This is a genomic window from Chitinophaga sp. ARDCPP14 (assembly GCF_051362515.1).
Taxonomy (GTDB): Bacteria; Bacteroidota; Bacteroidia; order Chitinophagales; family Chitinophagaceae; genus Chitinophaga.
On sequence record NZ_JBKIXB010000002.1, the window covers coordinates 461,371 to 518,570 of the forward strand.

Sequence of the window (57,200 nt, forward strand, 5' to 3'; positions counted from 1 at the left end):
TTTGGCCGCCCATCGTGGGTAATACGGCATCTATCTGGTTTTCTTCCAGAATCTGCTCAATGCTTTCCACGGTCAGCGGCAGCAAATAAACCTTATCGGCCATCATAGGATCCGTCATGATGGTAGCCGGATTGGAATTAATCAAAATCACTTTAATTCCTTCTTCCCGCAGCGAACGTGCTGCCTGGGAACCGGAATAATCAAATTCGCAAGCCTGACCAATAATAATGGGTCCAGAACCGATAATGAGTACAGATTTGATAGATGAGTCTTTTGGCATTTGTGTAATCTATTGAAAATGAAAAACCAAATTGATTTTTCTGCCGTGTGAGGGAACAAAAAAATCGTGCAAAGTTACGGGATTTGAAATTTATAAACAGAAATAAATTTTGTTTTGGGAGAAGATTTTTTGTGGAGATGGATGAATGTAGCTGAATTTATATAGAATAAATCCGTTATTTGGTAGAAATAAATCCGACATGCAAGAAATCCCCGAAGCCTGGAAAGCTGTTCAAAATAAATATGGAAGCAAGGCAATCTTTATTAAAGGTGATTATATCCAGCCGAATTACAGCTTCAATTTTGACTTTAATTATCACCTTGCAGAAGGACATTTGTCTTTTTCCTGGAGACACACCAAGAATACCTACGAACAACAGCAAAAATTCAAATGGCACGCAATCGATGACCCCAGGCGACAAATCGGAAACATCTATGATACTCAGACAGTGCTGTTAATGGAGCTACCAGTGCAAAAAAACAGGTTGAAAATTTTTACTACTGGTCCGCTCATGAACCTGTTAAACTGGCTATATCCGGGCAAAATTAGCACAGGTCACGCTAACTTTGATGAAACCTTCATCACCATTGCGAAACCAGCGTCCATAGTACCAAGTCTAATGCCATATCTGGGCTTTTTATTGCATCCCTCACTTGGCCGTTCATTGTCGCTTAATATCAGTTGGCAAGATGCAGAAACAGCACTATTCTACCTAAGACTAAAAATCAACCAATTGATAACAGATGAACAAGACCTCGAATTCATCCTGGCGAATACCTTTAAGCTGACGAATCAATTAAGCCGATGCTGATAAAGATCCCCTGATCATGATCTTCCGGGAATTACCCCGTTCCTCATTTTCCCGTATAAATACTTATCATGATTTCATCTTATTCTCCTAACTTTATCATCCGCAGTTAAAAATATACTGCGCTGCAACCCCAAAAAAGACTGGCACTAAATTCTACGACAGCCCTGCCCGCAGGGAATCCTTCTTTTATTTTTTATTTAAACACCCCAAAAATTAAACGTCATGCGCACAGCTGAAATTCATTACGGCGACAATGGTCACGTAGATGTTGCCGTTCCCAAAGGCACCAAAATGGAAGACATCGCCAAACTGCAATCCATGGTGATCAAACAAATCAATCCCCGCGGATGCCAGGCCTGCTTATCCGGTGTTCACTTTAACATCCGGGAAAAGCTGGAAGAAGTGATTAAAGTTGACCTGGATAAAATGGCGGTCATCAAAGACATTGCTATCAAACAACAACATTAATGCGGATACCGTCCCGGCCTTGCCGGGACGGTTCTTAAACCTCCTCACCATGTCACAAGTATTATCAACAACCAGGGTGGGCCGTCTTTATCAGCAAACTATTCCACAATTGGGCGTAGGCCTCCTCTACAATCCTGCGCTGGAACTATACCTGGACGCATGCCCCGGCATTTGCGATTACGTGGAGATTATCCCGGATATGTTCTGGACGGATCGCGGAAACAATACTCCACAACGGTTTGAAGAAATTGAATCCTGGATGAAAGTGCTGGATAAAATAGCGGCCCAATATCCTCTAACTTCTCACAATATCTCCTACTCCCTCGGCAGTGCAGGTATCTTCGATAAAGCCTATCTGCAAAAAATGAAAGAATGGCATGAACGCTATCGCTTTAAATGGCATAGCGATCACCTTTCTTTTGTAAAAGTGCATAACGAAGAACAGGAAGAACACAATGCAGGACTTGCTGTACCGGTACCATACGATTATGAAGTGCTGGATATGATCGGTGGCCGCATCAATGCCATCAAACGCTCCATCAGCACACCTTTCCTGGTGGAAAATAATGTATACTTTATCGACCTTCCCGAACAGGAACTCAGCGAAACCGCCTTCCTTAATGAGTTATCGCGCGATACTTCCTGTGGTTTGCTGCTGGACATCCACAATGTATATACGAATGCGGTAAATCATCACTTCGATGCAAAAGCTTTTATTGCACAACTGGAACTGGATAAAGTCATTGAAATACATATTGCAGGCGGAAACGAAATGGCCGGCATGTACACTGACTCCCACGCAGGGCCGTGTCCGCCGGAAGTATGGGAATTACTCGATTATACGTTACCGTTAGTACCCAACTTATGCGGCATCACCTTCGAGTTTCATGAATCTTATTTTCACCTGCTGCAATTCGACGGTGTTACCCGCGAGCTGAACAGGGCGAAAGCAGCCTGGAACCTTTATCATACCTGAATACTATGTCACTTCTATCTTTTCAGAAAGCACTGACGGACCTGATTGCCTCCCCGCAATTATGCCTGCAGCTGCGGAATGATGCCGCTGCAGTATTATCACGGTACGATCTTACCGGCCGTGAGCAGCGACGGCTGCAAACAGTAGTGTACCAGCAGGGCATGTCGGTAAGTTGTACCCTGTACCGGGTAAACAGGATCACGCCCATTTACACGATGCTTCCTTATACCTGTTTTTTACTGGGCGGGCAACTGATGCCGGTAATAGAAGCGTTTTGGGCCATCGACAACCGGTCGGATCTGCAGTTTAAAAGGGAAATCAACATCTTTGGGGAATTCCTGTTGCAGAAATTATTGAGCGGGGAAATGGTGAATCCTTACCTGCGGGAAATTGTAGTAATGGAGCTCGCCATGAATGAATTGAAATTTTTACCGCGGGAATCACTGATGGAAACCGGTGACGATGAAACAAGCCTACATCCGCTGGTCAGGCTGGTGCCATTTGATCATCCGCCGGAACCCTTGCTCACAGCGCTTGCAGGCATGAAGCTACCAGAACGGGAAGAAGATACCGGTGAATACTGGCTAATGCTCGACCACCGGGAAGAAGAACTTTCTTTCCGCGCGCTGCCCCACAAAAATGGAGCAGCGGCGGTTGCAGGATTATAATTTGATCCTGGAAGACATCACGGCTATAGCAGCGCCCATAACAGCAATCATCGTAAAAGCCACGCCAAGATTCGTAGCCTGCGCTACAAACCCAATTAGCGGAGGACCAAACAGGAATCCAAAATAACCAATGGTAGATACCGTGGCCAGCGCCATTCCCGGCGGCAGCTTTGTGGATCTGCCCGCAGCACTGTATACCAGCGGCACTACTGCCGATACGCCCGCGCCCACCAGCATAAAGCCCAGCATGGCCGGAACAAAGTAAGGAAAGATAACCGCTACCAGCAAACCACTGGCAGTAAGTCCGCCGCTTATCAGCAGCATCTTTTTAACACCGAGCCGTGTAGTCAGGTAATCTGCTATGAAGCGTCCGGATGCCATGGTGCTCATAAAGGCTGCATAACCCGCGCCGGACCATCCCTCCCTGACCTGTATCACCCTGCGGAAATAAACCCCGCTCCAGTCAAACATAGTGCCCTCGCAGATCATAGAGCACATGGCGATAATTCCCAGCGTAAACAGGAAAGCATCCGGCCTGCCAAATAAAGAAGGTGCATTATTTTCATTGGTTACACGAACCACCAGCCGGTTCATTGTGATGACGATGAGGATCCAGGAAACCGCGGTAACAATTAAAAAGTGATATACCGGCGCCAGGTGCAAACCTGTCATCCAGGTACCAAAAGCCGCCCCGGTAAAACCCGCTACACTCCACAATCCGTGAAACGAAGCCATAATAGAACGGCCATACATGGCCTCCACGCCTACTGCCTGTGTGTTCACCGCAATATTGGCAAGGTTACCGAAAAAGCCAAAGAATACCAGGAATGCACTCAGCTCCAGGGAAGTATGCGCCAGTCCGAGCACCGGCAGCACTGCGGCGTATGCTACCGCCGCAATCAGCAATACCTGGCGGCTGCCATATTTCGATACTAGTATGCCGGCCACCGGAAGGGAAATAATGGAACCCACCGGCAGCGCCAGCAGCACGCTTCCCAGCCCGGCATCATTTAATTTTAATGCCAGCTGAATATCCGGAATGCGGGAAGCCCAGCTGGAAAAGCATAGTCCGGTTAAAAAAAACAAGGCGCTCACCGCAATACGCGTGGCTCTTTTATTAATCATTACCATCGATAGATCGTGTAACATCTTCGGTCAGATAAAAGTTGAATTGATCAGATCACCTGTATTCCCAGGTTAATATAAGGTTTTAGTGATGGCAGGTCCGGATTATCTGTAATAATCGTATCCAGGCCAGTGATATCGCATACTTTAAACGGTTCCGCTGTACCCATTTTATCGCTGGTAGCCAGTGCAATGGTTTTATTGGCAGATCCCACCATTACACTTTTCACATCTGCTTCCCCAAGATCCAGGCCTGTTACGCCCGCATCCGGATGCAAACTGCAGATGCCCAGGAAGCAGATATCCGCCCGCATTTTTTCCAGCATACGGATCGTATCCATGCCACCGGCCGTTTGGGAATCTTTACCAATCAGCCCACCCGTGAAAATCACCTCTATGACGGGGTGCTCTATTAGTTGCGCCACTATCGGTACACTGTTCGTAATAACGGTGATATGAAGATTAGCAGGAAACAGTTTTGCCAGCATTAAAGTAGAAGTCCCCCCGTCAAGAATAATAGTTTGACCATTATGCAGATACGCCAGGGCTTTGGTAGCAATATGTTTCTTATCATCTTCATGATATACAATACGCTCCTTAAAAGAATAAGGATTTGGTGAATGCGGGATCGCTCCTCCCCTTACTTTGATCAGCTGCCCGTTTTGCGCCAGCGATTCAAGGTCCCTGCGCACGGTGTCTTCCGATACCTGCAAATCGCTGCTAAGCTCTGTTTGCAGCACTTTATGATCTGTTTGCAGCTTTTTGAGGATATAATCCAATCTTTCCTCTCTCAACATGGGTCGTGCTATTTTATGCAATATTATGAAAGATTATGCAATAATTTGCAGAATATCGCATAACTTTGCACAAAATAGCAAAATATGGCAAGAATAGCAATCGACATGGACAATGTAATGGCAGACCTTACCCAACATCTGCTGGATGTATACGCAAAAGAATATGGCGAAATAATAGATCCGGAGCGTTTGAACAACATCCCCGAAGGCAGCGCATTCCCTGAAGGTGTAGCCACGAAAATACTGAGTGCCCCGGGATTTTTCAGGGGGATACCGGTAATGGCGGGCAGCCAGGAAGTAGTAAAGGCACTGGCAGACCAACACGAAGTTTTTGTAGTATCCGCAGCCATGGAATTTCCATTGTCACTGGCGGAAAAACACGCATGGCTGAATGAACATTTCCCTTTTATCAGCTGGAAAAACATAGTATTCTGCGGGTCTAAAACCATTGTGGAAGCGGATTACATGATTGACGACCACGATAAAAACCTGTCTGCTTTTAAAGGAACGCCACTCCTGTTTACAGCACCGCACAATTTACCCCTTACCGATTACAGACGGGTAAACAACTGGGAAGAAGTAGCTGAATATTTTGAATTGAGTGCTGTAAAAAATGAAAACCATTTGCTGGCTGTGAGCTAACACCGGATTGATCCCGGCTTACCTGGATTCCAGGGTACTGATCCTTTTTTCGAGGGTGCTTACCTTGCGGACGTACTGTTGTACCTCCATACATTTGTCCAGGTAGGCTTCCACCCAGTTAACCTCCTGCTTTATAGCAGGTGGACCGGTAAAGTAACCGGGTGATAATTGCAGATGTTCCTGTAACAGCTCCAACTGCTTGTCGCTAAATACCGCAGTATCCAGCCATTCATGCATATTATTTAACGATATGTGCAATTGAGCCGCCAGTTGCTCATCTGTTATTTTTTGCTTCGCAAGATATAATTGCAGCAGTTCACCCTGATGGCAGGTATTTCCTTCCAGTGAGTTCCAGTGGTAAAAATCCTCCAGCGTAACGGGAACAGCTTCCAGCAATATATCCAGCTTTTCCTTTTTAATAGCTGCCTGCGAAAAATAACGATACAGGCCTTGCGGGGTTAATTTAACTTTCTTAGCATAATGCAGGATCACAATTTCCTTTTGCCTCAGTATACGCCGCAACCTGGCGCCTGCATGAACATAATATGGAACTGACATTTATACGATTCCTGTTTTGGTGAAGAATGGGGTGTGTATACAAATATAATACTTTTATATTCTCAAAACAGCGGTTGTTCTCTTGAATTTTAAAGCACACTGGCTAAAACTATCAACAAATATCATTATAACAAACTGGATGCTATTTTAACTATTTTGTTTGCGGAAAGCCGCCAGTTCTTTCTTTATCTGCAGCAACTCATCTTTCAGTGCAGCATGACTTTTCAGCAACTGCGTATATTCTTCCAGCTGCTTATAATACTTTTCCCTAAGCAACATCATTTCTTCGCTATCCGTATTACGGGCTTCCTGCACGGTACCGGGGTTAAGAAAGGCATCCACGCTCATATCCAATCCTTTCGCCACCCTGTCCAGTTCGTCCGGCGAAAAGCTTTCTTTCTCAAATAAGTTATACATGGTACGGCGGCTCATATCCAAACGGCCGGCCAGTTTGCTTTTATTCAACCCTTTCTCTGCAATGATATGCTGTAAGCGTTCTCCGTGATGTATACTTTTACCATTCGTTAGCTGCATCGCACCATTCCATCTCATAAATTCTTCCGGGGTAATACCAATAAGCGCGCAAAAGCGCTCCATCGTAGCGCGTTTCATGTCACTTTTCCGCAAGTGATAATGAGCGATCTGGTTTGTAAAACCGGCCATAGTGGCGAAATCAACAATCTTTATTTTTTTTTGCTTCAAGATCTGTTTCAACCGGTGTCCCATGTGTATCAGGCTCGACTGCATCCCTTTTCATTTTAAATTATAATGCTACATACAGGATGACCTGTCGTATTATCGTATAATTTAACAATTAATATTTCATTCTGTAAATAAAAATATCAATTTAACGAAAAAAATATAAGTCCGTAACCAGCCCTGGCAACAAATATCCGTACTAACTATAAAGGGTATACGCAAAAAAATAACAAGAAATATTTATCGATTTAATAACGATGAAATCAGAATGATAACAAACAGGATTATTGTGTAAACGATACACATCATTTATAGATTAACGAATCATAAACAAAAGCATAATAATTCTCTCAAACGCGCTACTGCAAACGGTTACATCATTACATATTTTTTTTAAAGAAAGTAAAGTTTTATAATTATAAATTGCATGATTATAAATATATTTGCTTACACCTTAAAGTAACTTTAAAACATGTTCTACTATTCCGACAATTCATTTGTTAACCATATCCAATCATTCTGAAAATAATACCCACTATGAGCAAAGAACCAATAAATGTGCTACTTGACATTCATACCAAACTTTCCAGTCTTCCTGTGCTGTTCAGGGAGAAAGTATGTGAAGAATGTAACTGGAGCACACCCACATTTTATCGCAAAATGCGCGGAAGAGATAAGCCGAATCCAAATGAGAAAGGAAAAATCATTCCTGCACTCAGTAATGCGGAAAAGCAACGAATCATTGAAATTATGGAAGAAGTATTTGCATCCGGTGAAGATGACCTGGCCAAATACCGGAAACCTTCCAAATGACCACTGTTGCCTTTCATCCGCCGTTTGTAAAAACATCTTACGTAAAAGTAATCATGCTCCGTAAAGCCTTGTTCCCCACCCCGGGCAAACGAGGCTTTACTTTTACTAGCATCGCCTTCGGCGATGGAAATTGTCTTGGAGCAGGATTACGCTGATTATACTGATTTCACTGAGATATCTTTTAGGATTTTAACTTCCGGATTACGATCAACTAAGTTTTTCTTTTTAAAACTAAATTATTAGTTTTAAGGATAAATACAATGTCTATGAACCGGATTATATATCGGATAACCCAGTGGTTTATCAGCCTGCTGCTACTTATAAATATCGCTACCATGGCCCTGGCACAGGAATCTATCGACCGCACGCAGCTGATGGAATACCTCCAGAACCAGCAATATGAAGCCGCCATCAACTACCTGCAGCCGCGCGTACAGGAAAATAATATCGGGCAGCTTTCCCTCCTGGCATATACGTACTACCTCTCGGGAAAAACAAAAGATGCCATGACCCATTATGAAAAGGTACTGGCACTGGACAGCAACAATGTACCGGCACATCAATACCTGGCCAGCATCAGCATGCAGCTGGAAAGCCCGCTCCCCGCCATTTTTCACTACCGGCAAATTGTCCGCCTACAACCCGCCAATGCCACTGCATACAAACAACTCAGCTTCGCCTGCTTCGCAGCACAACAGCCGGATACGGCATTTTTCTACCTCCAAAAAGCATATGCGCTCAATCCGGCAGATCCAAAAGTAACCGCACGTTTCGGGGAAGAACTGATCGAAAAGCAGCAATATCCGCTGGCAGACAGCATCCTGCGAACCTTTCTGAAAACAGACTCGCTTCAGCCCACCGTTATCATGACCGCCATCAGGTCCGCCTGGTTTCTGAAAAATTATACCCGCTGTACCGATCTCGGCACGCAACTGATGCGCATGAATATCCTGTCACCCAACACCTTCAGCATCGTTTCTGCTGCCTGGTACACGCTCAAACAATACCCGCAATGCATCAACGTATATGAATACGTGCAGGCCAATAAAGGGCAGTCTGAAACCATTACGTATTACGCAGCCCTTGCCTATACCGCATTAAAAAACTATACGGCCAGCAATGAACTGCTGCAAACCTGCATCGACATGGCTACCTCGAAAAGCCTGAACAGCTACTACAGCGGGAAGTCGGTGAACTACGAAGGCCTCCGCCAATACAAATCAGCCGTCGCCAACCTGGATACCGCCTACTACCTTTTTCACCAACCCCTGCACCAATACAGTATTGGCCGCATCTACGAGGTACATCTCCGCAACAAACCACTGGCTACCCGCTACTATAAACGCTACCTGCAACTAGGCAACCCTGCTAATCCCCAGGAAGCAGATATTTACAAATACCTCCGCTCATATGTTGAAAAATAATCTGCTTTTAATATGATTTTTTAGATTATCTCTACCAAACCATCTGGTTTTTCTTAAATTTAAAGCCCGTTAGGAAAATGCTTGTACTTAACCAATAAACAATTACGGTGCTATGTCGTACCCATACCAGATCAAGAGTATCGAAGATTATCAGCAGGCTTATCAACAGAGTGTGATTGACCCGGAAGGCTTCTGGGCCAATGTAGCAGACCATTTTTACTGGCGTCGCAAATGGGACAAGGTATTGGACTGGAACTTCAAAGACCCGGAAATCAAATGGTTTACCGGCGCTAAACTGAACATTACAGAAAACTGCCTGGATCGCCACCTGGGCACACTGGGCAATACTCCCGCCATCATCTGGGAACCCAATGACCCGGAAGAACACCACCGCATTATCACGTACCGCGACTTATACAACAAGGTTTGCCAGTTTGCGAATGTGCTCAAGAACAATGGCGTTAAAAAAGGCGACCGTGTATGTATTTACATGGGCATGATCCCGGAACTGGCTATCGCCATCCTGGCCTGCGCCCGTATCGGCGCTGTTCACTCCGTAGTATTCGGGGGTTTCAGCGCACAGTCTATTGCCGACAGGATACAGGATGCCCAGTGCAGCCTGGTAATCACCTGCGACGGCGCATATCGCGGCGCAAAGGATATCCCGCTGAAATCCGTTATGGACGACGCATTGATGGCATGTCCATCTGTAAAAAAAGTAATTGTATGTACACGTACCCGCACCCCGGTAAGCATGCTGAAAGGCAGAGACCTGTGGTGGGAAGATGAAATAAAACAGGTAGAAACAATGGGCAATCCGCCCTGCCCGGCGGAAGAAATGGATGCGGAGGATCTCCTGTTCATCCTTTATACTTCCGGCTCTACCGGCAAACCCAAAGGCGTGGTTCACACCTGCGCCGGCTACATGGTATACGCCAACTATACCTTCGTAAATACCTTCCAGTACCAACCCGGTGAAGTATATTTCTGTACAGCAGATATCGGCTGGATTACCGGTCACAGCTACATTGCCTATGGTCCGCTCAGCGCAGGCGCCACCACGCTCATGTTTGAAGGGGTGCCTACTTATCCGGACGCAGGCCGGCTGTGGGAAATTGTAGATAAATTCCGTGTCAACATCCTGTATACCGCACCAACAGCCATTCGCAGCCTAATGAGCTATGGCCTCGGCCCTGTAAATCATAAAGACCTCAGCTCCCTCAAAAAACTGGGCAGCGTAGGAGAACCGATTAACGAAGAAGCCTGGCATTGGTTTAAAGATAATATCGGCAAAGGCAAATGCCCTATCGTAGATACCTGGTGGCAAACAGAAACCGGTGGTATCATGATCACCCCTATTGCAGGCATCACCAAAGAAAAACCAGGATACGCCACCCTGCCACTGCCGGGTGTACAACCGATCCTGGTAGATGAAAATGGTAAAGAACTCAAAGGCAACGGCGTAAGCGGAAACCTCTGCATCAAGTTCCCCTGGCCCGGTATGCTGCGCAGCACCTACGGCGATCACGAACGTTTCCGTAAAACATATTTCTCTACCTACGAAAATCTCTACTTCACCGGCGACGGCTGCCTGAGAGATGAAGATGGCTACTATAGAATTACCGGCCGCGTGGACGACGTACTCAATGTAAGCGGTCACCGTATCGGTACAGCGGAAGTGGAAAACGCCATCAATATGCACGCCGGCGTTGTGGAAAGCGCCGTGGTTGGGTATCCTCACGATATTAAAGGCCAGGGCATCTATGCTTACGTGATCACCGAACGCCTCACGCATGATCCTGAACTGACTAAAAAAGATATCGCGCAAACAGTGGCCCGCATCATCGGTCCCATTGCCAAGCCGGATAAGATACAGATCGTAAGCGGTTTGCCTAAAACCCGTTCCGGTAAAATCATGCGCCGCATCCTGCGCAAAATTGCCGAAAACGATATGGACAACTTAGGCGATACCTCTACTCTGCTGGATCCTGGCGTGGTAGACGAAATCAAAAGAGGAAAACTGTAACAGCTTCAAAGCTTTTAAAAAACAAAGGGATGCAGATTATTTTGCATCCCTTTGTTGTACCTGATTATACTATGAAGCGTTTTTTCAAAAAGCTGGCCTGGACCTGCATCATCCTTTTCGTATTACTCAATATCATCGGGGCCTTTCACGCGTGGAAGTTTACCCACTTTTATGACGATGGCGGCCGCAGGAACAAACTCCCGGAACAAATGAGTACGGGTGAAAAGATAAAAACCATTTTGTTTGGTGTACGCATTGCCAAATCCGCTACCACCAGTTTCCCATCAGTACCTTACGAAACCGTATTGCTGCACACTGCCGGCGGCCTCCGGCTGGAAGGCTGGTGGATCCCAGCCAAAGCGGCTACCGGCACAGTTATCCTGTTCCACGGTTACAATGGCAATAAAGGCTCACTGTTGCCGGAGGCAAATCGTTTCCGCGCGCTGGGCTACAATACTTTTTTACTGGATTTTCGCGCCCATGGCAACAGCGAAAGATATACCTGCAGCGTAGGCTACAAAGAAGCAGAAGATGTAAAGCTGGCGTGGGAGTATGTAAAACAGAAAAACAAGCAACCGGTGATCCTGTGGGGAGTAAGCATGGGCGCTGCCGCTATTTTAAAGGCTGTTCCTGAATACGGGCTCACACCAAAGCAACTCATCCTCCAGTGCCCGTTTGCTACCCTTACAGACGCTGTAAAAAGCAGGATGCGCGCGGTGCATCTGCCGGCATTCCCTTTTTCACAGATCCTTACCTTCTGGGGAGGAATAGAACAAGGTTTCTGGGGCGCCGGTTTTAAGCCGGAAAGCTATGCCAGCCAAATAGATATGCCGGTATTATATTTTTACGGGAAACAGGATATCCGGGTTACGGAACAGGAAACACGGGAGGTATTTGCTCATTTAGGTACCCGGAAAAAAAAACTGTATATCTTCCCCAACGCCAGACACCAGTCGTTTTGCGGCAAAGATTCCACAACCTGGATGAAGGAAGTCACTGCTTTTCTGCAACCATAAAAAAGCGCGCACCATACGAGTGGAGCGCGCTCTTCACAGGATCTGACCCGCCGTTTATATTTGAGTCATGGTGCAGTAGTACTGCCCCACTAGATGCCGTACCGGTTTGTGGTGGATGCTAAATTACAACATGCAACTGCCACCGGGAGTCACTGCGAAATAATCAGCAAAAACCTTACCGGCGAATAACCACCGGGGTTCCCACTTTGATTACCTCGTATAATTCGTTAACATCTGAGTTCTTCATACTGATACAACCCAGTGTCCAGTTAATACGTCCTTCCACATAACTATCCCAGATACCGGAATTATATTCCACTCCGTGGATGCCGATAGCCCCGCCAATACTGGCACTGGAGGAGACCATGCCCTGTGACTGACGGACACGGAACTTCTGCCAGGACACCTCATTGGGATAGTCCAGCAGCATGAACCTGCTCCAGCTTTTATCCACTCTTTTGGTTAAAATATGGAAAGTTCCTTCCGGTGTTCTGCGATCACCTTCAACTTGTTTATCGGTTTGGTCGCGGTTACCAAATACCACCTTGTAGATTTTTCTCAACGTCACGTCTTCGTATACATACAACCGGTAATCGCTTTTATCTATCAGCAGGAAAATTTTATCAGGATCAATGTTGGCAGCATTTAACCTTACACTATACAAATCAGATTCGTTGATAAATCCACTTAGCGGCAGCAGCAACAGAACAGCTACCAACCAGTAATGACAGCACTTCTTCATAGGAGTAATAAATATGCAGATAACGTAGCAGAATAATCATTTATTGTTTGGGAGATGGTTGAAAATACAAAGGCACAAAGCGTAAAACTTTGTGCCTTTGTATTTTATCAGATTTTTTCTTACGGTAATCAGTAGCCGAAGATCTCTTCCAGCGTGAGCTTCTTCACATCGCCATATTTTTTCAGATCGTCTGTGCTGATCTTCTTTTCAGAAGCAACAATACAATAAGTATATGGTTTGTGCGCCAGGTTCTCATCATGGAACTTCTTCACTTCGTCAAAGTTCATTTTGTCGATCGACTCGTACACCTGTTTGCGGATATCCGTATTTAATCCCAGCTTCTGTGCGGCGAGGAAACTGAAAACAATTCCATCGTTGGTGATACGTTCTGTTTCAATATCCTGCTTCATGCTTTCCTTAGCAGTTTGCAACAGTTTATCGGCACGGGGAATATCATTCAGCAATTCGTTCATACCTGAAATGGCGTCATTCATTTTATCTGCCTGGCTACCAACGTAGGCCAATACAGAATAACGGTCGTCTTTTTTATCGGGAGATGCGTAGTAGGCATAGGTGGAATAAGCCAGTGCTTTGGACTCGCGGATGGTTTGGAATACAACAGATCCCATTCCGCCACCGAAGTAGCTGTTAAACAGCGTCACCACGCCTGTGTTGGCAGGACTGTATGCCGCTGAATTCCTTACCCAGTTTACTTCTGTCTGCACCATATCATAATCTGCAAACAGCACCTGGCTTTTATCCTGGTTATCTTTCGCAAATTTTATAGCTTCCGGTGCCTGCTTAAAGGTTGCCGGCAGCGGGTGCAGTTTCTTTACTTCAGCCGCGGCAGCAGCCAGTGGCTGAGGCCCCCAGTAAATAATGGTATGCTTGTAAGCAGGTAGTTCATGCAAAATAGTAACGAGTTCTGATGCGGTAACACCATCCAGCTCAGCCTGACTTAACTGGTTATTAAACGGATTTTTTGCGCCATACATTGCATAGTTTACTACTCCTTTCATAATTGCGCCCTTATTCAGTTTGCTGTCGGAGCGGCCTTTCTGGATGCGGCCTTTCAGTGCTGCCAGCGCGTCTTCATTAGGTTTGCAGTTGGCAATCACATGTTCAAATAAGGTAACGGCCTTATCAAAATTTTCCTGCAAACCGCTGATCACCACCGTGGTGTTTTCAGCAGAAGCGGATACGCTGAAGTTACAGGCAATGTTATAAAACTCTTTGCTGATCTGCTCAGAGGTATATTTGTCGGTGCTCAGATATTGCAGGTATTGCGCTGCCAGGGCCAGTTTCTTATTGTTCCAGGTACCCATATCGAAACGGTAGTACAGGTGGAAAAGACCATTGTCTTTGTTCTGTACATACATCATATCAGTATTACCTATCGCGGTTTTCTGGATATCTTTTTCATAATCCAGCCACTGTGGCTTTACCGGTGTGGCGGGCATAGCAGCTACCTGTTGCAGGAAAGGCGACTGTGCTTCCCTGTTTACTTCCACCGGGGTGATGGCAGGTTTTTCAACCTTTTCGATGTTCTTATCTTCGCCCTTGCGTTTGTAAACAATTACATAGTTATCATTGAGGAATTTATTGGCGTAATCAACGATTTGTTTTTTGTTAACCGTGCCCATATCATCCACATAGGCTACATCATATAACCAGTTTTGACCCCTGCTCTTAATGAATCCGTCCATCAGGGCGGTAGCGCGGTTGTTATTGCTTTCCAGGCCCTGCAGTTCGCTCAGCTTGGCGTTATTAATGATGGCTTTCACCAGGGTTTCATCAAAATTTCCTTTCTTCAGGATATCCAGCTGACCCAGTAAAAGCGCTTTTACTTCTTCCAGGGTTTGGCCTTGTTTGGCTTTACCGCTAAGTGAGAAGATGGAGTAGTCTTTCAGGCCAAGTACACTTACGCTGGCGTTCAGTACTTTTTGCTGCTTGTTGATATTGAGATCCATCAAACCGGCTTTACCATTCTGGAGAATGGAAGAGAGCACACCCAGTACCAGGTTGGATTTGGTATCGAGGGCGCCGGGCATTCTGAAGGCGATATCTACGCTTTCTGCATCCGGACCCAGTACTTCTTTCATTACCGGCGATTTGATCGGCGCTTCCGGGGCAGGCTTGTATTCCTTTACCGGTTTGGCTTTCATATAGCTGAATTTCTGATCGATAGATTTAATCACATAATCCGGATCAAAATCACCCGCCATTACGATGGCCATATTATTAGGCACATAGTACTCATTGTAGAATTCGCGGATTACTTTCAGGTTTGGATTTTTGAGATGTTCAACGGTACCGATGGTAGATTGCTGGCCATAGTTATGGGTAGGAAACAGGGCTGCGAGCATGGTTTCGTACACTTTCCGGCCATCATTATCCAGTCCGCGGTTCTTTTCTTCGTATACGGCTTCCAGTTCGGTGTGGAACAGGCGGAAAACCGGGTCACGGAAACGCTCCGCCTGTACGGTCAGGTATTTGTCGATGGCATTGGAAGGAATATCTTCCTCATAAATGGTTTCTTCTACCCAGGTATGGGCGTTGGTGCCCTGTGCGCCCATGCCCGACATCATTTTGTCGTATTCATTGGCAATGGCATATTTGGCGGCTACTCCGGAAACGCTGTCTATTTCATGATAAACAGCTTTACGGGCAGCAGGGTCCACTGTTTTATTGTATTTATCATACAAATTGGAGATCTCATCGATCAGTGGTTTTTCCTTTGCCCAGTTGAGCGAACCAAATTTTTCAGTGCCTTTAAACAGGAGGTGTTCGAGGTAGTGCGCCAGGCCGGTGTGGTCTTTTGGATCGTTATCGCTGCCGGCGCGGGTACCGATCAATGTCTGGATGCGGGGATCTTTTTTATTGACACTCAGGATAACTGTCAGGCCGTTTTTCAGCGTATAAAAGCGTGCCTTCATGGGATCATCGGAAACGTACTTATAGGTATAACCGCCACCAGTAGCCTCCTTCCATTGATATTTTCCCTGGGCTCCCGCTACTTTGAGCGAGCAGGCAAACAGGAATAGTAATACGACTCTTTTAAGACTCATACAAATAGTTGGTTTTTTGAAATTAGTCTGTCAAATATACCGGAAGTCAAAATTATAAAGCGGGAAAAAAAGGGAGAATTGTATGAGCGGTAGATGCATAGGAATTGCAACCGGTTGCCTGGCCGGTGATCAAATTAACAAGAAGAGGATTGATATCAGGGGTTCTGGTTATTATAAATGGTATACTTTCCGCGCACAAAAACCTGGTTAAGCAGCAGCGAGTCAATGGCCATGCTATTACCGGCCTGTTTTTTCGCTTTCGCCCGGCGCCTGTTATGGCTAACGGGAGCGGTTATGGTATTGGTGGCAGGAATTACCTGGGAAATGTACCTGGCAGCGGGAATGCTGGCTGGTGCAACTGCTACGGGCAACTGCTCTGGCTGATCAATAAGTAAGTTATTTTTTTCGAGTCTAACGCCTAACAAACGTTTCTCACAGGAGTGAATCCATGCAATGCAACCAATACATGTCATCAAAGCAACAAAAGAACGCATAAACACAATTTAGGACTGGCTAATAAATCTTAGAATCCGTTTAACCGGATACCTATTGAAAATGGATACTGTTGTAACCCATAGTCATGTAATGCCGTAAGGGCAAAATTTGCATACAACTTTACAGGTCCATAGCCCAGTTCACTGGTAAGGCCGAAACGCCACTTGTTAAGATTAAAGTCGTCCGTTTTTCTAACCTTGCCTCTTTCTTCACTTACCTGCTTGGTTCTGGATTTGAGGAGATAACCACCAGAGACACCGAAACTCGCCTGGAACGCACGGCTCGGGCGGGCAGGGTTAGAATTAAAATTAAGCATTACCGGGATCGATATATATTCGGCAAACAGCTTATTTTTTGAAAATTCTACGGAATCTCTGATTATTTGTGTAGGATAACCCGGTAAATACGTAATGCTCCGGGCATACCTATAGTTATTCATCTCTAATCCTAAAGCATATAACAAGTTAAGTTTGTGTTTTGTTATATTAAGTCGCTGTTGAAATAACCAGATATTAAAATTGATTGATTTTCCGGTGATTAGCTTAAATTCTGAAGGCGTCAACGGCGCACTGGCATCCCTTGGGGCAAAAGTGGCGAGGCCTACGGCAGAATAATCATATGATTTAGACACCGGGGCAGGTGCTCCATTGTAATAAGCGCTGTTATTGGGGTAGTAATTAATAAAGCTGGCTCCGTTATAGTCGCTGTGATCAATATAATTGTTGAATCCCAGGTCAAAAACGAACCATTTGGTTTGCAGGTTCTTTTTGAGCTTCTGGCGGGCATAGGCAGTATCGTTATAGAACTTATAACTGGTTCGGCCCTTATCATTCTTTCCTTTGATAATGATCAATCCTTTGATCTGTATGGTGTCCGGTGGTGCCGGTGTAGTTTTATCTGCCTTTTGCGCATGAGCCCACCCGCCACATAATACCAGTAACAAAATGAGTAAAAATTTATGCTTCATATGCTATGACCATGATTTATTATTTATTCCTTCTTCGGGAAAAAAGCTTTGCAACATTGGTTACCTTATCTAAAATCCGGCTGTCGCTGCCACTTACAGACATGATCAACTCACCGGGAGCGCCTGGCTGTTCGGTTGCAGGAACTATTTTATTATTTAAATGATCGTTTGTATTGGTATTGGCTGCCAGTACCGCTTCCTTATTAACTTCCGGCCGAACCGCCACAACATGGGCGTTACCAGCCTGTTGCAGGTGCTCTTCCACTACTTCACTCATAGAGTTGCGCTGCGGCGGCAACTGGGAAATAACCGGCAAATCTGCTTTGGGTACGTCTGCGGCAGCCAGTGCAGGCTCATTTGCAGGAGCGGCAACTGGTTTGTTTTCACGTGGCGTTACGGCTTTATGGTTTTGGGCCGGTACGGGTTGGTTGCTCCGCGGCGCAGCAACAGGCGCATTTTGTGTTGCAGCTGCGGATTGGTCAGGAGCAACCGGCGTAGTTACTTCAGGAGTTACGGCTGGTGCAGGTACAGTAACCGCAGGTGGTGTGTTTACCGCAATGGCAGGTTTTTGTGCTGGTTGTTGATCGCTGGCTGGCAATAACCAGATAAGCAGGCCCGCTACTACCGCGGCGGCAGCAGTTGCCCACATCATGCGGCGGTATACCGGGGTAACCCGGCGTTTGCTGCTTCTGTAAAGAGATGCTTTATCAGCAAATACCAAAGTGGTATCAGGTACCAGCCTGGTGGCCTCCAATAATGCCAGTTCACGCTGCGCTGCCGGATGTTGCTGCAGGTATTCCTGCAAAGTGGCTTCCTCAGCAGCGGTCAGCTCCCCGTCGATATGGCTCAGCATTAATACTTCGTAATCAACGGCAGCTGTTTTATACAAAGCAGCTTTATTATCAAAAACAACGTGTTTATCCGGCGTCAGTTTCGCTCCTTCCAGCAGTTCCAGTTCCTGACGGAAAGGAGGATGCTTTTCCAGGAAACGTTCCAGTGCAGCCAGCTCTGTCTCATTCAGCTCACCATCAATGTAGCTGAGGAGATAGGACTCGTAGTTTGATATGTTAATTTCTATCGACAAAAATCTAATTTATTATAAAAATATTATATAACATTCTCCATTTTTACCAGGTAGTTCTTCAGATGTATCCTGGCCCTGTGCAGGTAAACCTTTACCTGCGAAGGATTCAGCTCCATCATTTCTCCTATTTCCTCGTAGGAATATCCTTCATAATCCTTGAGCATAATTAAGGAGCGCTGTACTTCACTGAGCTTGGATAATGCTTTTTCTATGACTTCCTTCGCGTTATGTATCTTATGATCCGATACTTTATCCTCGTCTTTGAACTGGTCTACAAGTGTGATCCGCTTTACCTTACGTACATGATCTATCATATTGTGGTAGCCGACTGTAAACAGGTATGACTTTGCCTTTTCAAAAGGCACATCCTGGCAGTGCTTCCACAATATCTCGAATGAATTCTGTACTACGTCTCTGGCATCTTCCGCATGCTCCAGATTCTTTACTATAAAGCGGAATAAATTGTCCGAATACAGATCCACGCATTTATTGTACTCCTTTTCCGTCATTCCGGTGGTGCGGGATTTTAGTGCTAAGTTCCGACAAATACTTTAATACCCATCATTGACCAAATCCATATTTGTTACCCACACCTACTCTAAAGCTGGTACATTCTTCCCCACAGTTGTAGTAACAGTTCCTTTCAAACTGAGCATCAACCTCTTATCAAGTATGCTCTTTTAGCATCTTTTACCAAAGGGGTGAATTATCAGTTTTCCACTTCATGGCATCAATAATCATGATAGTACTATGACGGAGGGCGGCGGGCAAATGTTACACCTGGGTCAAACTTTTTGCTTATCCGGTCGTTACTGATTTACGCGATAAATAATCGTAATACATTTATTGCCATAACTTTGGTAGATCCACTTTAAATATTGCAATTTTTATGAATGAGAAGTTTATAACCCGTTTACGGGAGGAACTCGGCGATATCAATAAAGCCGGCCTGTACAAGAGAGAGCGCATTATTACATCTGAGCAGGGAGCTGAAATACAGGTGGGTGGCAAAACCGTGCTTAACTTTTGCGCAAACAATTACCTGGGTCTGTCGTCACACCCCGCTGTGGTGAAAGCTGCCAAAGATGCAATTGATACTCATGGCTATGGCATGAGCAGCGTTCGTTTTATTTGCGGCACACAGGATATTCACCGGGAACTGGAAGAAAAGATCTCCAAATTCCTGGGTACAGAAGATACTATTTTATATGTAGCGGCATTCGACGCCAATGGTGGCGTATTTGAGCCCCTGTTCAATGAACAGGATGCCATTATTTCTGATGCCCTGAACCACGCCTCCATTATCGACGGCGTTCGTCTCTGCAAGGCACAGCGCTTCCGCTACGAGCATAACAATATGGCCGACCTGGAGGCAAAACTGCAGGAAGCCAAAGACTGCCGCAGCCGGATCATCGTTACAGACGGCTCATTCAGCATGGATGGTACCATTGCCCAGCTGGACAAGATCTGCGACCTGGCTGATAAATACAACGCCATCGTAATGTCCGATGAAAGCCACTCTTCCGGATTCCTGGGTAAAACCGGTCGCGGTACCCATGAGTACCGTGGTGTAATGGGCCGGGTAGATATCATTACCGGCACCCTCGGTAAAGCCCTGGGCGGCGCCTCCGGCGGATTCACCAGCGGACCAAAGGAAGTGATCGACATCCTGCGCCAGCGCAGCCGGCCCTACCTCTTTTCCAACTCAGTGGCTCCCAGCATTGTCGGCGCTTCCATCGCGGTACTGGACATGCTGAGCGAAACCACCACCCTGCGCGATAAACTGGAATACAATACCAAATACTTCCGCAGCAAAATGACGGAAGCCGGATTTGATATCAAACCAGGCGACCACCCCATTGTTCCGGTAATGCTTTATGATGCTGTACTGAGCGCCCAGTTTGCCGACAAACTGCTCCAGGAAGGCATATATGTAATCGGGTTCTTCTTCCCGGTGGTACCAAAAGGCCAGGCCCGCATCCGCGTACAGCTCAGCGCCGGCCACGAACAGGAACACCTCGACAGGGCCATCGCCGCCTTTACCAAAGTAGGTAAGGAACTGGGCGTGATTAAATAAAACTTGCTGCCGTACCCGGTGCATAAAGATTGAGTATGATTAAATAAGACTGCGGGTTAGTGGGGAGATAGACGCCGGAATAATCCCGGTTGCCATCTCCCTGCTAACCCGTAATCGTTTTTCTTACGCCGTAATTCTTACTTTTGCACCTCATAACTACTCAATCATTATGCAGATGAAACGATTTGGTTGGATGTTGCTGGCGGTTGGCCTGTTCCTCGCTGCCTGCGCACCGAATAATGTAAAAGAAGAACAAGACTGGGAAAAATATTTTGCCGAATACAAAGTAGAAGGCACTTTCATGTTATTCAACAACAGCCAGGGCACCTTTAAAGTATATAACCTCGACAGGGCTAAAAAGCGCTTTCAGCCTGCATCTACCTTTAAAATATTCAATTCCCTCGTGGGCCTGCATACCGGCGTTATCAAAGATACCAGCATGGTAATCCGCTGGGACAGCGTAACCCGCCAGTTTCCTGCATGGAACCAGGACCTCACCATGGCCCAGGCATTTAAACAATCGGCCGTACCCTACTTTCAGGAAGTAGCCCGGCGCATCGGCCAGCCAACGATGCAACTGTGGCTCGACTCCATTAAGTACGGCAATATGAAAATCAGCCGCCTGGATACTTTCTGGCTGGATAACTCCCTGCTCATTTCACCGGATGAAGAACTGGGCTTTGTAAAAAAACTCTATTTCGACCAGCTGCCTTTTGCAAAAACAACCATGAAAACTGTACGGGAAGTAATGCTCATGGAAAAAACGCCGAAATATGAACTGTCTTACAAAACAGGATGGGATTATAACGACGTAAAAAAATTAGGATGGGTAGTAGGATGGATTGAAGAAAACAGGCACCCTACCTTTTTTGTGCTGAATATAGAAACAGAAGATCCTAAAGTGGATATTCCTAAAGTACGGATGGCCATCCTGAGAAACATCCTCACAGATGCCGGTTACTTTAAGGGCGAAATGTAGCAATTCGGGCTTAACCTGCCCGGCCTGGGGACCGGGATCGTTAAAAAAACGATAAAACCCCACTCCTACAGCTTGCAATACGTGACAAAAAAATTATTTTTGATACCTTACCTGGTGTACTCCCGGTAACGGTTATCTTAAAATCGAATATGTTACGATTTCAGCATAGTGAATATTTATGGGCACTGGTGCTCCTGTTGGTTTTACAGGTGGCCTTCCTGGGCGTGTCGTGGTGGAAACGCCGCTCTATACGCCGCATCGGGGATCAGGCACTGGTAGAAAAACTCTTTACCGGCTACTCCCGCAAACTGTTTATATTAAAGTTCCTGCTTATTTTCCTGGCTTTCTTCTTCGGCGTAGTTGGATTGGCCAACCTGCAGAAAGGCAGCCGCATGGAAAAAATCACCCGCAAAGGCGTGGATGTGATGATAGCGCTGGATGTAAGTAAAAGTATGCTGGCTACGGATGTGCAGCCGGACCGCCTTACCCGCGCCCGCCAGCTCATCAGTAAGCTGATGGATAAACTGGATAATGACCGCGTAGGCCTCGTGGTATTTGCCGGTAACGCTTATCTGCAAATGCCCCTCACCGTTGATTATTCTGCTGCCAAAATGTACCTCAGCACCGTATCCCCGGACATGATCCCTACACAGGGTACCGCCATTGGTCAGGCAATACAGGTATCCGACGACGCTTTTAACAAAAAAGAACGTAAGCATAAAGCCCTCATCATTATCTCTGATGGGGAAGATCATGATGAAACTGCTATCCAGCGTACCAAAGCCGCTTTTGAGAACGGCGCCGTTACCAATACCATCGGCATCGGTTCTGTAGCGGGTTCTCCTCTGCCGGACCCGGAAACCGGGAGCTATAAAAAGGACAGGGAAGGCAATACCGTTATTTCCAAACTGAATGAAGCGGAGCTCAGAGGCATTGCTGCCGCCGGCAAAGGCATTTATCAGCACCTGGATAATAATACCGACGACGTAGTAAATACCCTTGTCAATAAGATAGACGGCATGGAGCAGAAAGAATTTGGAGAGAACGTATTCACCGACTACAACAGTTATTTTCAGTATTTCCTGGGTGTATGCCTGGCATTGCTGCTGATTGAATTTTTTATTCCTGAAGTTCGCTTCAAGCGCACTCCTGAATCACCGGCAGTTTAATTCATTACTCATGAAAATCATTTTTATAAAATATAGTTTCCTTATTGCAGTAATGCTCGCCAGCCTTACCGGCTTCGCGCAGAACGGCTCCAATAAGTATATCCGCAAAGGCAACGAACTGTATAAAAAACAACAATACACCGATGCGGAAGCCAATTACAAAAAAGCGCTGGAACAAAACGCCCAATCCGCCGAAGGCAGTTATAACCTAGGTAACTCCCTCTATCAGCAAAAACGTTACGATGATGCACGCGCGCAATATGCCAACAGCCTGAAACTGGGTGGCAAACCAGCCATCAAATCCGACGCTGATTATAATATCGGCAATACCTTCATGGAAGGCAAAAAATGGGAAGAAAGCATCAAATCCTACAAACAGGCATTGAAGGTCAATCCCTCCGATGAGGATGCCCGTTATAATCTCGCCTATGCCCAGGCCATGCTGAAAAAACAACAGCAAGGCGGCGGCGGCAACGATAAAAAAGATAACAAAGACAAGGACAAGAATAAAGACAAGAACAAAAACGATCAGAACAAAGACAAAAATAAAGATCAGAACAAAGACCAACAGGATAAAGACAAGGATCAAAACAAAGACCAGAACAAGGACCAGCAGAATAAAGACCTGGACAAAGGCGATAAAGACAAAGAGGATCAGCAGAAGCCGGAGCCACAACCCAGCAAGATGAGCAAGCAGGAAGCAGAACGCCTGTTGCAGGCTTTATCACAGGAAGAAAAGAAATTGCAGGACAAAGCGAAGAAAGTAAAAGGTCAGATTGTACCAAAAGACAAAGACTGGTAACATTTTCATCCTCTCCATATCAAACATCCCAAAGCTGGTAGTCCCGCTTTGGGATGTTTTATTTAGGCGCAGAAGGTACACTGCCGGTGTATTTCTTATATGCCTTAATGAAATGATTCTGATCGTAGTAGCCATTATCCAGGGCTATACCGGTTAATGGCTGCGCCGCTTTATGCACATCGCTCCACGCATGCAAAAAACGGATATTACTGATATAATGTTTGGGAGTAACGCCGGTGGACATACGAAAATTCCGCTCCAGCCATTTGTAGTTTACTTTCAGGGCTTCACAGATATCCGCTACGGCTATTTTTCCTCCACATTGCCGGATCATCATCGCCGCCGTTTGAAGCAGGTAATTACCCATGACGTTGCGGGGTATCCATCGCTCCAGGAATGCGTTCAGCACCCCGGATTGCCGCTGCGGGGATCCGGCCGCTCTTATCTCCTGTAACAATGGCCGCCATGTTGCCGGTAACGGCGCCAATGGCGCGTCCGTTTGCGGCAGCAGTGGCTTTAACCAGGCCCACCCATCTGCTGTAAATTTTACTACCAGCAGTCGGGCGCCGGGGGTAATATCTTCGAGGTAAGTATTTTCCAGGATTCCGCTGCAGAAAAAACCCTCACTAATAGTAAAGTTATGCCGCCCGGTAAACTGGACGCTACGCCGGTTCAGCAAAAATACCAACGCCGGTTGCCCGTCTAACGCAGCCAATATTTTCCTGTTGTGTAGCTGTGTATACCAGCAATAGCATTCCACCACCCGCAACAGTGCAGATGATGGCGGCAAGGATCTCACCGCCGCTGATGGCTGATGACAAATAAGATGTGCAAGAATATCTACCGGCATAACCATCCAAAATTAGGAATAAACCAGCAACCCATTTTACAAGTGTCTAAAATTTACTATTACCGCTGTTTCCTTCTGAATTTCTTTGCAGAAAAGAAAGAATATGATCCTGCCGATCATCGCCTATGGCGCCGCTATATTAAGACAACGATGTGAAATAATTATGCCCGCAACAGCCGGCACAGGGGAACTGATCCGTGATATGTGGACCACACTGGAACGGGCTAACGGAGCGGGTTTGGCCGCACCGCAGGTGAACAGGCCGGTACGCCTTTTCATTGTTTCCACAGACGATTTTAAAAATGTATTTATTAACCCCGAAATATTGTGGTACAGCGAAGACACCACCTATGATGCAGAAGGTTGTCTCAGCATTCCGGATATCTGGGAAGATGTGCCACGCGGAGCTGCCATTACAATACAATACCAGGACGAACACTTTATAAAGCACACCGCCACTTTCAGCGGAAACATCGCGAGGGTTATACAACATGAATATGATCACATCAACGGAAAACTCCATCTCGATTATCTATCTCCCTTAAAAAAAAAGCTGCTGAAAAATAAACTACGGGCCATCACAAAAGGCAAGGTAAAAACAGCTTATCCCATGAAATTCCTTTAAAAAACTCAAAGCAATCCATCTAATCCTCCTAATCCTGAGTAAGACAACATACGCGCATAAAAAAACCGGAATAGGAATATTCCGGCCGTTTTACCTAAACCTACAATTGTTACGCGGCGTAACAATTCTCTTCGTGTTTTAAAGCAACAGCGCCCCTTGCGGAAGCGCTGTATTGCCTGATTCATCAGGGAAGTATGTTTGCCTGCTATCCGTCACTCTTTACCTTGCCGAATACAGTCTGTTAAATGATTCTTTTGTCCGTTGATTCCTGTTTTTTTCTGACGATTCATTTACCTGTTGATCCATTTTTCCTGCAAACAACTTCCCCCCTTTAAACACACATTATTTTGCAACTGCCGTTAACGGCGTTCCTTCTTTTATTTCATCACTGCCATTCTGTACCAGCTGGTCGTTGTCGGACAAATCACCAAAAACCTCCACCTGGCCGTTGGATTCATTTCCACATTTCACCGGGATCCACACGGCTTTGTTATTCACCGACTTAATCACAAATACCCTTTCTGAATTACTGATGATGGCAGATTTAGGCACGATGTACACATCTTTCTTGCCCGGCATTGGCATCAGCACTTCTGCATACATACCCGGAAGCAGGCGGGCTTCTTTGTTGGCCACATCCATTTCCAGTATTTCAGAACGCAGCTTTACGTCCAGGCTACCGGCTATACGGGTTACCTTCGCCGTAAAAGTGTCTCCCGGCAAGGACTTCACGGTAAAACGCACGTCACCGGCGTGGTGGGCATCATCTGTATAGATCTCAGGCACGGCCACGGACAAACGCAGTTTTTGCTGTTCTTCCAAACGGAACAACGGTTTATCTGAACCCTTGCCTGCAGGACCTACGTAAGTGCCTGGGTGCACATTACGCTGGCTGATCACTCCGCTGAACGGAGCGCGGATCACCAGGTAGCCCAGCATTTGCTGTACTTCATGGTAAGAAGAGCGGGAGGATAACAATTCCGCGCTATCGGCGCTCATTTTCTCAAACGCCATATCCAGGTCGTTGGGGGAAATGGTACCCGGCACTTTACTGGTTTTGAGCAAACGGTCGTACGTGGCACGACTGGCGCGAAACATCGCTTCCTTTGTATGAAGCCTGGATTGCGCCTCCAGCAATTGTGTATTCATTTCCGGCGCATCCAGCGTTGCCAGCACCTGGCCGGCAGTTACCTGGCTGCCCAGGTCTACATTTACATTTTTTACATAGCTGTTCACCTTTGCATAGAGATCGGCAAATTGAAACGGCTTTATTTCTCCGGGTAATTTCAGGGATGCATCCAGCTGGCTTTTTTGCAGGTGAATAATTTTCACCTGAACACCTCCGTCTTCTTTTTCATTTTCATCGTCTGCCCGGGAACTGTGACAGGAGGTGAAATACAAACCGGCAGATAATAATGCAGCAGCTGTCATGACCCGATACGACAGGCTGTATTTATTTATATTCATGATATTGATATGTCGTTTAGTCATTATAGTTATACCTGTGTTAAACGCGTGCCGCTCCCGGAACATAATACGGGCTGTTTTCATCTTCAGGGTCCAGTGATACCGATTTCACGGTTGACTTCTGCTGTACCCATGCGAAGATCAGCGGTAAAATAAACAGGGAAGCAAAAGTGCTGGCTATCAACCCGCCAATTACCGCGCGGCCAAGCGGCGCTGTTTGATCGCCCGCTTCACCCAGTCCCGATGCCATCGGGATCATACCTGCTACCATGGCGATGCTCGTCATGAGGATAGGACGCAGCCGGATAGAAGTACCTTCCAGTGCAGATCTGCGGGCATCATGATTTTCCAGCCGCAGCTTCTCTGCGTTGGTGATCAGCAGGATCGCATTGGCTACCGACACGCCCACCGACATAATAATCCCCATATATGATTGCAGGTTGAGCGTAGAACCCGTGATCAGCAACATGATCAGTGACCCTGCCAGTACCGCGGGGATCGTAGACACCACCACCAACGCTACTTTGAACGATTGGAAATTAGCCGCCAGCAATAACAGGATCACAATAATGGCTACCAGTAATCCCGACTGTAAACTATCCAGTGTTTCATTCAGCAGGTTCATCAAACCGCGCTTCTCTACGGTAATACCACGCGGTGGCTCGCCGGCACGTTTGATGGCCGCTGCTACAGCAGCAGAGGCATTGCCCAGGTCTTTTTTGTGAATATTGGCGCCAATAGAAACAATTCTCACAGCGCCGATACGGTCATATTCTCCCACCACGGTATCCGGCTGTAACGTAGCCACATCCCCCAGTGAAGGCCGGGTGTTGTTTTTGCTGATAGGAATAGCGGCCATATCATTAATACTCGACATCTCATTTTCCGGTACGGAGATCTGAACAAAATAAGACGTTGCATTTTTCTCATCCAGCCAGTTATTTTTTTCCGTAAAACGGCTGGAGGAGGTGGAAGCTGTGAGTGATTTAGCGATGTCTGTAACGCTTACACCCAGCTGTCCGGCCCTCTCCCGGTCAATGTTTATCCGGATAGCCGGGTAATCCATCGCCTGGTTGATCTGCACGTCCCGCAGGTAGGGAATCTTCTTCATTTCTGCCAATACCTTTTTCGCATAGGGTACGCTTTCTTTGAGATTTTTACCCATGATGGCAATTTCAATCGGCGTAGAGGCGCCCTGGCTCATTACCTTATCGGTAAGATCTATTGGCTCAAAGCTCATCTTCACTTCCGGCATCTGTTCATGGATCCGCTTGCGCAGCTTTTCTTTGAACTCATCCATGTTGATCTTAAAATCCTCTTTCATGTTCACCTGCAACACGGCTTCATTAGGCGTAGCCATAAACAGGTAAATGGGGTTGGTAGAATAGGACGATGGATGAGTACCGATGAAGGAAGAAGTAATGTCGATGTTTTTGGCGCCGACCACCTCCTTCAGAATTTCCGTGGATTTAATAAGCATGGTTTCCGTCCGTTCGAGGCGCGTTCCGGTAGGTTCTTTCAGCCTTAACTGGAACTGCCCGTTATTCAGTTTAGGTAAAATATCACGGCCTATAATACTCATACATAGCGCTACTATACCAAAAACCCCAATAAAGTAGGCGCCAATCACCAGCTTCCGTCTTTTCAGCAGCGTTTCCAGCCAGCCGATAAAGCGCAGCTTAAAGCGATCGAAGCCGGAAATAGTTTTGGCGTGTTGCTTTTCATCTGCAATTTCTGTTTCAATATACCCGGCTGTTTTATGCACGTCGTTGCTAGGCACATGTGGGTGGCCATGATGCTTGAATTTATTGGCATCCAGCATCCAGTTGGCGAGAATGGGCACCAGCGTTTGCGACAACAGGTAAGAAGCGATCATGGAAAAGCCGATGGCCAGCGACAGTGGCATAAACATCGCACGGGGCACGCCTTTCATGGTAAACGAAGGCGCAAACACCGCAAGGATACACAACAGGATCAGGAGTTTTGGAAAGGCGATTTCCTGGCACGCATGCCAGATTGCCTGGGCTTTGGGCTTCCCCATTTCCAGGTGCTGGTGAATGTTTTCAATGGTTACCGTCGACTCATCTACCAGGATACCGATGGCCAGCGCCAGCCCGCTCAGGGTCATGATGTTGATCGTTTGCCCGAAGAGCTTGAGCAACATTACGCCAATGATGATGGATACCGGGATGGTGATGATCACGATATAGGCGCTGCGCCGGTCGCCCAGGAACAGCAATACCATCAGCGCCGTGAGTACAGCGCCTATTACGCCTTCACTGATAAGGCTTTTCACGGCATTGATCACATACACGCTCTGGTCAAATACAAAGGAAATCTTTACATCTTCCGGTAATAATTTCTGAATATTGGGTAATGCTGTCTTCAGGTTATTTACTACCGTCCACGTGGAGGCATCTGCAGTTTTTATGATAGGTAGATATACAGAGCGCTTTCCGTTGATCACGGCGTAGCTACTGGTGATGTCTGCGGCATCTTCTACCTTTGCCACATCCCGTACAAATACGGTAGGGCCATCTCCCATTACCAGCGGAATATTCTCAAATTCCTTTACCGTGCGTATCACGGTGTTGGCGGGTGTGAGATAAGTGATATCGCCGATACGCACGTTGCCGGCCGGTGATATCTGGTTATTATCTTTTATAGCGGCTACTACCTGGTCGGCCGAAAGATGGTGACTGCGCATCAGTTGCGGATCCACATGGATCACGATAGTGCGGGAGTTACCGCCAAAAGGCGCAGGTGAAGTAAGCCCGGCAATCCGGCTGAACGATGGACGTACGACGGTCATAGCCAGATCCTGTAGTTCATTATTGGTGCGTGTGGGACTGCTCAGTGCCAGCTGACCGATTGGCAAGGTGGATGCATCAAAACGGATAATAAAGGGTGGTTGCGTACCCGAAGGCATCGATGCAAAGGCGCGATTGGCCATCGCTGTTACTTCCGCCGCGGCCTGGGCCATGTTTGTCCCTTCGTAAAAAGAGATCTTGATCATGGTAAGGCCCTGGATATTTTTGGCCTCAATATCTTTTACGCCGGTTACATACAGGAAGAGGTTCTGGTAGTTGGTGGCAATAAAGCCTTCCATCTGTTGTGGCGACATCCCTCCATATGGCTGTGATACGTATATAGCCGGCAGGTTAAGATCCGGAAAGATATCTATTTTAATATCCCGCGTTGCTTGAATACCAAAAAACAATAGTCCCATCACTACCACGATGATGGCTATCGGCTTTTGTAATGCGGTTTTAATCAGGTTCATACAGTTATATTCAGGAAATGATGCTTTCCGGTTAATTACAGTTGATTCAAAAACAATTGCAGATCCCCTACGGTAGCGGATTTATACAATATCGCCTGCCACACGCCATTGTATGCAATATCCCGGTCTGTTTCCGCGCGGTTAATATTGTACAGTGCCTGGGCCAGGTCGGCAATATTGGTCAGGCCGTTCTCATACAGGGTACTTTTCTGCAGGAAGGCGTCGCTGGCGGCTTTCAGGCCAATGGGCGCTTCCCGGTATTTCTTCACCGCATTATCTATCTGTTGTTCCGACAGCTGCAGCTGATGTTGCAAACGGCTGTAGGTTTGATTGTATTCATTTTTTAATCCTTCTGTGGTGTAGTGCTGACGGGCAACCTGCGAATGTGTGCGCCACAGATCCGTCACCGTCCACGAAAGATTGAGGCCCACGAGGTAATTGGATACCTGCGGCTTCACGCCCGACCAGTATGCCTGGCTGTAGTGGCTGAGATTAGCAGCGCCATAGTCGTAGTCAAACCCGGAACCGCGCGTTTGCATCACACCCATAAAGGACAGTCGCGGCATGGCATTTTTGCTGATCAGCTTTTGATTTGCGTCACTCAATGTTACGCGCGAACTGAACAGTTTCAGCAAGGGCTGATTCTTCAGTGATACAGAATCCTGTGCAGACACCGTTTCCAGCAGCTGGTTAGGTATCTTGGTAATAAACGTGGTATCCAGTGTAAAGTCCTGCGCAGGCACGTCCATCATTTCCGCGAGCTTGTTGCTTTGTGCATTTTCGTAATTCACAGCGTCTACCAGTGTCAGTTTCGCTTTGGATACTTCTGCGTTGGCGATGGAGCTGTCTACCCCGGCACTGAGCCCGTTCAATGCGCGGGAAACAATGATATGCTGCAGATCCTGCGCTCGTTTCAGGTTCGATTCCATGGAGCCCCGCAACCGCTGTGCTGCCAGCAGGTTAAGATATGCCCCGGCGATGCGTACCTGCTGTTCAAATTTCTCCTGTTCCAGGTCGGCCTGGTTGGTATACAATTGTTCTTTCGCGGCCTGCACTTTTGCGTGCTGACGGCCAAAGGTGACTACATCCCAGCTGATATTGGCCAGGTATAATCCACCGAAGGCGGCATTCCAGTTCTGTGATGGCAGGGCCGGCCCGGAAGCGCCGGTAGTCCAGCCTTTATATCCCCACATAGGACCATTTTCACCATTCACGGTACCATAACTATTCTGGGCGGCAAGGTTCAGATCAGGTAAGTATTCTCTTTTTACTGCACTGATATTTTCTATAGCTGCTTTAGCATAGTTTTCTTTTGCTTTGATGGACTGATAATTTTTCAATCCTGTTTGTAGTGCTTCCTGTAAGGTGAGCGGGCGGGGCTGACCCATCACGGCCACCGAACAGCAGCCTGCAATCACCAGCAGGCAAAGCGGTTTCCAGATGTTCATATATTAATCTATAGCGTCTTAAAAGCCGACTGATGCGGGCTCACAAATAAGAATGCAAATATAGAACGGGGTAAGTGGCGGGTGTTAGGACAAATCAGCTATTGACTTGGACTATTTGAACATCATATCCCGGAAATCCTGGGGAGAGATACCGGTATTGTTCTTAAAAAAGCGGCTAAAGTAAGCAGGGTCCTCGAATCCAAGCTCATAACAGATCTCCTTGACACTTTTGTGACTGAAGGCCAGGTTTCGTTTTGATTCGAGCACAATCCGGTCGTGTAATAATTCGGTGACGGTACGACCGGTGGTTTCTTTGGTAATTTCGTTCAGCCTTTTGGGGGTGAGGGCAAAGGCGCCTGCATAAAAGGCCACCTGGTGTTCTGTGCGGTAATGTTGTTCCAGCAGGCGGCGCAGCTGCACAACACGTGCGTCGTGCGCCAGCGGCATCATGGTTTCCGCGGCATTGCGTTTCTTTTCCCGTTCTATCAGCAACAGGAAGGCATTCAGGTAATGTTTCACAATGCCCTGGCTGCCGGCAGGCGCGCAGGATTTTTCCCTGCTCATCAGTTGTATCAGCCCCAGGAGAGACTCCGAGGTATGGCCGCTGGTACTGATGGGCCCGTATCCGTGCCAGTTATCGAAAAGCGAAGTAAAATCGTAAAGGGTTTCTTTATCGTGCTTATTGGTAAAGTAAAATTGTTCCGTGAAATACAGGAAATACCCTTCCCGCTCACAATCCAGCTGATGCACCTGTCCCGGGCGAAGCAGGAAGATCATATCATCTTCCACTTCATACCACACGAAATCCACCATGTGCCGTCCTTTCCCTTTGGTGATCCATATAATCTGAAAATGATCATGGCGGTGAGGCTGGTCCGTTAATTCATTGCGGAACATGCCCAGGGAAGCTACGTTGAACTGCCCGGAAAAGGGCAATTGCTGGTAAGGTATATCTATGCTTTTATTCAGTAACATACAGTGGCTCAAAAATACACTTTTATCCCCTATTTGTGCCCTTTGGCGCCCGCCGTTCGTGGAATTTAATGTAGCTTTAAGCTGCGGCTTTATTATACCACAGGTTTACTAACTTTGCTTCCGCAGGAAAACAAAAACAACGTATGCAGCTTTATTGCAACTCTCTGACAGAATACAAACGACTGGCCACACTGGAAGTAAAGGTGGGAGATCTTATCATCGGAAATTTTAACCCGGTCCGCATTCAAACCATGACTACCACCGATACCATGGATACCGCTGCTACCGTGGCGCAAACCATCCGTTGTATCGAAGCCGGTGCAGAACTGGTACGCATCACCGCCCCCAGTAAAAAGGAGGCCGATAACCTGCTGGTCATCAAAAACGAACTACGCAAACAAGGGTATACGACTCCCCTGGTAGCCGATATCCATTTTACGCCCAATGCAGCCGAAATAGCCGCCCGGATTGTAGAAAAAGTGCGGGTGAACCCGGGAAATTATGTAGATAAAAAGAAATTTGAACAAATCGATTATACCGACAGCGAATACCTCGAGGAAATAGACCGCATCCGCGAACGCTTCTCTCCCCTGGTAAAAATCTGTAAAGAATATGGTACCGCTATGCGGATAGGCACCAACCACGGCTCCCTGAGCGATCGGATCATGAGCCGCTACGGCGATACCCCGATGGGTATGGTGGAAAGTGCCATGGAATTTTTACGTATTGCGGAAGACCTGCAATACCGCAATATAGTGTTGAGCATGAAGGCAAGTAACCCGCAGGTAATGGTACAGGCCTACCGCCTGCTGGTACAAACGATGGAACAGGAACTGGGCCACTGCTATCCGCTGCACCTCGGTGTAACAGAAGCCGGCGACGGGGAAGATGGCCGCATTAAATCTGCTATCGGCATAGGCACACTCCTCGAAGATGGCGTAGGTGATACCATCCGTGTTTCCCTCACAGAAGATCCTGAATTTGAACTCCCGGTTTGTAAGGATATTGTGAAAAGATATACTAACCGCAACGACTATACGGCTATTCCGCCCGTAACAGATATCCCCTATTCCCCTTTCGAATACAAACGCCGCGAAAGCACGCCTGTAGAGAATACCGGCGAAAAGCAGGTACCGGTGGTAGTGGCAGATTTCAGCGATAACAACGGCTTACAGCCCGCCGATCTGAATGCCATCGGGTATACGTACGATGAGCCCAGCGATAAATGGAATATCGGGGATGCCGCCGCAGATTACATTTACACCGGCAAACAGTTACCTGCCTTCGGCCTGCCCGGCACCCTGCGGGTAGTGATAGATGCGGAGTATTGGCTGAGCATCGCCAATAAACAGGAACTGGTGCCTTACTTTGATGCCCGTCATTATGTAACCGCCTGCGAACAACAGGAAATCGGCCGTATCAACTTTGTACAATTCGACTGCAATCACCTGGATACCGAACATCATGAACAACTGCTGCTGCAACTGGGTAACCCCGCCGTAGCTGCCGGCACCGTACTTGTGGCCACCGCTTCCGGCAGCAATGCGATGGCGGCTATCAGGCGCCTGTTTATCTTATTGCTCAATAAAAATATCAGGGTACCTGTCATCATCCATAGTATCAGTAATCAGCCTTCGGCAGATGAACACCTGATCCACCATGCTACCGAAGCCGGCGCACTGCTGCTCGATGGCTTCGGCGATGGATTATGGCTGAGTAATCAACCCTCACAACCCGGCCAGCATGCCACGTTGAACAATATTTCATTCGGCATCCTGCAGGCTACGCGTACCCGCATTTCCAAAACGGAATATATCTCCTGCCCGTCGTGCGGCCGCACGCTATTCGACCTTCAGGAAACTACCGCCCGCATCCGCGCCGTGACCCATCACCTGAAAGGCGTAAAAATCGCCATCATGGGCTGCATCGTAAACGGTCCGGGTGAAATGGCCGACGCCGACTTTGGTTATGTTGGCAGCGGCGTAGGCAAAATTACTCTTTACCGCGGTAAGGAAATTGTGAAACGTGGCCTCAACAGCGATGTAGCCGTCAACGAACTGATAAACCTGATCCGGGAAAACGGCATGTGGGTGGAAAAAAACTGATTATTAAATCTGGCTTAAAAACAGCAGCAGCGGATACAGCAATGCTGGGAAAAGCTTAATTTTCATAAAACATATTTAATATGAAAAAGTTCCTCACCGGATTATTGGCCATGTTCATGGGTTTAACCGTAGCAATGGCTCAAACACCCGCCACCGCCAAAAAAGAAGCAAAACCAAAAACAGAAAAGAAAGCAGAGAAAGCAACACCTGCTACTCCCGCTCCAGCCGCTACTACTAAAACAAAGAAAGACGGCACACCGGATAAACGATATAAAGAAAACAAAACAGCCGCAGCTCCTGCAGGACCAACAAAGAAAGACGGAACGCCTGATATGCGCTACAAATCAAACAATAAAAGCGCAGGTAAGAAAAAAGCATAACCATTACCTGTTACTGAATCATAAATCTTTAAGCCCTGCACAGTCAATACTGTGCAGGGCTTTCTTTTTGAGTTATATTTTTCAACATGCAGCCTTTTACCTTTTATGCGGATCGCCAATAAGGATTGGAGCCCTGCCGGCCAGGGTATTTATAAACACTTCGGCTTTACGCCGCCTGAGTTGTAAGGTATTTTTGTATTTTTAGTGCATGTTCGATTTCAGACTCAGGGTATTTCACACCGTCGCCAAGCGTCTCAGCTTCACCAAAGCTGCAGAGGAATTATATATTTCACAACCGGCTGTTACCAAACATATTCATGAACTGGAGCAGCAACTGGGCATGGCGTTGTTCGAAAGGATCGGGAATAAAATAAAACTTACCCGCACCGGCGTGCTGGTAATGCATCACGCAGAAATTATTTTTACCGATTACCGCAACCTGGAGTATGATGTAAACCAGCTGAAACACATGCAGGGTGGCCTGCTGCCCATAGGCGCCAGCACTACCATTGCGCAATACCTGATCCCGCCGTTGTTGGCCAAATTCAACCAGCGGTACCCGGATGTTAAAACATCGCTCACCAGCGGAAATACAGAACAGATTGAACAGGCGTTATTTGAAAAAAGTATTCAGCTGGGTATCATTGAAGGCAGCTCTAAAAATCCTTTACTGAAATATGTGGAGTTTGCGAAAGATGAAATTATATTGGTCGGCAATATGAAGCATCAGTATGGCAATGGCGAACCGCTTGGCCCGGCCGATCTTAAAACTATTCCCCTGCTGATGAGGGAACATGGTTCCGGCACGCTGGAAGTGATCACCGAGGAACTGAAACGCCTGAAATTAAAGATCACCGATCTGAACGTAGCCATGTATATGGGTAGTACTGAAAGCATTAAATCCTACCTGCATCATTCGCCCTGTGCAGCCTTTATTTCCTCACAGGCCGTGCAGCGCGAACTGGAACTGGGCGAATTCAGGATATTACCGGTAAAGAATTTCAAACTGGTGAGAAAACTTCACTTCACCTATCTCCAGGGCTTACAGGATAAGCTCTGCCAGCTCTTCATCCGTTTTGCAAAACAGAACATGGTGGAGTAACGGTCATGTACCTACGTTATTTATTCAATAGTTGCCAGTGCAGCATTTCCCCGGGCGATTTCACTTCTTCCATCCCCAGGTGTTGCAGCACCTTCATGGATGCCGTGTTGGTAACGTCGCATTCAGCAATGAGCTTTTTCACATGAGGTTGCCGGAAAGCCCATTCCACCAATGCGGTGGCGGCTTCGCGCATATAACCTTTTTTGCGCCAGGAAGGCAGCAGCGTATAGCCGATTTCCACCACGCCGTTTTTATCGGGCCGGCCTTTAAACCCGATGTCCCCGATCACGGTTCCTTCTTCTTTATTTACGATGATCCAGAGCATCCAGGGAAACGACCTGGGGTCGTGCTGGAGCAATTCAATAAAATGAGGTAATTGTTCTTTCAGGTCGGGTTGTGGCCAGTTTTCCGGGATATTTGCCTGCAACGTTTCCCGGGCATGCGGATGCCCCAGGAATATCTCCGTAAGCAGTGGTAAACGGCAGGGATGTATGAACAGTCGGTTGGTATTGAGGGGTAACATATATCAGGATTTAAGGCATAATTGTTCACTAATGATTGCCGGCCTTCACCATGGCGGTATCCAGTATTTCGCCTGGTTTCAGTTCATGGATCTGTAAGCGGTCCAGGTCTTTTGTCAGCGCCCGCAGTTGCTCAGGCGTACCGGTGAGGGTGGGCATTGTTCCGTAATGACAGGGGATCAAATGCTTTATTTTCAGCAAACGCGCTGCGTATGCAGCTTCCAGTGGGCCCATCGTAAAACGGTCGCCGATAGGCAAAATGGCGATATCCGGTTGATATATCTCCCCAATCAATTCCATATCGCCAAACACAGACGTGTCTCCGGAATAATATACAGAGATATCGTCGCTCATCCAGACAATAAATCCATTGCTGGCATGTGGGTAGCCGATCTTACCATCGGGCAGGTTGATGTGCGCAAAATGAAAGGCATTGGTCATGGTCACTTTTACATTCATTACAGATAAGGTACCCCCGGCATTCAGTGGTTCAAACGCATGATCGGGCACGCCCTGTTCCTGCAAATAAAACCTCACTATAGGATTGGCAATCACTTTCGGCGACCTGGTGCGGATAATGTCCACCATTTTGCTGTCGAGGTGATCACGGTGCCCATGTGTGATAAGGATGAGATCTATCTTATCCGGAATTGTTAAACCGGGAGGCAGGGCAGGATTATTTGTATACCAGGGATCTATCAATATCACATGACCTTCGGGGGTGGTAATCCTGAAGCTTGCATGCGCCAGGAACTGAATCTGTGACTGTTGCGTGCTCATAGTACTGCTGGTTAATGATCTAAATATACATCTTTTGAAAAAAAGACAGCGGAGATCATAGAACATGATCTCCGCTGCATTAATGAGCTGACACGATGCGTGACAGTGGTTATTTACGTTGCAGGGTATATATAATTGCTGCACTTTTATTTTCGAAGCTGATATTTGCTCTCCAGGTCATCACGCTACCCGCGCCGGTAATTTCCATGCGGTAACCTTCGGTTACATTCTTTGCTTTATCGCCGCTGTACAGTTTCTTGAAGCCGAACATGCTTACGCCGCCACTTTTGGTCAGCGACCAGGCAATTTTCTGGGTAACTGCGCTGCAACCATTATCTGTTGAGGTGAGCGTGTAGGAACCCATGGCATAGTTGTCCGGCAGGATCCACTGGCTACCGATAAAGCACTTCGCGTTGGCTTCATCAAATACAGTTACTTTGGCGTTTTCGGGGATTCCTTCGTATTTAATATCAGTTAAAACCCAGTTACCTTTTACGGCGCCTTTATTAATGTCTTGGGTAACACCTTGTTTGGGAGAGCAGGAAGATGCAAAAACGGCAACTATCGCCATTAATAACGCTGCAAATGAAAATTTTCTCATGGGAAGTTAGTTTGTGTGTTTAAATGCCAATGTATTCAACACGCAGCTATCGGATAAGGTTTTATAACAGCCGGAATACAGGGGCAATTTCAGCATTTGCAATAAACGTACCAAATGAAAGTATCCCCGCTTAACGGGTTACAGGAGCGGGATAGGCTGCAGGAGGGACTTTAAGCTTAAACAGGATTTCTTCCAGCCTCTGGGCGCGGTGGTAGAAGTGCCAGGTACTGGCTGCCAGCGCCATGGCGGTTACCGCGAGGGCAATAAAGGCGCACCGCCACCATACGCTCACCGTGATCCGGCGGTTCCAGAAAGAGTCGAGGGGAATGTAGGTATGATGGAAATTCGTATGCTCATAAGGGTTATAACTGCTCCGGGAACGGTCTGTCCAGTCCTTATCCGGCTTAATCCGCTGCAAAACGGCAGCTTTTATTTTTACCGGGGGTAAGGCGCCTTCTTCCATCAGTTTATCTTCTATACGCAGTTCTGCGGCGGTGAATTCCAGGTCCAGCAACGGGTATATACGGCGCAGGTGCAGCAACTCATCCTCCTGTTCAGGAGAAGCAAGTCCCAGCAGATAACGCTCAATAATGCCGCTTTCTATATAGTTACTGATGTTCAAACCCTTCGCTTTAACCAACGGATACGAAATATAAATAATAAATACTATATCTATAGATACGTTAAACCCACTTCAGGTGGATTCTCAAAATTGTAAAATCTTTAAAATAACGATAATCCGGATAGAAAATTATAACAAGTGGCTTTGCGTTTGCTCCTGCCGGATCATCTGGTGCAGGTTGTCGCTGCGCTGCTGCTCCTGCGACATACGATACTTGAGGTAATAAAAAATGGCCAGGAAAAGAAATACCTTGGACATGATAAAGAAGATAATAAAGAAGATCTTCCACCAGCGGTGAACAGTGATATGACTGCCGTCTTTTGGCTGAATGTTAATAAAAGTATAGTTGGAAGAAGGATCTGAATAGGCATGTCCCTCCTCCCACCTGATCTTCTGTAGCACCCGTTCGCGTATTTCCACGGGCGGCATGGCGGGCTCATCAAACGCGGCTCTTTCCAGGCGGCGTTCAACGTATTCGACTTCTGTATCCAGTTCCGGATACAGCCTTCTCATGTGCTGCAGCTCTTCTACTTCCTCTTCAGAAGCCAGGCCTAACACGAAGGACTCGATAATACCGCTTTCTATGTAAAATTTTAGTTCCAAGTCTTTTTTAAGAATTGTCTGAAAGACTTTATCGCCTCTTTCAGGATTTCATTTATCTGCCCCTCCGGCAAAGCCAGCAAACGAGCTATCGTTGTGATTGATAATCCTTTAAAATAACTAAGCCGGAACACCTGTTGTTGATCGGCCGGCAGCATCAGGTAGAATTGCTGCAGTAAGCCATCTTCCTGCTTCATCAGCTCCGTGCCGGCTAACGCGGTTTCCGGCAGGGCCTCCTTGATGGCGAATTCTCTCGTTTTGCGCAATAACCAGGCAAATAAAGTATGGTGGCCCGAGGTCCGGAATGTTCCAATGTGCTGGAACGACCAGAGAAATACCTTTACAATTACTTCATTTGCTCGCTCTTTTACTGGTACCAGCTGTAATACAATGTTATAAAGGGCCCCGGCATAACGGTCATATAGCTGCTCTTTCGCCGCAGGATCCCCTATCATTAACCGCTCAATGAGCATATGCTCACTTATATTTGCCAAATCTCGCCGCAAAGAAATTGTGTACCAGGTTTAGAATGCTAATATATAGAAATAAAATAGGTGTACGTCATAACACCTATATGAATTTATCAACATGGTTAGCTAAAATGGATAACTACTGCCCCAAATCCAGCTGGTATGGCCCCGGCAGAGGCGCCTCAGATACGGCAATTCCCCTTGGGCTTGACACTTATCAGCGCAACAAGGTTTAAATTACAACATGACAACGCTCATTTTTATTCTTTTTCCCGCACGATAATTTTGAAGAAAATAATCACCGTATGTCCTACACTTCGATCACAGCAGCCGCACAACTGATCCAGTCCGGCCAAACCGTATTTATTCACACCGCGGCAGCTACGCCTCGGGAGCTGGTGAACGCCATGACCGTCCGCAGCCATGAACTGAAAAAGGTACGGCTGGTTAGCATACATACCGAATGGGAGGCGCCGCTGATGTTACTAACCGCGCCACCATCAGCTATACACAGAAAACCCGGACGGCATGGATGATCGGTACCGGGAACCATTCTGTAGGCAATATAACTCTCCTCATTCCTATCTCCCCTACAACTATTCCCGGCCATTAATGTTATTATCAAAACTATATCCCATGCATGTTAAATTAATGGTACTTGCTGTTTGTACAATGGCGGCTGTTTCCTGCGCCAGCAGCGGTACAAAAACGGGGAGCGACAGCACTGCCGCCGGCGGTGATTCCTCCATAAATGTACAGGCAAACCCCAACAGCCAGCTCGAAGTAAAACCTATCTCCGGCTATTTCCTGAAAAACACCATTATAGTAAACGACAGCCTTACCTTCTGGCTCATTGATAACCAGGCCTCTTTCGACAGCCTGTTTGGCGCGGCTAAAACCATGAACAACACCATCGATCAACCCGACTTTGGCACCCATATCGTAGTGGCAGCCACTATGCCGCCTACATTCTATGGCACACAAATTCAACTGGAATCTGCTACCTCAGACAACGTAAACAATAATGCCGCACTGCATTTCGTGGCTACTTCCAATCCCAGCAGGGGAAGTGCCAGTACAGTTCCCCTGTGGCTGGGCGCCGTTCCCAAAACCGGCAAAAGCACCTTCCAGTTTTACAGTGGTGAGCATTTAACAAAAACGATTACTACTCAGCAGTAGGCAGACCAAATATTTTTTCAACGGCCTGAAACCGGTATCGGAACAAGTCCTCCAGCTGTTTTCTTACAAACAGCCTGTGGGCCAGCTTTCCCAGCCAGCCAAAAGGCAGCCGGTAATGAACCAGGTCCGTCATTTTCACACCACCGGGCACTTTCTGGAAATGATGTTCATGGTGCCAGATGCTGTAGGGACCCACCCGTTGCTCATCTACAAAATAATCCAGGTAGGCCACATGGGTGATTTCGGTCATCCACTCCAGCGGGATACCCGCTACCGGCGATACAAAATAGGTGATGATCTGTCCCGGGTATACCTGCCCGGTATAAGGCGGAGAAGTTACTGTGAACCGCATAGCGGGAGGCGTAATATGCGCCAGGTTATTGGGGTTGGAAAAATAGTCCCAAACCTCCTCCGGCTGGGCCGGGATCACCTGGGTATGCTGCATCAAATAAATACTTGCCATATATAAGATTAAGGAAAAAATATGGTTCTGGTCATAAGCAGCTGCCAAATTCGTGATTCTTTGAAATGAGTTCGTAAGTTTGTGCCTGATTAATCCGATCAGGTACATGAATCAATATATCAGGGGCTGGATTTTCTGGCTGATGTTCATACTCGTTTCCATTTCATTTACGCGATGTGCCAACATTGTGCCTCCCAGCGGCGGACCGAGGGACAGCTTGCCTCCTGTATTGCTGCAGGCAACTCCCGGCGACTCTACGCTTCACTTTAAAAGCAAAAAAGTGACGTTTATCTTTGATGAATATGTGGAACTGGATAATGTGAACGATAAGCTGATTGTGTCGCCAACACTGAAACGCACGCCGATTGTAACAGCCAAACTGCACACAGTAACCCTGGAAATCAAGGATACGCTGAAGCCCAATACTACCTACACGTTCAATTTTGCAGATGCCATCCGGGATATCAACGAACGTAATATTGCCGCTGATTTCCAGTATGTGGTGTCTACAGGCGATTATCTCGACAGCCTCCAGGTGTCCGGTCACCTGATAGATGCGGAAAACGGCCGGGTAGACAGTAACGTGGCTGTTATGCTGTACCGCGATCTGACCGACTCCGTTGTGACGAAGGAAAAGCCGGTATATTACGCCAAAACCAAAGGGGATGGCTCCTTCCGTTTTAAAAACATTGCACCCGGTTCTTATAAAATTTTTGCACTGAAAGAAGAAGACCGCGACCTGCAGTATAATCAGCCTACAGAAATGATTGCCTTCGTGGAAGCGCCGGTTGTATTAACAGAAAGCAACCTGGCCGATGTGAACCTGCTGTTGTTTATGGAAGCTGATAGTACCATCAAGCCACCACCGGAGCCCGTGGATTCGTCGATGCTTGAACAGGAAGAAGAAGAAAAGAAAAAGAAGAAGCTGCCTAAACTAACGGCCACCCCTACGCTCGACGGAGGGATGCAGGAATTGCCGGCGCCGTTGAGGATCACGTTTTCGCTGCCATTGAGGAACCTGGACAGTGCAAGGACCATTCTTGCGGAAGACAGCGCCTATACCCCGGTTACCTTTACCAGCACAATGGATTCCACGCGCACCAAGTTAACCATCGGTTATACCTGGAAAGAAGGTACGCCGTACCGGTTCATTATTCCTAAAGATGCGCCTACAGATACTGCGGGGCAGCAACTGGCCAGGCCGGATACGCTTAATTTCAGGACCAAAAAGGTGGCCGATTATGCCATTTTCACGGTTACAGAACTCAATATCAGCGATAGTACCAAAAAAGCCATCAACGATACCGCTATGAATTATGTGGTACAACTGGTGCAGGATAAAACCATTAAATATTCCGGCACCATTGTAAACGGTAAATGGAGCCAGCGGTTTATTACACCCGGTGAATACGAAATCCGCCTGTTGCTCGATACCAATGGCAATGGCAAATGGGACCGGGGTAATTATTATACCAAGCCTAAGAAGCAGCCGGAACGGGTCATCAATGTTGAAAAAGTAAATCTGAAGGCGTACTGGACGGTACCCAAGAAGATCAGCATCTAAATAATCGCAGCGGAAGGAACAGTGCTGCTCCCTCCGCTCCAATATTCCTAACTTTGCACTATGATATTTTCCTCTGCGCTGATAGAAAACGCGGTAAATGAATTTGCCAAACTGCCGGGCATCGGTAAAAAAACCGCCCTGCGGCTGGTGCTGCACCTGCTGAAGCAGGAGACGGCCCAGGTGGAACAGTTTGGCGATGTGATAGCACGGATGCGGCAACAGATACAGTTTTGCAAGGTTTGCCATAACGTATCTGATGCGGAAGTATGCAGCATCTGCAGCAGTCATTCCAGGCAAAAGCAGGTAGTATGCGTAGTGGAGAGCATCCGTGATGTGATGGCAATTGAAAACACACAGCAGTTCAATGGTTTATATCATGTACTGGGTGGTATCATTTCTCCTATTGACGGTATTGGCCCGGACCAGTTGAATATTCATTCACTGGTGGAAAGAGTTCAGTACCAGGGTGTAGAAGAAGTGATCATGGCGGTGAGCCCTACTATTGAAGGGGATACTACCATTTACTATCTCTCTAAAAAATTAAAAGAATTCCCGGTAAAAATTACCACTATTGCCCGTGGTATTGCATTTGGGGGTGAGCTGGAGTATGCAGATGAAATGACGCTGGCCAGGTCTATCAGTAACCGGTTACCGCTGGAAAACTATGTACAGAACAAATAAACAACTTCTCGGGGTTATATAAAAAAATACGGGTGCTCAATAGCACCCGTCTTCGTTTAACCTGTAATTCCACGTTATGAAAAGTTGTCAGACAGCATCCTTTGAAGGATGGTCTGTAAATATTGTATGATTGGTTTCTGATTCCTGTTGTTGTTGCAGCTCTTTCCACCGCTGCATTTCATATTTATTTAAGAAGCATACCTTAAACACTTCAGACTGGTTTCCGTTGCCGGACTGTGGTACCGGTTGCAATCCCAGGCTCGCCAGGTGCTGATGAAGGGTATGAATATGTTCTGATATAGTCATGACTGACGTTAGTTTTGTTGTAATAAATATTTGAGAAGAACTAATGATGAATCTGTTAATTGCGGCAACGGCAACTACAAAGAGTGCGGGCGGAGGGCTGGTGGGTGGCCATAACCGGGTAAATCACTATATTTCTATCACTTTGTTGCATTGTATCTTTCTATTACCCTACAAATATAGTAGACTTTGTAGACTACTTCCAAATTAAATTTATAAGTATAAACAAAATCTATACATATCCATAAAGATATATAGGCTTAAAAAGGATGGATCAAAGCCGGTCAGGTCCGGGAATCCATGCAAATCACAAAACAATAAAATAGCTGGGAAAAGGTTATATTTGTGAACTCGTTCAGGGTGGATTTGTTTATTGTTCGACCCTGTTCATTTCTTAACTGTAACTAATAAACGCCTTGATAAATATGAAATCTTTACAAGACTGCGCCAATGAGCGCATACTTATCATCGATGGTGCAATGGGCACCATGATCCAGCGATATCAACTCCAGGAATCCGACTACAGGGGCACCCGCTTTGCTGACTATCCCAGTGATCTTAAAGGCAATAACGACCTCCTTAATCTTACACAGCCTCAAATTATTGAAGCCATTCACAAGGAGTACCTGGAAGCAGGCGCTGATATTATTGAAACCAATACTTTCAGCAGCACCTCTATTGCCATGGCCGACTATGACATGCAATCGCTGGCCTATGAGCTGAATGTAGCCGCCGCACAGATAGCCAAAAGAGCTACTGCTGAGTATACCGCTAAAAACCCTGATAAGCCCCGCTTTGTGGCTGGCGCCATCGGCCCTATGAACAAAACGCTGTCGCTGTCGCCGGATGTAAATAATCCCGGGTTCCGCTCCGTATACTTCGATGAAGTGGCCGCCGCTTACGAAGAACAGGTAAGAGGCCTGTCTGAAGGCGGTGTGGATATCCTCCTGATAGAAACCATTTTTGATACGCTGAACTGCAAAGCAGCGATTTATGCCATCAAGAAATACTACCGCGAAACAGGGAAACCTGAGATCCCGGTAATGATTTCGGGTACCATCACAGATGCCTCCGGCAGAACCCTCAGCGGGCAAACCCTGGAAGCATTCTATATTTCCGTGATGCACGCCAACCCGTTCTCCATCGGTTTAAACTGTGCCTTAGGCGGTCAGCAGATGCGCCCTTATGTAGAGGAGCTTTCCAACATAGCCAGCTGCTATGTGAGCTGCTACCCCAACGCCGGCCTGCCGAATGCATTCGGGGAATATGATGAGGAACCGGAAGATACTGCCTGCATCATTGAAGACTTTGCCGCCTCCGGCTTTGTTAACATAGTAGGTGGCTGCTGCGGTACTACACCCGATCATATACGCCACATTGCAGAACATGTGAAACATATCAAACCACGCCTCAAACCCGTATTGGCCGAAACACTCGCCTGATCAACCGTGGCAGGTTTTCTATTTAAACATTACTTACAGCAGAAATGAGCGAAACAACTATAAATAATACAGATATCATCAACGAACCTATTGTCAGCGAAGAACGCAGGATCATCAAACCCTTTATGCGCCTGAGCGGACTGGAACCTTTGGTGGTAAGACCTGAAACCAACTTCATTAACGTAGGGGAACGTACCAACGTAACCGGCTCCAAGAAATTTGCCCGCCTCGTAAGGGAAGGACTGTTCGAAGAAGCCCTGTCTGTTGCCCGCCAACAGGTGGAAAGCGGTGCGCAGATCCTCGACGTAAACATGGACGACGCCCTGCTCGACGGGGAAACGGCCATGTCTACCTTCCTTAATCTCCTGGCAGGCGAACCGGATATTTCCCGTATCCCGGTAATGATCGACTCCAGTAAGTTTTCCGTGATTGAAGCCGGGCTAAAATGCGTACAGGGTAAATGTATTGTGAACTCCATCAGCTTAAAGGAAGGAGAAGCCAAATTCATTGAACAGGCGCATATCTGCAAAAGCTATGGCGCCGCCGTGGTTGTAATGGCCTTCGATGAACACGGCCAGGCCGACACCGAAGATAAAAGGGTCAGCTTCAGTCACCGTGCCTATAAAATACTCACGGAAGTAGTAGGATACGATCCCCAGGATATCATCTTCGATCCCAACATCTTCGCCATCGCCACCGGTATCGAAGAACATAATAACTACGCGGTAGAATTCATTAACGCTACCCGCCGCATCAAACAGCTGATGCCCCTGGCAAAAATAAGCGGCGGTGTAAGTAACGTATCCTTCTCTTTCCGCGGTAACGAAACCGTGAGAGAGGCCATGCATTCCGTATTCCTGTTCCATGCCATCAAAGCAGGAATGGATATGGGTATTGTGAATGCCGGGATGCTGCAGATCTATGACGATATAGAACCAACGCTCCGTGAACTTTGTGAGGATGCCATACTAAACAGAAGGGACGATGCTACCGAACGGCTCATACAATTTGCAGAAACCGTTAAGGCCAAAGGAAAAGTAGTAGAGAAAGATGAAACCTGGCGCCTGGGCTCTGTGGAAGACCGCTTAAGCCACGCCCTGGTAAATGGTATCACCGACTATATAGATGGAGATACAGAAGAAGCCCGCCAGAAATACCCGCGCCCGCTGGATGTAATTGAAGGTCCGCTGATGGCAGGTATGAATATCGTAGGCGACTTGTTTGGCAGTGGTAAAATGTTTCTCCCGCAGGTAGTAAAAAGCGCCCGCGTGATGAAAAAATCCGTAGCCATCCTCACGCCATATATTGAAGAAGAGAAATTACGCATACAGGCCGAACACGGCGGAGAAATAAAAGCAGCCGGAAAAATCCTGCTGGCCACCGTAAAAGGCGACGTACACGATATCGGTAAAAACATTGTAGGCGTGGTACTGGCCTGCAACGGCTATGAAATCATTGACCTCGGTGTAATGGTACCGGCTGAAAAAATCCTCCAGACCGCCCGCCAGGAAAAAGTGGATATCATTGGCCTGAGTGGCCTCATCACGCCCAGCCTCGATGAAATGGTACACGTGGCCCGCGAACTGAAACGGCAGGATTTCAATATCCCGCTGATCATCGGGGGCGCCACCACCAGCCGCACACATACGGCCGTTAAAATAGCCCAGGAATATGCGCATGGGGTAGTACACGTACTGGACGCATCCCGCAGCGTAACCGTTACCGGCAGCCTGCTCAATAAAGCACTGAAACCCGGCTTCCTCGCGGGTATACAAACAGAATATCAAAAGCTCAACGAGGCTTTCAAGAATAAAAAACAAACTAAACAATTCCTCCCGATCGCTGCTGCGCAAGCCAATAAAACCGTCATTAACTGGGATACCTTTACCCCGGTAAAACCTAAAATGACCGGCGTAATGAAGTTTGAGAATTACGATCTCGGGGAAATTGCAAAGTATATCGACTGGCAGCCTTTCTTCATTGCCTGGGAACTGCATGGTAAATTCCCGCAGATCCTTACTGATGATGTAGTAGGCGTGGAAGCCACCCGCCTGTTTAATGATGCAAAGGAATTATTAAACAAGGTGATAGAAGAAAAATGGCTGGGCGCCAACGCTGTTATTGGCCTCTTCCCTGCCAGCAGGGTGGCTGCTGACTCTGTGTTGGTAACACCAGAACAACCGGAGATCAAACCGGCACAACTGGAATTCCTCCGTCAGCAGGTAAAGAAAGCACCGGGTCAGCCGAACCTTTCCCTTGCAGATTTCATTGCTCCCGCGGAATCCGGCAAAACCGACTATATCGGCGGCTTTGCGGTAACTACCGGTGTTGGCATTGAAAAGTGGCTGGATAAATTCAAAGCGGAACACGACGACTATAACAGCATCATGCTGAAAGCACTGGCCGACAGGCTCGCAGAAGCCTTCGCAGAACTGATGCACGAACGTGTACGTAAAGAGTTCTGGGGATATGCTACCGAAGAACACCTGAGCAACGAAGACCTCATCAAGGAAGCCTATGCAGGTATCCGTCCGGCGCCGGGATATCCCGCCTGCCCCGACCATACCGAAAAATGGAAGTTGTTTGATCTGCTGAATGCTACCGAGAACACTGGTATTACCCTTACCGAATCACTGGCGATGTACCCCGCCTCCAGTGTAAGCGGTTGGTATTTTGCCAACCCGGAAGGCAAATATTTCGGCCTCGGAAAAATTGAAAAAGACCAGGTGATAGACTACGCTGCCCGCAAAAACTGGACAGTGGAAGAAGCTGAACAATGGCTCCGTCCAAACCTCGAATACGATATCTAAAAGCATTACAGCCAACATGAGAATCATATCTTACAATGTGAATGGCCTGAGGTCAGCCATGACTAAAGGCTTCACAGAATGGTTACAAACAGATCCCGCTGATATTATCTGCCTGCAGGAGATAAAGGCCCACCAGGAAAATATCGACTTTCAGCAATTCGACAACCTTGGCTATGCGCATTACTGGTATCCCGCGCAAAAGAAAGGATACAGCGGAGTAGCAGTGCTCACCCGTATTAAACCCGACTTTGTGCAGTATGGCAGTGGCCACGGACAAAGCGATCTGGAAGGCCGCTTTATAAGGCTTGATTTCGGCAATATTACCCTGATCAATACTTACTTCCCATCCGGTACCAGCGGCGAGCTGCGTCAGACCTATAAGTACCAATGGCTGGAAGAGTTTTTTCAATACCTTGAAGAGTTAAAGAAAACCCGCCCGAACCTGGTTGTATGCGGCGATTACAATATCTGCCACAAGCCAATAGATATCCATGATCCCGTGAGTAACAAGAACTCCACCGGCTTTTTGCCGGAAGAACGCGCGTGGATGGACCGCTTCTTTGAAAGCGGCTTTGTAGACAGCTTCCGTCATTTTAATACGGATCCCCATCAGTACAGCTGGTGGAGCTTCCGGGCTAATGCAAGGAACAATAACAAAGGCTGGCGTATTGATTATATCAACGTTTCCGCTCCACTGAAAGAACAGCTCAAACATGCCACTATTTACCAACAGGTAAAGCACTCGGATCATTGTCCGGTATTTGTGGAGCTGGCCGTATAAATAAAGAGGCGTATGATTATATATAATGTAACCACCAAAGTAGCCACAGATACATATTTACAGTGGATGCAATGGTTGCGGGAAGAACATATTCCGGCAATGCTGGCCACCGGATTATTCCGTGATTACCGCATCAGCCGCCTGCTTGAACAGGATGATGAAGAGGGTCCTACCTATGTTGTGCAATATTTTGCAGACAGCCTGGACGACTATCAATCCTTTGCAGACCAGCACCAACAGGCCCTGCGGCAAAGAGGATATGACCTTTTCGGCGATCGTTTTATTGCCTTTAACACCGTAATGGAGGTGCTGTAAGTAAGGGATCTTTACTAAACTTATCCACAGGAAATCCACTATTTTCGGGGTGTCAGGAGTCTGGTACAATAGTTGGTTCGATCCTGCGTTAATAGTAAAAAAGCATGCAAACATGCCACGGTACAGGGTTCTATGCGATTCTGCTAAAGGGGAGTCCTTTAGCAGATAAAAGACCAATCAGCTGTAACCGTTACCAGTAGCGTTTTTCAGCCGATAAAATTTTCTATAAAAAAGCTGTAAAAAATTTGGTAATCTGATAAAACGCGCTATATTTGCTCACATCAAACATTTTTTCACTAGTTAAATCTTACTAACTATGAACAAAGCCGAATTAATCGACAAGCTTGCTAAAGATGCAGCTATTACCAAAACCCAGGCTAACGAAGCGCTGGACTCTTTCACCAAAGCTGTTGCTGATACCCTGAAAAAAGGTGGTAAAGTAACTTTGGTTGGTTTCGGTACTTTCTCCGTTTCTAAACGTGCAGCACGTAACGGTAGAAACCCACAAACCGGTCAGATCATCAAGATCAAGGCTAAGAAAGTTGCTAAGTTCAAGGCTGGTAAAGCTTTATCCGACAAGCTCTAATCAGTTAACACAACTTATTCAAGCAAGGAACAGTTATGTTTCTTGCTTTTTTTTTATATCAAACGGCCAGTACTACGCTATTTCATCGAATTGCAGTATTTTGCAGCCTGATAACATCATATTTAACAACAACAAACTTCAAATTATTCGTTATGGGTAGAGGAGATATTAAAACCAAAAAAGGTAAGATCTTCAGTAAATCTTTCGGTAAGGTTAGATCTGCAAAGACCAGGAAAAATACTGCCGCAAAAGCTGCTGCACCAAAAGCTTAATTTTACGCTTTAGTAAAATGCCGCTAAGATTATTCACATAATCTTAGCGGCATTTTTATTTTAACACCTGGAATATCATGGAGCCAGCCGCTCAATTTTCCAGCCGCCTTCCGGCAGTAATGTATACAGGATCCTGTCGTGCAACCGGCTGCTTCTCCCCTGCCAGAATTCCATCACCTGTGGCTTCACCACATAACCTCCCCAGTAATCAGGTCTCTGGGGGGCCTCCTGCCGGTATTTTGCCGCTACCTGGTCTACCTGTTCCTCCAGGAAAGTACGGTCCGGAATGACCTTGCTTTGCGGCGAGGCGATGGCGCCAATCCGGCTGCCTTCCGGCCGGCTGTTGTAATACTCATTACTCACCGATACCGGCGCCTTACTAACGGTACCCTCTATACGAACCTGCCGTTCCAGCTCCCGCCAGAAAAACAATAAACTAACATGCGGATTCTCTGCCAGTTCCTGTCCCTTACGGCTTTCGTAATTGGTAAAAAACAAAAAGCCATCCTCATCAAAGCTTTTCAATAATACAATCCTTGCAGATGGGCGGCCATCCGCCGTACTGGTGGCCAGTGTCATGGCATTGGCTTCATCAATTTCACTGGTGATCGCATCCTGCCACCATTTCCCGAACTGGGACAAAGGGTACGGCGCCACCTCGCTTTCATCCAGGGAAGCCAGTTTATAATCTTTTCGTAAATCAGCTATTTTCTGGTTCAACATGGTCTGTTATTTTTATGATTCAAACGGGTACTCAAAGGTATGGAAGGATAATAGTAATTTTGAGGTACCTGATATAAATCATACTATGAAAAGAGTTTCTCTACTGGTACTGCTGATAGCTGTTGTACTCCTCTCCTGTAACACACGGAATAACAACAACAGCAAGGCACCGGCTAATACAGCCAACCTGGTTGTACCACTGGCTTCTACTCCCCTGTTCTATACCCAGCTCAAAGGAAAACTGGGCGATAAAGAAATTACCATGCAATTGCTGAAAACCGCGCCCCACCTGTTCCGCGGGTACTATTGCGATGATAGCACCGGTCAGCCCATTCCTTTATGGGGCACCCTGGATTCAACCCTGGCGAACATCTATGAAGAAACCAATAACAGTTCGGAAGACCGCCTCTTCAGCGGCTATCTTTCTGACGACGGAAAATTCAAAGGTGTATGGCATGGCAACGGCACTTCCTATCATTTTGAACTGCACACCGATCTGAAAAACGCCGTACCCCTGAAAGTATTCTACCAGATTGATTCTGCAAAGCTGGCGCCTTCCATGGCCCAATCACCGGCAGGCACCGTGTCCAACAGTATCATATGGCCCGACTCCCTGGTGGATAGCACCACCGCCCGGTTTATTATTGGTCAGGTAACAGGGAACAGCCGGGCTGCCGACCCGCAGAAATTCCTGAGAAAAGGAATCGACTCCTTTATCCTGATCTACCGTTATTCGGCCAAAGATGCCGACAGCACAACGTTTAATGATAACACCACTGCCGCGTCGTGGAACTGGACCACAGATAACGACATGAAAGTAGTGTATAACACCTGGCCTCTGCTGGTGATAGAAAAGTATGCTTACAACTTTACCGGCGGGGCCCATGGCAACTGGGGCGCCACCTATTACACACTGGACCTGTCGAAACGTAAAGTGCTTACTCCCGACGATATTTTTAAATCAGGCTATAAAGAAACGCTGAGCGGCTTGCTGGATAAAGCTTTCAGGAAACGGTTCAATATGGGTGAAGAAGATGCCCTGGATCAGCACCTGCTGGTAAAAAACATCCCTCCGAATAATAATATGATTGTTACCGGCAAGGGAGTAGCGTTTAGTTATGTGCCATACGAGATCGGGCCATATGCACTGGGCCAGGTAACTTTATACATCCCGCTTGCGGAGATGAAGAGTATATTAAAATAGCAGCCGTTTGACGACATAAAAAAGCAGCGAAGAACAAATGCTCTTCGCTGCTTTTTTTATGCGTTTACTTATCCCTTTACTAAGGTACCCACATTTTTACCCATGATCACGTTCAGGAGGTTACCCTGACGGTTCATATCAAACACGATAATAGGCAGCTTATTTTCCTGGCAAAGGGTAAAGGCTGTCATATCCATCACGTTGAGGGATTTCTGGTATACTTCTGAGAAAGTAATGGTTTCGTAGCGGGTGGCTGTTTTATCTTTTTCAGGATCCGCGGTATAGATTCCATCTACACGGGTTCCTTTGAGGATTACATCGGCCTGAATTTCTATAGCGCGTAAGGAAGCGGCGGTATCAGTGGTAAAGTACGGGTTACCGGTACCTCCTCCGAAAATTACTACACGGCCTTTTTCCACGTGGCGGATAGCGCGGCGGCGGATATAGGGTTCTGCGATCTGTTCCATTTTGATGGCAGATTGGAGACGGGTATAAAGTCCCACTCTTTCCAGGCCGCTTTGGAGCGCCATACCATTAATAACGGTAGCGAGCATTCCCATGTAATCTCCCTGGGCTCTTTCAATACCGGTATCGGCTTCGTTCATTCCGCGGTAGATATTACCTCCGCCTATAACGATGGCTACCTGAACTCCCAGATCGGTAACTGCCTTAATATCGTAGGCATACTGAGATATCACCTTCGGATCAATACCATAATTTGCATCCCCCATGAGGGCCTCACCGCTCAATTTGAGCAAAATACGCTTATACTTTGGCAACATGACGCTATAAAATATTGTAAGATTGTGATTTTCCTAATACTGATTACGGTATTCTAATATACAACTTAAATGCAGAAAGGAGGAAAGGAAGAAAAAAATGCCTTTTCTGATACCTGTTTACTGTCCTTTTATGTGTATGATTAGTTATGCGCAAAAAAAAGGAGAGAAACGAATTCTCTCCTTTTTTTTGATATGTTTTTCTTAACCTAAAGCAATTCGCTTAAAGCCAGTTACTTTCAGGTCAGCATCTACTGATTTCAGGTAATCCGCTACTGACTTGTTATTGTCCTTAACGAAAGCCTGTTGCAGCAGGGTGCTTTCTTTGAAGAATTTATTTACTTTACCGGCAGCGATCTTTTCCGCCATTTCAGCAGGTTTGCCTTCTGCTTTCACCTGTTCAACAGCGATTTCTTTTTCGCGGGCGATCAGTTCAGCAGGAACGCTGTCAGCATCTACTGCGATAGGACTCATTGCTGCGATCTGCATAGCGATATCTTTACCTACTTCTTCAGAAACAGGCTTAGAGAAAGCAACCAGTACACCCATACGGTAGTTACCGTGAATGTAAGAGGTTACGCCACCAGCTTCAACGAATTCAAATTTATTGAGGGTGATTTTTTCACCGATTTTTGCAACCTGGTCGTTTACTTTATCAGCAACGCTCGCGCCATCCAGTTGAGCGGCATTCAGGTCTTCAACGGTTTTGATACCGTTAGACAGTGCCAGATCAACGATTGACTGTGCAAATTTTACGAAGTCTTCGTTTTTGGCAACGAAGTCAGTTTCACAACCCAGACCCACGATAACACCGGATTTACCATCTGCTGATGTTTTAGCGATGATAACGCCTTCTTTGGTTTCACGATCGGAACGTAAAGCGGCCACTTTCTGACCTTTCTTACGCAGATAGTCTACTGCTTTTTCAAAATCGCCATCACTTTCTACCAGTGCCTTTCTGCAATCCATCATACCAGCACCAGTTTGCTGACGCAGTTTATTTACATCAGCTGCTGTAATTGTTGCCATGAGCTATAATTAGTTTAATTGTTGTAAAAATTATTGCAAGTACTTAATCTGCTTTCAGCTATTAGCCTTTAGCTGTTAGAGACCATAATGGTTGAACTAACTGCTAAAGGCTAATAGCTAAAAGCTTAAAATATTATCTTCCGCCGCCTGGTTTTCTAGGACCGCTGCTGCCGGCACCAGATGGACGACGTTGTCCGCCTGCTGCACCGCCACCACGGTTAGGACCGCCACCGCCACGGTTAGCGCCGCCACCCTGGCCACCAGGACCACGGCCGCCGCCACCACGGTTAGCGCCACCGGGACCGCCTGGACCACGACCACCACCTGGTGCTCCTGGTTTGCGACCTCTTTCACGGTCTTCACCACCTTCAACTTCAAATTTGCGTGCTTTATCGTCTGCTTCTTCTTCTTCCTCTACTTCTTCAGATTTCTCTGTAGCTCTTTCAGAAAGACCTTCAGCGATAGCTGCACAGATGTAGCTGGTGATGATAGCGATAGATTTAGTAGCATCGTCATTCGCAGGGATAGCGAAATCTACTTTAGTAGGATCGGAGTTGGTATCCACCATACCGAAAGTAGAAATACCCAGACGCTTAGCTTCTGCCAGTGCAATGTGTTCGTGGCTGATATCAACCATAAACAGCGCTGCCGGTACACGTGCCAGTTGGGCAATACCACCCAGCACTTTCTCCATTTTCTCTTTATCGCGGCTTAAAGTAAGACGTTCTTTCTTGGTAATGTTATCGAATGTACCGTCCTGCAGCATTTTTTCAATGCTCTGCATTTTCTTTACACTCTTACGGATCGTAGAGAAGTTAGTGAGCATACCACCTAACCATCTTTCAGTTACGAAAGGCATGTTGATGTTACGCGCAGCATCTGCCACGATTTCTTTCGCCTGCTTTTTAGTAGCAACGAACATGATCTTCTTACCGCTCTTAGCGATAGATTTCAGGGCAGCTGCTGCTTCCTGTAATCCTTCTACGGTTTTGTTCAGATCAATGATATGAATACCTTTCTTTTCTGCGAAAATATAAGGCAGCATCTTGGGATTCCACTTTTTCTTCAGGTGACCGAAGTGAACACCTGCCTCCAGTAACTGCTGCTGCAATGAGGTATTATTTTCCATGTTTATATTGCTCAATTAAAAGGATCAAATAATGTTTAGCTTTTAGCATCCGGCGAATTAGCCCGGAGCTAACGGCCAATAGCTCAAAAATATTAGCGTTTAGAGAACTGGAAGCTTCTTCTTGCTTTCGCTTTACCTGGTTTCTTACGTTCAACTCCACGTGGATCGCGTTTCAGCAAACCTGCAGCTTTCAATGCAGGACGGAACTCAATGTTCACTTCGCATAAAGCACGGGCAATACCCAGCTTAATAGCTTCTGCCTGACCTTTGATACCACCACCCTGTGCATTCACTTTCACATCAAATTTATCGAGCGCCTCGATAGTTTTGAAAGGCAGTTCCACCTGGTTCTGCAGGTAGATCAAAGAAAAGTAGTTTTTATAATCTTTGTCGTTAACTGTAATGTTACCGGTACCCTTGTTGATATAAACACGGGCAACAGCTTCCTTACGACGACCTATTGTATTTTTTTGCTTTTCCATGTATCAGAGAAAAATTAGAAAGTTAATGGTTGTGGTTTCTGCGCAGCATGAGGATGTTCAGCACCAGCATATACAAATAATTTTTTGTACATCGCACGGCCCAGACGGTTTTTAGGCAACATACCTTTAACAGCCTTTTCGATCAACACTTCAGGACGGCGACGGATCAGGTCCTTTGCTAATTCGATTCTCTGACCACCTGGGAAACCAGTGTAGTGCATGTATTCTTTTTCCTGCATTTTATTGCCGGTCAGGGCAATCTTCTCTGCATTGATTACGATGATATAATCACCACAATCAGTATGAGGCGTATAGTATGGCTTGTTTTTACCTCTCAGGATAGCAGCCATCTTAGCAGCAACTCTTCCCAGTGTCAGGTTTGTTGCATCTACTATATGCCAGTCACGCTTTACGTAAGCGTCGTTAGCCGATTTAGTTCTGAAACTTAATGTATTCATTGTTGTATACGATAAAAATTACGTCTTGTAAACAATTCCCCGATTATGGGGAGTGCAAAGGTACATTGCCCATTCTTAATAACCATACATTTTAGGGACTTTTTTACGGAGCACCTTTGCAATTGATTGATTTTCAATAAAAAATTTGTATAAAAGTTATTAACAGCAAGTACCGGCACGGTTAATAACTGCTTTTTTTCTCATATAAATGAATAAAAAAAGGGCGCCTGAGCGCCCTTACTGTTTTATATTATACAATACTTTTTAATACCCGGGGTTCTGCTGTCCGGTCAATTTACCCTGACTGGCATCTATTTCCCGCTGGGGAACAGGTAACACCAACTTATTATCATCGTAGCTCTTGTTGCCGATATTCCTCTTTAATCTTTTAAATGTCCATAACTTATCCCCCTCAAACAACAACTCGCGTACACGCTCATCCGCCACCTGGTCTGCCGTAACGGCCGCCAGCTGCGAAGCATTGGACCTCGCTCTTATTTCATTGACATCCTCCAAAGGAGGCGCACCAACAGCTGTTCCCGCTCGAAGATTAGCCTCCGCACGGGTGAGCAGGATCTCCGCATAGCGTACCACCGGGATCACTTTGTACTGACGCTGCCATTTGGTAGTATAGGTACCGCTGCCTACATTGATACCGCGGTCAAGATACGTAAAGGTTCTGCGTGCATCACCACTCTCAAAACCAGGCACAACGGTCAGGTCAACGGTAATATCACCCCTGCCTGAAAATCCCCTGCCCGCATAGAAAGTTTGCAGACCGTTATTGGAAGTACCCGCATTGCTCTGAGCAGTTTGCTGAATAGCAAAAATATCTTCAGAAGTATTAATAACACTGTTGAACGCCTTATCATAAGCATTATTCAGTGTATAGGCACCGCTCTGAATTATAGAATCAGCCATCGCTACTGCCTCGGTATATTTTGCTTCAGCCAGGTATACCCTCGACAGGAAAGCATATGCAGCATATTTGTTTGCACGGCCTTCGCTGCCATTGTCTTCCGGCAAATTAGTGGCGGCATCCTGCAAATCCGCCACCACCTGTTTGTATACAGCATCTACAGTAGCCCTGCCCTGATAGCCTTTGGGAAGATCAGCAATATCCGTGATGGCATCTGTTACCAGCGGCACCGCCAGGTTAGTAGTAATATTACCGGCAGAATATGGCTTGCCATATAAATTAACCAGGTAGAAGTAAATCATCCCCCTGATAAATTTGGCCTCGGCCAGTATTGCCGGACGCTCGTCTTCCGGCACCAGGTTGATCTTGTTTATGGCAAGATTAATATTATTAATAGTAAAGTAACTACGTCTCCAGATCTCTTCTGCGATATCACTGGTAGCGTCCTGGGTTTTGGAATCATATTGCCCGTAGTTAAAAAAGGTTCCGCGAAAACTCAACTCTCCATTACCAGCCAGCAGATCAGGAATCAATATCAATCTTTCCCCCAGGGAACTTGAATTTTG

At 46.7% G+C, this 57,200-nt stretch carries 59 protein-coding genes (2 of these 59 only partly in view); 28 read left to right on the forward strand and 31 right to left on the reverse strand.

Features of this window, described 5'->3' with window-relative positions; translation table 11 throughout:
* On the reverse strand, positions 1–280 hold the 5' end (the start) of the coding sequence (carB, locus tag ACLHR0_RS06505; protein WP_370908691.1) for a carbamoyl-phosphate synthase large subunit. The gene continues 2,537 nt to the left of window position 1, outside the view; 280 of the gene's 2,817 nt are visible here — the first part of the coding sequence; its start codon is at positions 278–280; its stop codon lies beyond the left edge, outside the window.
* Positions 281–479: 199 nt separating this feature from the next.
* On the opposite strand from carB, the gene ACLHR0_RS06510 reads away from it, so the two are divergent.
* The 4 genes from ACLHR0_RS06510 (at position 480) to ACLHR0_RS06525 (ending at position 3,203) form a co-directional block, all read left to right on the forward strand.
* The gene (locus ACLHR0_RS06510; RefSeq protein WP_436485445.1) at positions 480–1,091 is read left to right on the forward strand and encodes a hypothetical protein; all 612 of its coding nucleotides are present in this window, start codon (positions 480–482) and stop codon (positions 1,089–1,091) included.
* Positions 1,092–1,313: 222 nt separating this feature from the next.
* Positions 1,314–1,559: a hypothetical protein gene (locus tag ACLHR0_RS06515; RefSeq protein ID WP_370908693.1), complete on the forward strand. Its 246-nt coding sequence runs from the start codon at positions 1,314–1,316 to the stop codon at positions 1,557–1,559.
* Between the two features lie 49 nt (positions 1,560–1,608).
* A complete protein-coding gene (locus tag ACLHR0_RS06520) occupies positions 1,609–2,535 on the forward strand; it encodes a DUF692 domain-containing protein (RefSeq protein ID WP_436485447.1) in 927 nt (308 codons plus the stop codon).
* Between the two features lie 5 nt (positions 2,536–2,540).
* Positions 2,541–3,203 carry a hypothetical protein gene (locus ACLHR0_RS06525; protein ID WP_429042777.1) on the forward strand — a complete coding sequence of 221 codons (663 nt, stop codon included), beginning with the start codon at positions 2,541–2,543 and terminating at the stop codon, positions 3,201–3,203.
* Here ACLHR0_RS06525 and ACLHR0_RS06530 read toward each other — a convergent pair.
* Entirely contained in the window at positions 3,198–4,352 is a 1,155-nt protein-coding gene (locus tag ACLHR0_RS06530; RefSeq protein ID WP_429042780.1) for an MFS transporter, read from the reverse strand. The genes ACLHR0_RS06525 and ACLHR0_RS06530 overlap by 6 nt on opposite strands.
* 26 nt (positions 4,353–4,378) lie before the next feature.
* Positions 4,379–5,125 carry a DeoR/GlpR family DNA-binding transcription regulator gene (locus tag ACLHR0_RS06535; protein WP_370908697.1) on the reverse strand — a complete coding sequence of 249 codons (747 nt, stop codon included), beginning with the start codon at positions 5,123–5,125 and terminating at the stop codon, positions 4,379–4,381.
* An 84-nt stretch (positions 5,126–5,209) separates the two neighbouring features.
* Between ACLHR0_RS06535 and ACLHR0_RS06540 the strand changes: the two genes are divergently transcribed.
* The gene (locus tag ACLHR0_RS06540) at positions 5,210–5,767 is read left to right on the forward strand and encodes a 5' nucleotidase, NT5C type (RefSeq protein ID WP_436485449.1); all 558 of its coding nucleotides are present in this window, start codon (positions 5,210–5,212) and stop codon (positions 5,765–5,767) included.
* A gap of 18 nt (positions 5,768–5,785) precedes the next feature.
* On the opposite strand, the gene ACLHR0_RS06545 is transcribed toward ACLHR0_RS06540, so the two are convergent.
* Together ACLHR0_RS06545 and ACLHR0_RS06550 are read right to left on the reverse strand one after the other, a co-directional pair.
* Positions 5,786–6,325, reverse strand: coding sequence for a hypothetical protein (locus ACLHR0_RS06545; protein ID WP_429042786.1), 540 nt, complete (start codon positions 6,323–6,325; stop codon positions 5,786–5,788).
* Positions 6,326–6,472: 147 nt separating this feature from the next.
* A complete protein-coding gene (locus ACLHR0_RS06550; protein WP_370908700.1) occupies positions 6,473–7,072 on the reverse strand; it encodes a helix-turn-helix domain-containing protein in 600 nt (199 codons plus the stop codon).
* A 489-nt stretch (positions 7,073–7,561) separates the two neighbouring features.
* Between ACLHR0_RS06550 and ACLHR0_RS06555 the strand changes: the two genes are divergently transcribed.
* From ACLHR0_RS06555 to ACLHR0_RS06570, 4 genes are all read left to right on the forward strand, one after another.
* Positions 7,562–7,837, forward strand: a complete 276-nt coding sequence (locus ACLHR0_RS06555) for a hypothetical protein (RefSeq protein ID WP_370908701.1) — start codon at positions 7,562–7,564, stop codon at positions 7,835–7,837.
* A gap of 266 nt (positions 7,838–8,103) precedes the next feature.
* Positions 8,104–9,261 carry a hypothetical protein gene (locus tag ACLHR0_RS06560; protein WP_436485452.1) on the forward strand — a complete coding sequence of 386 codons (1,158 nt, stop codon included), beginning with the start codon at positions 8,104–8,106 and terminating at the stop codon, positions 9,259–9,261.
* Positions 9,262–9,373: 112 nt separating this feature from the next.
* Positions 9,374–11,287 (forward strand): acetate--CoA ligase, encoded by a 1,914-nt coding sequence (acs, locus tag ACLHR0_RS06565; protein ID WP_429042791.1) that lies wholly within the window; start codon positions 9,374–9,376, stop codon positions 11,285–11,287.
* Between the two features lie 29 nt (positions 11,288–11,316).
* Positions 11,317–12,303, forward strand: a complete 987-nt coding sequence (locus ACLHR0_RS06570; protein WP_436485454.1) for an alpha/beta hydrolase — start codon at positions 11,317–11,319, stop codon at positions 12,301–12,303.
* Between the two features lie 175 nt (positions 12,304–12,478).
* Here ACLHR0_RS06570 and ACLHR0_RS06575 read toward each other — a convergent pair whose 3' ends face one another.
* The 6 genes from ACLHR0_RS06575 to ACLHR0_RS06600 all read right to left on the reverse strand — a co-directional run bounded on the left by ACLHR0_RS06575 (position 12,479) and on the right by ACLHR0_RS06600 (position 19,168).
* Positions 12,479–13,045, reverse strand: coding sequence for a L,D-transpeptidase family protein (locus ACLHR0_RS06575; protein ID WP_436485455.1), 567 nt, complete (start codon positions 13,043–13,045; stop codon positions 12,479–12,481).
* 128 nt (positions 13,046–13,173) lie between these two features.
* Entirely contained in the window at positions 13,174–16,113 is a 2,940-nt protein-coding gene (locus tag ACLHR0_RS06580; RefSeq protein ID WP_436485457.1) for a M16 family metallopeptidase, read from the reverse strand.
* A 155-nt stretch (positions 16,114–16,268) separates the two neighbouring features.
* Positions 16,269–16,607 (reverse strand): hypothetical protein, encoded by a 339-nt coding sequence (locus ACLHR0_RS06585; RefSeq protein WP_436485459.1) that lies wholly within the window; start codon positions 16,605–16,607, stop codon positions 16,269–16,271.
* A 29-nt stretch (positions 16,608–16,636) separates the two neighbouring features.
* Entirely contained in the window at positions 16,637–17,575 is a 939-nt protein-coding gene (locus ACLHR0_RS06590; protein WP_370908708.1) for an outer membrane beta-barrel protein, read from the reverse strand.
* Positions 17,576–17,594: 19 nt separating this feature from the next.
* Positions 17,595–18,659, reverse strand: coding sequence for a hypothetical protein (locus tag ACLHR0_RS06595; RefSeq protein WP_436485462.1), 1,065 nt, complete (start codon positions 18,657–18,659; stop codon positions 17,595–17,597).
* Positions 18,660–18,682: 23 nt separating this feature from the next.
* Positions 18,683–19,168 (reverse strand): RNA polymerase sigma factor, encoded by a 486-nt coding sequence (locus ACLHR0_RS06600; RefSeq protein ID WP_079471317.1) that lies wholly within the window; start codon positions 19,166–19,168, stop codon positions 18,683–18,685.
* A 380-nt stretch (positions 19,169–19,548) separates the two neighbouring features.
* Between ACLHR0_RS06600 and kbl the strand changes: the two genes are divergently transcribed.
* The 4 genes from kbl to ACLHR0_RS06620 all read left to right on the forward strand — a co-directional run bounded on the left by kbl (position 19,549) and on the right by ACLHR0_RS06620 (position 23,686).
* The gene (gene kbl / locus ACLHR0_RS06605; protein ID WP_370908710.1) at positions 19,549–20,736 is read left to right on the forward strand and encodes a glycine C-acetyltransferase; all 1,188 of its coding nucleotides are present in this window, start codon (positions 19,549–19,551) and stop codon (positions 20,734–20,736) included.
* A gap of 175 nt (positions 20,737–20,911) precedes the next feature.
* The gene (blaOXA, locus tag ACLHR0_RS06610) at positions 20,912–21,715 is read left to right on the forward strand and encodes a class D beta-lactamase (RefSeq protein ID WP_436485464.1); all 804 of its coding nucleotides are present in this window, start codon (positions 20,912–20,914) and stop codon (positions 21,713–21,715) included.
* Between the two features lie 149 nt (positions 21,716–21,864).
* Complete coding sequence (locus ACLHR0_RS06615) at positions 21,865–22,884, forward strand: VWA domain-containing protein (RefSeq protein WP_436485466.1); 1,020 nt, start codon at positions 21,865–21,867, stop codon at positions 22,882–22,884.
* A 10-nt stretch (positions 22,885–22,894) separates the two neighbouring features.
* Positions 22,895–23,686 carry a tetratricopeptide repeat protein gene (locus ACLHR0_RS06620; RefSeq protein ID WP_436485468.1) on the forward strand — a complete coding sequence of 264 codons (792 nt, stop codon included), beginning with the start codon at positions 22,895–22,897 and terminating at the stop codon, positions 23,684–23,686.
* A 58-nt stretch (positions 23,687–23,744) separates the two neighbouring features.
* On the opposite strand, the gene ACLHR0_RS06625 is transcribed toward ACLHR0_RS06620, so the two are convergent.
* Positions 23,745–24,536, reverse strand: coding sequence for a helix-turn-helix domain-containing protein (locus ACLHR0_RS06625; RefSeq protein WP_436485470.1), 792 nt, complete (start codon positions 24,534–24,536; stop codon positions 23,745–23,747).
* Positions 24,537–24,639: 103 nt separating this feature from the next.
* Here ACLHR0_RS06625 and def point away from each other — a divergent pair, with 103 nt between their 5' ends.
* Positions 24,640–25,161, forward strand: coding sequence for a peptide deformylase (gene def, locus ACLHR0_RS06630; protein ID WP_436485472.1), 522 nt, complete (start codon positions 24,640–24,642; stop codon positions 25,159–25,161).
* Between the two features lie 342 nt (positions 25,162–25,503).
* Here the strand turns inward: def and ACLHR0_RS06635 are convergent, their stop codons facing one another.
* The 4 genes from ACLHR0_RS06635 to ACLHR0_RS06650 all read right to left on the reverse strand — a co-directional run bounded on the left by ACLHR0_RS06635 (position 25,504) and on the right by ACLHR0_RS06650 (position 32,334).
* Positions 25,504–26,628 carry an efflux RND transporter periplasmic adaptor subunit gene (locus ACLHR0_RS06635; RefSeq protein WP_429042818.1) on the reverse strand — a complete coding sequence of 375 codons (1,125 nt, stop codon included), beginning with the start codon at positions 26,626–26,628 and terminating at the stop codon, positions 25,504–25,506.
* A gap of 40 nt (positions 26,629–26,668) precedes the next feature.
* On the reverse strand, positions 26,669–29,911 hold the full coding sequence (locus ACLHR0_RS06640; RefSeq protein ID WP_436485474.1) for an efflux RND transporter permease subunit: 3,243 nt from the start codon (positions 29,909–29,911) through the stop codon (positions 26,669–26,671).
* A 35-nt stretch (positions 29,912–29,946) separates the two neighbouring features.
* Complete coding sequence (locus ACLHR0_RS06645) at positions 29,947–31,359, reverse strand: TolC family protein (RefSeq protein ID WP_436485476.1); 1,413 nt, start codon at positions 31,357–31,359, stop codon at positions 29,947–29,949.
* A 111-nt stretch (positions 31,360–31,470) separates the two neighbouring features.
* The gene (locus tag ACLHR0_RS06650; protein ID WP_436485478.1) at positions 31,471–32,334 is read right to left on the reverse strand and encodes a helix-turn-helix domain-containing protein; all 864 of its coding nucleotides are present in this window, start codon (positions 32,332–32,334) and stop codon (positions 31,471–31,473) included.
* Between the two features lie 143 nt (positions 32,335–32,477).
* On the opposite strand from ACLHR0_RS06650, the gene ispG reads away from it, so the two are divergent.
* The 3 genes from ispG (at position 32,478) to ACLHR0_RS06665 (ending at position 35,921) form a co-directional block, all read left to right on the forward strand.
* Positions 32,478–34,439, forward strand: a complete 1,962-nt coding sequence (ispG, locus tag ACLHR0_RS06655; protein ID WP_436485480.1) for a (E)-4-hydroxy-3-methylbut-2-enyl-diphosphate synthase — start codon at positions 32,478–32,480, stop codon at positions 34,437–34,439.
* 80 nt (positions 34,440–34,519) lie between these two features.
* The gene (locus tag ACLHR0_RS06660) at positions 34,520–34,819 is read left to right on the forward strand and encodes a hypothetical protein (RefSeq protein ID WP_370908719.1); all 300 of its coding nucleotides are present in this window, start codon (positions 34,520–34,522) and stop codon (positions 34,817–34,819) included.
* 208 nt (positions 34,820–35,027) lie between these two features.
* Positions 35,028–35,921 carry a LysR substrate-binding domain-containing protein gene (locus tag ACLHR0_RS06665; RefSeq protein WP_370908720.1) on the forward strand — a complete coding sequence of 298 codons (894 nt, stop codon included), beginning with the start codon at positions 35,028–35,030 and terminating at the stop codon, positions 35,919–35,921.
* Positions 35,922–35,937: 16 nt separating this feature from the next.
* On the opposite strand, the gene ACLHR0_RS06670 is transcribed toward ACLHR0_RS06665, so the two are convergent.
* The 6 genes from ACLHR0_RS06670 to ACLHR0_RS06695 form a co-directional block, all read right to left on the reverse strand.
* Entirely contained in the window at positions 35,938–36,444 is a 507-nt protein-coding gene (locus tag ACLHR0_RS06670) for a GNAT family N-acetyltransferase (RefSeq protein ID WP_370908721.1), read from the reverse strand.
* A gap of 28 nt (positions 36,445–36,472) precedes the next feature.
* A complete protein-coding gene (locus tag ACLHR0_RS06675) occupies positions 36,473–37,222 on the reverse strand; it encodes a metal-dependent hydrolase (protein ID WP_436485483.1) in 750 nt (249 codons plus the stop codon).
* 109 nt (positions 37,223–37,331) lie between these two features.
* A complete protein-coding gene (locus ACLHR0_RS06680) occupies positions 37,332–37,823 on the reverse strand; it encodes a hypothetical protein (protein ID WP_370908723.1) in 492 nt (163 codons plus the stop codon).
* A gap of 130 nt (positions 37,824–37,953) precedes the next feature.
* Entirely contained in the window at positions 37,954–38,445 is a 492-nt protein-coding gene (locus ACLHR0_RS06685; RefSeq protein ID WP_429042834.1) for a hypothetical protein, read from the reverse strand.
* Positions 38,446–38,574: 129 nt separating this feature from the next.
* Positions 38,575–39,048, reverse strand: a complete 474-nt coding sequence (locus ACLHR0_RS06690; protein WP_370908725.1) for a hypothetical protein — start codon at positions 39,046–39,048, stop codon at positions 38,575–38,577.
* Positions 39,039–39,539, reverse strand: coding sequence for an RNA polymerase sigma factor (locus ACLHR0_RS06695; protein ID WP_370908726.1), 501 nt, complete (start codon positions 39,537–39,539; stop codon positions 39,039–39,041). Before ACLHR0_RS06695 ends, ACLHR0_RS06690 begins: the two co-directional genes overlap by 10 nt.
* A 281-nt stretch (positions 39,540–39,820) precedes the next feature.
* Between ACLHR0_RS06695 and ACLHR0_RS06700 the strand changes: the two genes are divergently transcribed.
* Positions 39,821–40,051, forward strand: a complete 231-nt coding sequence (locus ACLHR0_RS06700; RefSeq protein WP_436485486.1) for a hypothetical protein — start codon at positions 39,821–39,823, stop codon at positions 40,049–40,051.
* A 100-nt stretch (positions 40,052–40,151) separates the two neighbouring features.
* Positions 40,152–40,694, forward strand: coding sequence for a hypothetical protein (locus ACLHR0_RS06705; protein WP_429042840.1), 543 nt, complete (start codon positions 40,152–40,154; stop codon positions 40,692–40,694).
* Here ACLHR0_RS06705 and ACLHR0_RS06710 read toward each other — a convergent pair.
* Positions 40,681–41,157, reverse strand: a complete 477-nt coding sequence (locus ACLHR0_RS06710) for an SRPBCC family protein (RefSeq protein WP_436485488.1) — start codon at positions 41,155–41,157, stop codon at positions 40,681–40,683. The genes ACLHR0_RS06705 and ACLHR0_RS06710 overlap by 14 nt on opposite strands.
* 106 nt (positions 41,158–41,263) lie before the next feature.
* Between ACLHR0_RS06710 and ACLHR0_RS06715 the strand changes: the two genes are divergently transcribed.
* Together ACLHR0_RS06715 and recR are read left to right on the forward strand one after the other, a co-directional pair.
* On the forward strand, positions 41,264–42,721 hold the full coding sequence (locus ACLHR0_RS06715) for an Ig-like domain-containing protein (RefSeq protein WP_429042847.1): 1,458 nt from the start codon (positions 41,264–41,266) through the stop codon (positions 42,719–42,721).
* A gap of 60 nt (positions 42,722–42,781) precedes the next feature.
* Positions 42,782–43,402 carry a recombination mediator RecR gene (recR, locus tag ACLHR0_RS06720; RefSeq protein WP_436485491.1) on the forward strand — a complete coding sequence of 207 codons (621 nt, stop codon included), beginning with the start codon at positions 42,782–42,784 and terminating at the stop codon, positions 43,400–43,402.
* 87 nt (positions 43,403–43,489) lie between these two features.
* Here recR and ACLHR0_RS06725 read toward each other — a convergent pair whose 3' ends face one another.
* On the reverse strand, positions 43,490–43,708 hold the full coding sequence (locus ACLHR0_RS06725; protein WP_370908733.1) for a hypothetical protein: 219 nt from the start codon (positions 43,706–43,708) through the stop codon (positions 43,490–43,492).
* Between the two features lie 422 nt (positions 43,709–44,130).
* Here ACLHR0_RS06725 and ACLHR0_RS06730 point away from each other — a divergent pair, with 422 nt between their 5' ends.
* The 6 genes from ACLHR0_RS06730 (at position 44,131) to ACLHR0_RS06755 (ending at position 49,911) form a co-directional block, all read left to right on the forward strand.
* On the forward strand, positions 44,131–45,147 hold the full coding sequence (locus ACLHR0_RS06730) for a homocysteine S-methyltransferase family protein (RefSeq protein ID WP_429042850.1): 1,017 nt from the start codon (positions 44,131–44,133) through the stop codon (positions 45,145–45,147).
* A 44-nt stretch (positions 45,148–45,191) separates the two neighbouring features.
* On the forward strand, positions 45,192–47,957 hold the full coding sequence (gene metH, locus ACLHR0_RS06735; RefSeq protein WP_436485493.1) for a methionine synthase: 2,766 nt from the start codon (positions 45,192–45,194) through the stop codon (positions 47,955–47,957).
* 16 nt (positions 47,958–47,973) lie between these two features.
* Entirely contained in the window at positions 47,974–48,738 is a 765-nt protein-coding gene (locus ACLHR0_RS06740) for an exodeoxyribonuclease III (protein WP_370908735.1), read from the forward strand.
* Between the two features lie 12 nt (positions 48,739–48,750).
* Entirely contained in the window at positions 48,751–49,053 is a 303-nt protein-coding gene (locus tag ACLHR0_RS06745; RefSeq protein WP_370908736.1) for a DUF4286 family protein, read from the forward strand.
* 316 nt (positions 49,054–49,369) lie between these two features.
* Positions 49,370–49,639, forward strand: coding sequence for an HU family DNA-binding protein (locus ACLHR0_RS06750; RefSeq protein WP_029465307.1), 270 nt, complete (start codon positions 49,370–49,372; stop codon positions 49,637–49,639).
* A 152-nt stretch (positions 49,640–49,791) separates the two neighbouring features.
* Positions 49,792–49,911: a 30S ribosomal protein THX gene (locus ACLHR0_RS06755; protein ID WP_079471345.1), complete on the forward strand. Its 120-nt coding sequence runs from the start codon at positions 49,792–49,794 to the stop codon at positions 49,909–49,911.
* Positions 49,912–49,986: 75 nt separating this feature from the next.
* On the opposite strand, the gene pdxH is transcribed toward ACLHR0_RS06755, so the two are convergent.
* Positions 49,987–50,634 carry a pyridoxamine 5'-phosphate oxidase gene (gene pdxH / locus ACLHR0_RS06760; RefSeq protein WP_370908737.1) on the reverse strand — a complete coding sequence of 216 codons (648 nt, stop codon included), beginning with the start codon at positions 50,632–50,634 and terminating at the stop codon, positions 49,987–49,989.
* Between the two features lie 85 nt (positions 50,635–50,719).
* Between pdxH and ACLHR0_RS06765 the strand changes: the two genes are divergently transcribed.
* Positions 50,720–51,838 (forward strand): DUF3298 domain-containing protein, encoded by a 1,119-nt coding sequence (locus tag ACLHR0_RS06765; RefSeq protein WP_436485497.1) that lies wholly within the window; start codon positions 50,720–50,722, stop codon positions 51,836–51,838.
* Positions 51,839–51,906: 68 nt separating this feature from the next.
* Here ACLHR0_RS06765 and pyrH read toward each other — a convergent pair whose 3' ends face one another.
* The 6 genes from pyrH to ACLHR0_RS06795 all read right to left on the reverse strand — a co-directional run.
* Positions 51,907–52,620, reverse strand: coding sequence for a UMP kinase (gene pyrH, locus ACLHR0_RS06770; protein WP_079471347.1), 714 nt, complete (start codon positions 52,618–52,620; stop codon positions 51,907–51,909).
* A 201-nt stretch (positions 52,621–52,821) separates the two neighbouring features.
* Positions 52,822–53,646, reverse strand: coding sequence for a translation elongation factor Ts (tsf, locus tag ACLHR0_RS06775; RefSeq protein ID WP_370908739.1), 825 nt, complete (start codon positions 53,644–53,646; stop codon positions 52,822–52,824).
* A 133-nt stretch (positions 53,647–53,779) separates the two neighbouring features.
* A complete protein-coding gene (rpsB, locus tag ACLHR0_RS06780) occupies positions 53,780–54,775 on the reverse strand; it encodes a 30S ribosomal protein S2 (RefSeq protein WP_370908740.1) in 996 nt (331 codons plus the stop codon).
* Positions 54,776–54,867: 92 nt separating this feature from the next.
* Positions 54,868–55,257, reverse strand: coding sequence for a 30S ribosomal protein S9 (gene rpsI, locus ACLHR0_RS06785; protein ID WP_079471350.1), 390 nt, complete (start codon positions 55,255–55,257; stop codon positions 54,868–54,870).
* Positions 55,258–55,271: 14 nt separating this feature from the next.
* Entirely contained in the window at positions 55,272–55,715 is a 444-nt protein-coding gene (rplM, locus tag ACLHR0_RS06790) for a 50S ribosomal protein L13 (protein ID WP_079471351.1), read from the reverse strand.
* Between the two features lie 264 nt (positions 55,716–55,979).
* Positions 55,980–57,200: the 3' portion of a RagB/SusD family nutrient uptake outer membrane protein gene (locus ACLHR0_RS06795; protein ID WP_370908741.1), read on the reverse strand. The gene runs 171 nt beyond the window's last position; only the last 1,221 of its 1,392 coding nucleotides appear in the window; the start codon falls outside the window, past its right edge; it ends in the stop codon at positions 55,980–55,982.

Bases quoted from the DNA above. Each gene is read 5' to 3' on its own strand.
- ACLHR0_RS06510 (WP_436485445.1), top strand. From the start codon at position 480: ATGCAAGAAATCCCCGAAGCCTGGAAAGCTGTTCAAAATAAATATGGA.
- ACLHR0_RS06515 (WP_370908693.1), top strand. From the start codon at position 1,314: ATGCGCACAGCTGAAATTCATTACGGCGACAATGGTCACGTAGATGTT.
- ACLHR0_RS06520 (WP_436485447.1), top strand. From the start codon at position 1,609: ATGTCACAAGTATTATCAACAACCAGGGTGGGCCGTCTTTATCAGCAA.
- ACLHR0_RS06525 (WP_429042777.1), top strand. From the start codon at position 2,541: ATGTCACTTCTATCTTTTCAGAAAGCACTGACGGACCTGATTGCCTCC.
- ACLHR0_RS06530 (WP_429042780.1), bottom strand. From the start codon at position 4,352: ATGTTACACGATCTATCGATGGTAATGATTAATAAAAGAGCCACGCGT.
- ACLHR0_RS06535 (WP_370908697.1), bottom strand. From the start codon at position 5,125: ATGTTGAGAGAGGAAAGATTGGATTATATCCTCAAAAAGCTGCAAACA.
- ACLHR0_RS06540 (WP_436485449.1), top strand. From the start codon at position 5,210: ATGGCAAGAATAGCAATCGACATGGACAATGTAATGGCAGACCTTACC.
- ACLHR0_RS06545 (WP_429042786.1), bottom strand. From the start codon at position 6,325: ATGTCAGTTCCATATTATGTTCATGCAGGCGCCAGGTTGCGGCGTATA.
- ACLHR0_RS06550 (WP_370908700.1), bottom strand. From the start codon at position 7,072: ATGCAGTCGAGCCTGATACACATGGGACACCGGTTGAAACAGATCTTG.
- ACLHR0_RS06555 (WP_370908701.1), top strand. From the start codon at position 7,562: ATGAGCAAAGAACCAATAAATGTGCTACTTGACATTCATACCAAACTT.
- ACLHR0_RS06560 (WP_436485452.1), top strand. From the start codon at position 8,104: ATGAACCGGATTATATATCGGATAACCCAGTGGTTTATCAGCCTGCTG.
- acs (WP_429042791.1), top strand. From the start codon at position 9,374: ATGTCGTACCCATACCAGATCAAGAGTATCGAAGATTATCAGCAGGCT.
- ACLHR0_RS06570 (WP_436485454.1), top strand. From the start codon at position 11,317: ATGCAGATTATTTTGCATCCCTTTGTTGTACCTGATTATACTATGAAG.
- ACLHR0_RS06575 (WP_436485455.1), bottom strand. From the start codon at position 13,045: ATGAAGAAGTGCTGTCATTACTGGTTGGTAGCTGTTCTGTTGCTGCTG.
- ACLHR0_RS06580 (WP_436485457.1), bottom strand. From the start codon at position 16,113: ATGAGTCTTAAAAGAGTCGTATTACTATTCCTGTTTGCCTGCTCGCTC.
- ACLHR0_RS06585 (WP_436485459.1), bottom strand. From the start codon at position 16,607: ATGCGTTCTTTTGTTGCTTTGATGACATGTATTGGTTGCATTGCATGG.
- ACLHR0_RS06590 (WP_370908708.1), bottom strand. From the start codon at position 17,575: ATGAAGCATAAATTTTTACTCATTTTGTTACTGGTATTATGTGGCGGG.
- ACLHR0_RS06600 (WP_079471317.1), bottom strand. From the start codon at position 19,168: ATGACGGAAAAGGAGTACAATAAATGCGTGGATCTGTATTCGGACAAT.
- kbl (WP_370908710.1), top strand. From the start codon at position 19,549: ATGAATGAGAAGTTTATAACCCGTTTACGGGAGGAACTCGGCGATATC.
- blaOXA (WP_436485464.1), top strand. From the start codon at position 20,912: ATGAAACGATTTGGTTGGATGTTGCTGGCGGTTGGCCTGTTCCTCGCT.
- ACLHR0_RS06615 (WP_436485466.1), top strand. From the start codon at position 21,865: ATGTTACGATTTCAGCATAGTGAATATTTATGGGCACTGGTGCTCCTG.
- ACLHR0_RS06620 (WP_436485468.1), top strand. From the start codon at position 22,895: ATGAAAATCATTTTTATAAAATATAGTTTCCTTATTGCAGTAATGCTC.
- ACLHR0_RS06625 (WP_436485470.1), bottom strand. From the start codon at position 24,536: ATGCCGGTAGATATTCTTGCACATCTTATTTGTCATCAGCCATCAGCG.
- def (WP_436485472.1), top strand. From the start codon at position 24,640: ATGATCCTGCCGATCATCGCCTATGGCGCCGCTATATTAAGACAACGA.
- ACLHR0_RS06635 (WP_429042818.1), bottom strand. From the start codon at position 26,628: ATGAATATAAATAAATACAGCCTGTCGTATCGGGTCATGACAGCTGCT.
- ACLHR0_RS06640 (WP_436485474.1), bottom strand. From the start codon at position 29,911: ATGAACCTGATTAAAACCGCATTACAAAAGCCGATAGCCATCATCGTG.
- ACLHR0_RS06645 (WP_436485476.1), bottom strand. From the start codon at position 31,359: ATGAACATCTGGAAACCGCTTTGCCTGCTGGTGATTGCAGGCTGCTGT.
- ACLHR0_RS06650 (WP_436485478.1), bottom strand. From the start codon at position 32,334: ATGTTACTGAATAAAAGCATAGATATACCTTACCAGCAATTGCCCTTT.
- ispG (WP_436485480.1), top strand. From the start codon at position 32,478: ATGCAGCTTTATTGCAACTCTCTGACAGAATACAAACGACTGGCCACA.
- ACLHR0_RS06660 (WP_370908719.1), top strand. From the start codon at position 34,520: ATGAAAAAGTTCCTCACCGGATTATTGGCCATGTTCATGGGTTTAACC.
- ACLHR0_RS06665 (WP_370908720.1), top strand. From the start codon at position 35,028: ATGTTCGATTTCAGACTCAGGGTATTTCACACCGTCGCCAAGCGTCTC.
- ACLHR0_RS06670 (WP_370908721.1), bottom strand. From the start codon at position 36,444: ATGTTACCCCTCAATACCAACCGACTGTTCATACATCCCTGCCGTTTA.
- ACLHR0_RS06675 (WP_436485483.1), bottom strand. From the start codon at position 37,222: ATGAGCACGCAACAGTCACAGATTCAGTTCCTGGCGCATGCAAGCTTC.
- ACLHR0_RS06680 (WP_370908723.1), bottom strand. From the start codon at position 37,823: ATGAGAAAATTTTCATTTGCAGCGTTATTAATGGCGATAGTTGCCGTT.
- ACLHR0_RS06700 (WP_436485486.1), top strand. From the start codon at position 39,821: ATGTCCTACACTTCGATCACAGCAGCCGCACAACTGATCCAGTCCGGC.
- ACLHR0_RS06705 (WP_429042840.1), top strand. From the start codon at position 40,152: ATGCATGTTAAATTAATGGTACTTGCTGTTTGTACAATGGCGGCTGTT.
- ACLHR0_RS06710 (WP_436485488.1), bottom strand. From the start codon at position 41,157: ATGGCAAGTATTTATTTGATGCAGCATACCCAGGTGATCCCGGCCCAG.
- ACLHR0_RS06715 (WP_429042847.1), top strand. From the start codon at position 41,264: ATGAATCAATATATCAGGGGCTGGATTTTCTGGCTGATGTTCATACTC.
- recR (WP_436485491.1), top strand. From the start codon at position 42,782: ATGATATTTTCCTCTGCGCTGATAGAAAACGCGGTAAATGAATTTGCC.
- ACLHR0_RS06725 (WP_370908733.1), bottom strand. From the start codon at position 43,708: ATGACTATATCAGAACATATTCATACCCTTCATCAGCACCTGGCGAGC.
- ACLHR0_RS06730 (WP_429042850.1), top strand. From the start codon at position 44,131: ATGAAATCTTTACAAGACTGCGCCAATGAGCGCATACTTATCATCGAT.
- metH (WP_436485493.1), top strand. From the start codon at position 45,192: ATGAGCGAAACAACTATAAATAATACAGATATCATCAACGAACCTATT.
- ACLHR0_RS06740 (WP_370908735.1), top strand. From the start codon at position 47,974: ATGAGAATCATATCTTACAATGTGAATGGCCTGAGGTCAGCCATGACT.
- ACLHR0_RS06745 (WP_370908736.1), top strand. From the start codon at position 48,751: ATGATTATATATAATGTAACCACCAAAGTAGCCACAGATACATATTTA.
- ACLHR0_RS06750 (WP_029465307.1), top strand. From the start codon at position 49,370: ATGAACAAAGCCGAATTAATCGACAAGCTTGCTAAAGATGCAGCTATT.
- ACLHR0_RS06755 (WP_079471345.1), top strand. From the start codon at position 49,792: ATGGGTAGAGGAGATATTAAAACCAAAAAAGGTAAGATCTTCAGTAAA.
- pdxH (WP_370908737.1), bottom strand. From the start codon at position 50,634: ATGTTGAACCAGAAAATAGCTGATTTACGAAAAGATTATAAACTGGCT.
- ACLHR0_RS06765 (WP_436485497.1), top strand. From the start codon at position 50,720: ATGAAAAGAGTTTCTCTACTGGTACTGCTGATAGCTGTTGTACTCCTC.
- pyrH (WP_079471347.1), bottom strand. From the start codon at position 52,620: ATGTTGCCAAAGTATAAGCGTATTTTGCTCAAATTGAGCGGTGAGGCC.
- tsf (WP_370908739.1), bottom strand. From the start codon at position 53,646: ATGGCAACAATTACAGCAGCTGATGTAAATAAACTGCGTCAGCAAACT.
- rpsB (WP_370908740.1), bottom strand. From the start codon at position 54,775: ATGGAAAATAATACCTCATTGCAGCAGCAGTTACTGGAGGCAGGTGTT.
- rpsI (WP_079471350.1), bottom strand. From the start codon at position 55,257: ATGGAAAAGCAAAAAAATACAATAGGTCGTCGTAAGGAAGCTGTTGCC.
- rplM (WP_079471351.1), bottom strand. From the start codon at position 55,715: ATGAATACATTAAGTTTCAGAACTAAATCGGCTAACGACGCTTACGTA.